Below are 57671 nucleotides of genomic sequence, written 5' to 3'. Positions count from 1 at the left end.
CGGTCGACCGCGCGTTGACCGAGTGCGTGATAACGGGGCCAAACCGCCAAGAAATCTGCCCAGAACGATTAGCTTTAGACAGCGAGTTCCGCGCGTCCAACGTACGAGGACATCCCCGCTGACTCTGGTGTGTTTTACTCCGGCGGAACTCCTTGCTGGAAGGGGCATTGTGTCGTTAGTTACGTCTTTCGAGTACAGAAGTGATCGGACGGCTCGAATTCGAGCTCATCACAAATGCGGGTGGTTCTACGCGGAAACACTCGAGGCCGGCAGAATCCTCCAGCTCGAAACCTATGCGAAAGATGGTACGACTGCGCAAGTTCTGCAGTTCGACCGGCACATGTCCGGTGAACTGATGAAGCTCATCGCGGAAGTTTTCCTCTGCCGCACAGAAAAATCAACGCCATCCTGAAGCGTCACTTGCGGCGTGGCGATTTCACTCGTTGATGGGCAAGGTCATCTATCGATTCCTGTGTCAGTCGGTTAAGTAAGTGCACCAGCTGGGTTTCCTCCAGGGCATCAAGGGAGATGTGCGACCGAGCAGCTCTGAGACGTCTTGCTAGCTGACGCATCAATTCTGACCGGGGGACCGTCAGCCCATTTTTCTCGGCGCGCCATAGCGCATCTCGCAGTGCGCGAGCTGACCGGCGGTTGCCTCCTAATGAAGGCCTCTCCATGATGGCGACCGACTCGTCCTCACCCAACGGCTGGCAGCCATCCGGTGCATCGACAAGGTCGGGGCCCAAGGCCCAAGCGCGCCACCATAGCCTGCGCAGTACATTTCGCGGGCGACCCAGAATTCGCTCCTCAGCGAGACTCGGGAATCGCCAGGGACCGATCTCGGGCACGACGACGACGCTCAGGAATGACCAGACCCCTTCATCGGCAGCGTCCGCTGGGATGATACGCATGAGCTCGAAAAGCGCTGTTCCGCAGGGGCGATCGAATTGCTGAGTGGACCCAGCGAGAGGTTGAGGAAAGCCGGCGGCTTTTGCTATCTCACGAATTGCGTTTTGGATCTCGAGCAACTTCTCTGCTGGCGCTGGGTGGCCGCCAGTTGCAGCTGGCGCGGCATCGGGATGGTCAATGGAGCCCAAACCGTAGAGTTCGTCCAGCTCGGCGCCGGCTCGCTCAGCCAGAATACGCTGGGCGGCAGCTCGACCCAGACGAGGGTAGAGAAGGGATCCGGAAATCACTGTAGTAATCCGCTGTGATGCTGGATGCGTCGTTCGAGCCTTGTGGGGTCTGTGTCAAGCCAGTGCTGTAATGTCACGACACTTTCGTGTGGCCATATCGCCCCGAGCAAGTTGCGAAGCACGCCGGCCACTGAGACAGCTTCGGCGTCCACATCTAGAGCGGCGATGTCGCCGTTTCGCAGAGCGTAATGCACCATCTGTCGGCTAATGTCCCAATTCAGAGTTCGCAATAGCTGCTCTGTGCCTTCATCTTTGGCGCCGTTCAATAGTTTGGCAATTGCGGGATGTCCAGAATTGAGTACTAGCCGCGCTGCTGACATGAACCGAGCATCTGGGTCGCTGAGATCAATTCTGAGCTCCCAACCCGCTCGAGGGTCCCGTCCACTGCGTTCGAAGTCGATACTTTCTGTTGGGAACTGAGCTCCAATGCCCTCGAGGTCGGTCCAATGCTGTGTACGCCAAAGGATGCTTCCCGGGTAATGGGGCGCGAGCGGTCCGAGGGGTTTGGGATCCGTTGAGACAAGCAGGGTTTCTAGGAAAAGACGACCTCCTAACTGGCGTCCATCCAAATTGAGTTTGACCGCTAGGTCGAAAGTGTCGCTTAGGGGAACCTGCAGTCTCGTAGCCTCGACCTGTATGTTCGTATGGCTAGATCTGGCAATAACGAGAACGAGGAGCTCGCTTTCCCAGTCGAGCGCACAGGCATCAGTGACAACGCGTCGATCAACTGATACTGCGGCTGCGAGCTCGAGGACTGTCTGGTAGTCCCAATGCTGCATCTCCCTGGGCACAGGTATGTCGCCATCGGCAGTAGTGAAGTACCAGCCACCGTGACTGACTGCGGTATTCGGTGGGGTTAGAAATGGAACTACAGGTAACCGCATCAGACACGCTCTGCATCTAGGTCGAATAGGACCGTTGTCTCAGCGCCGCGTCGGACTATCAGGTCGACCTCGACCGGCTTTGAATGCTCAAAGGTCAACACCTCGCTGAGTCCATTCATGTTCCGGTCGTCCCCGTCAATGCGAGCCTCGACGAGCTGTAGGAGCGGGTCCAGGTCTCGATCGGCGTCTCTTCCGTCCAACGCTGCAGCGACGTTGACATGCAGGCGTGTCCCGTCGGATTTCGGCGCCGGACTCACCCGTACGCGGGCAAGTGTGCCAAGGCCGTTATCCAGCTCCATGGGGGCCGAAAATACGATGTCGACACGAGGTTTGGCGGGGCCAGGCCGCCCCGGCTGGCTATCTCGATGGTGTTTCCCGCGTCCTTTTCCTTCCACAGACTTCACAAGATGCGCTAGTCGATCAGCGATGACCGCTGTGCTCGAGGCATCGTCGTGGCGATGCCGTGGACGAGGAGCCCACCGCCTATCCAGGGCTAGTCGGATCTCTCGGAGCCCTACGTTGACTATGGTTCGTCCCCTGCTTTTTGGCAGCAAGGCAGGAATCCACGAGTCGTGTGTTGGCGGCTCCGCGGCGGCGAAGTAAGCGTCGTGCTCATCCTCAGCTCGGAACACCCCTGCCCACTCCGTGCCACCTTCCGGCGGCGCCGGGCCCTCCAGATAGTCAATCACGAGTTCCGGCGTGCGCATGAGAGCAATATGGTGGCTGACTCCCGTTATCGCTGCAGCTGGGGCTGGCGCTTCCGGATCACTGGGATCGGAACCATCTTCGACTTCGGCCCGCTCCCGATGAACGAGTGGAACTGTGGCAAGCTTGCCGATTACAGTAGCTGGCCTTTGTGCTCGAATAGTGTCTATTCGCATACCAACTGGCAAATCGTCACCTCGGCCGTCATCCATGATGGCTCGAAATGCCTGTGCGAAGCCCTGCAACGGTGGTCGATGCTCCGGACTGGCAATCTCCACCGCGTCCCCGTTCCAGGAAACATCAATGTTCATTGGGCGTTTCCCCTTGCGCTCAATCATTTTGGGCCACAGATGCCATGTAACCGATTCTGCGATGAAACGCATTGCTAGTTCCGGTCTACGCCCACCGAAGTCAGGAGCGACTATGAGGATGTTGGTACCCGTTTCTCCTGGTGCGAAGAGTGGCATTCCAATGCATTCCGCAAGCTGGTCTGCGACCCGCCCCGTGATTGGAAGCGGCGTGTCTTCGTCGCGTTCGCCCCACCAGTGCCTGCCGGTGTAGAGCCGGCGATTGCGGGTGAACTCTTCGCCAATAGCACATGCGATCAAGCGGGATTGTTCGCGTCCCATGTACCGGGTACGTGAGTGAATTACGACTGCGTTTGCAGCAGACACTACGTACGAGATGGTTTTTCCAAAGCCGTACGTACCTCCCGTATGCCCCTGCGTATTCGCCTTACCTACATTGAGGACGAAGTCCACCCAGTCGTAGGTGTTGTCTGGGTCCGCCTCGTCCGCTTGGAGTGGGCCGCTCAGCCCTTTTGTGTTTCGATCGGAGATGTACAAGCCAACGAGCGGCTTCCTACTGAGAACGTCGTGGAGGTTAGTCCCCTTAGCCTTTCGCGCATCAACGAAGATTTCATTACGAAGTCCATCGCGTTCCTCGTCGGTGTGGAACCAACCCTCGATCGAGAAACCGACAGGTTGATTATTCGGAAGACGCGCATCCCAACTATTCTGGGCAGTCTCTCGGACTAGGACAGTAAGTGGGTCAAGTCTCGGACGTCCTAGGAGCTTGTAGAACCCGACGGCGGCCAATCCTCCTGCGGGTGGGTAGGACTCAGGTACCCATTCCATTCGTAGCCTCCGTAGCGATAGCTTGGATCAGAGCCTCAGCATCTTCGCTAGTTAGCGGTGATGGCGGCTCGTTGGTCAGATCGATCGAGTACGAAATCCTTAGAGTTCCTGGCGGAATGTCGCCAATCTTGAAGGAACTGCGTGTGATCCGCGGGAACGAGGGATTATCGACAGCGTATGTGCGGGTTTCCGCTGTGCGAAAGCGATGTGGCTCGTAGGGAGCGAGATCGTTCAGGTTCACACCCGCATCGTTAAGGGCGGCTCCTAAACTCGACGATGCCGCTCCGGCTGTGTTAAGGCCTGCGAGCACATCTTGCAGGTTGAACCCGTTCGGATCGCGTTCAAGTCTGCGATGGACCATGTACAGGCTTGTGGAGGGTGGTGAGTCCAGTTGGTCCACACCGGAAATCGGGACAACACGCCCATCTCGGACCAAGGTTGTCTTAGCTTCCAAAGCATATGAGTTCGTGCGAAAGTCGTGAGTCTCCCCGCTGGGGCCGCGCCAATACGAGAGGTCGCTTGAAGCTCCACTTCCGAGGAGGGCTTGGAGCAGAAGCAATTCGCCCAATAGGCCTACGAGCTGATCCTCGGCGAGGACCCCATGGCGAGCGGCGTCCGAGAAGAGTGCCCGCCACTTGTCAAACGCTTCCCCCGCGACCTTTGCAGGTGAAGCGGCATCTTTCAGAGTGGCGACTAGCTCACGGCTAAACTGTGTGAAGACGTTGTAGAGCTCAGGATTCAGACAAACTACAGCCATGTAAAGCGCCTCGCCGAGCCGAACGCGTGTCAAATGGACGGCGCGTCCCCGAGTGTCGGTCCGAGCTGCCTCACCCGGAAGGAGTGGAATCAGAAGATAGCGCCGTCCCTCAGTTCCGATTCCGGCCAGAAGCTCACCGGCACCGACATTGAATCCAGTTCCGACTGTCTCGATTGCATCCTTCGGAGGATTAGTTTCGAGGACAGTCCACACCGCAGCGAGGTCCTTTTCAACCATCGCCATCGCCCAAATCCACTTCGTCCCTTGAGCCTTCCTCATCAACGTAATCGTCCTCCGAGCGTTCCTCGCCAGCTTGTGGGAGCAGCGCAGGATCAACCTGAATCGTATCCACGGGTTCGGTATTCGGGTCGGCTGTCGGGAATGAGAACGCCACGCCGAGAAGGTGGCCTGCCGCGTCGAGAGAGATGCGGTGCTTCGCTTCAGCTTTAGGCTTCGAGTCCTTATCGATGGGGTATAAAAGCAGTAGTCCGCGTCCGTCGGCGTCGCGGATTTTTTGAAGCTCTTTGTCGGTCGTGCTCGGCCTGACGGCAGCGGCCGGCACGAGGTCCGCGACTCGGTCTGGCTTTGACATCAAAGTACCGATAACTGCTAGATCGCCGGTACTGTTCCGTGCCAGTTTTGAGCGGGTAATCAGAGGACTCGGGTCCGTAAGGCCTAGATGCAGTTGCTGGCTGGGTGGTTGACGACCCATTATCGTGAGGTTCCAATTCTTTAGGGCTCCTGCTTTTAGCTGCGAGTCGATGTAATTGATGAGGAGTTCTGAAGTCAGTTCACTGTTCTCGTGAAAGCTGTACGACTGTATGAATTTACGAATCATAACGGCGGGGAGATCGTGGAGGACAACGCGGCTCTCCTCGGCGTTTTGTGGGATGCCCTCGCTGACGGCCGTCGTGATGAGCTCGCGTGCGGCGGATATGTTGTTCTTAATTATCGCCATATTCCGGTGTGCGAAGTATGTGGTCTGCGGCCTCTGGCCACTGAACGAGGCATCACCCTTTACCGCGAACTGGAGCTTTGATGAGGACGTGGCGTGCATGCGCGGGTGGAGGAGAATCCGGACTGGCAAGTTCGACGGCGATGCGCCGTCCATTGTTCGGTAACGCTCGACCTCTCTTCGTATGGCGTCCTCGACGTCCGCCAAGAATTCGAAATCTTCGGCCAGCTGTTGGGTGGTCCAGATGCGAGGGAGATCGCTATACCCGGGCCTATAGCCGAACCACCGCCCCATCTGGAGAAGGGAATCGTATTGGCTGGCGCTACGGAGGAAGTAAGAGGATACGAGGCCCTCTAGAGTTAAACCACGGGACAGAGTGTTGCCGCCGACCGCAATGACGGTAGCCGGTTCGTCACCGTAAATGAGGCGGTCGGCTGACCGGCCGTTGTCGGCCAAGACCTTCACCTCATCGATAACGGACGGCAGAGTTTGGGTCAAATCCTCGAACGACAATGGCGGGAGCTTGTGTCGGGCAGCTGGTTCACGCTGGGTTTCACGCTCCCAAAGCTGGCGCAAAGGCTTGGTGTCCCCTTCCGTCAGCGCGGAGCCCAGGCGTTTAACATAACCCCGAATCGGTTCCAAGTATTGGAGCTGCGGATCTACTCGCATAGTTGTGTGGATGAGCATGCTGGAGTGCTTAGCAGCGCCGGTACGGACTCGTCGCGCAGCCGTTGCCAGAAGGAACCAGTTAATGGCTTCAGCCAGCGCAGGTGTTACTTCAGGCCCATCCGCTAAGAGACTGCTGACCGAATGTCTGACCGCTTCATCCTCGGACACAATGCGAATCATGTCGTGAGGCGCGTCGTCATCAGTCGCCTCCTCTTCGCTGACCTGCTTTCCGAAGAGTTCCCGCGACCCGAAGTACGTCTCTGGCTTCGGCAGTGAGTACACAAAAGACCGCGGGTAGATGTCGTCGGTATCGGATGGGTTGATAAGGACATTAGCGAACGGCGTTGCCGTGTAACCGATATAAGCTACCCGTGGAAGTGCAAGTAGCTCTATAAGTCGTTGGTTGATTCGAGTCCGGTCGAGTTCCGCATTCCTGGCTGCATTCGGACTAGCTTGGTCGGCCTCGTCATCAATGATCAGTACCGGACACGTATCTAGACCCCCGTGCTTGTGCGCCTCGCGGAGCCAATCACGAAGACGAGTCATACGCGAGACGTTCTTTTTCACTACCGCTATCAGACGGAGATTCGGTTGAGCTAGAAGGGGTAGTGCCTTGACGGGATTGCCGAAGTCGCGTTGCTCGTCTGTCAGCGGTAGCCAGCGCGTGGGCTTGCGATTAACCAGATGCTCGTCAATCCTCAACTGCGTCTGACGTCGCAGCGAGTTATGCACGCCGGAAAGGATGATGAACATTCGATACCCGGCATCCGCTGCTTTCGCAATCGTTGCCGTGAAGTTCGCGGTCTTACCTGATTGGACGAAGCCGAGCACGAGCCCGCGAGTACGGATGGTCTGGCTGTGAGGATCGGCCAGCAGGCCGACGATGTCGGTGGATGCCTCGTCAAGGCTGGGCACCGCGTCGATCCAGCCAGGATCTGTCTCGAGGTGGCCTTTTAATGCCGGCCAGAAGATGTCGTGTGCGGAAGGACCCGTGTACCACGGGGGTGGAATGTCCTCGGGGTCGTAGAGCGCCTCTTTCTTAGCGAAGCTCCGTCGTTCCTCAGCAACCGAGTGACGGAAGTTGACCATCTTCTCGACCAGGGCATCCTCGTTCGTGAGGAGAACCAGCGTCGACGCTGCCTCGCTTTCGGGTTTCCCTTGGCGGATCAGCAGCTCGAGATTCTCAAGAACGCTGCGTTCTCGCTCCGTCAATTCGGGCACTCTGGATCCCCTCCCATCGTGGGCAAGGCTACATTCAATCTAAAGACGCTCCTGAGCAGCTTTGTCATCATCTTTCGAGGTATATAGCAAAGGGCTCCCATGCGGTAGGTCCTAAGCCGGCGAATAGCCGAGAAACAATCAGCCGTGTTTCCCACTCGGCGGTACCACATTGAGGCACGGGTACCCACACGGCTGCCCACTCAAGCCGGATCCACGCGTCTTGAAACGATAGCCAAAAGGTGGAGTCATTCGTGGCAAATTAGAACAGGTGACAGACACGATGCGCGCGAGGTGGCTGTTTCTGACGGCATGATTTGTGTGATGACATGCGTGTCCCGTGGGCGGATGTAGTGCTTCCCGCCCCCGCGCGGTTATCTAGTCAGCAGGGTAGGGATGACTGAAGACCAAGGGGCGAGCGCTTCTCCCAAGCCGTTGAACGACGTGGTTCGTCAGCAAATGCGCACGATGCCCCGCAAAGACACCGGCGTAGAGAAGGCATTGCGTCGGGAACTCCATCGGCTCGGGCTCCGGTTCCGTGTCAACCATCGCGGTCTGCCGGGTACGCCGGACATCGCTTTTACCAGGGCTCGGATTGCAGTGTTTGTTGACGGATGCTTTTGGCACAGTTGCCCAGAGCATGGGTCGTCACCCAAAAACAACGCATCATGGTGGGCATCGAAGCTTGCTGGGAATGTTGAGCGTGACCGTAGAAAGGACCGCGAGCTGGCCGCAATGGGATGGACCACCGTCCATATTTGGGAGCACGAGGATCCCGTTCACGCTGCACGCGAGATTCGTCAGAGGTGGATGGAACAGTTGGGGTTGTACGGCGGGTCAGACGACTCCTGACGCGGCCGCCGTGAGAACTTACTCCTAAGGAAAGGAGACCCAGTGCCACGGAAAACGGCTTGCGTGACTCCCTCGGCGGCCCGGCTGACGGACTCGCTCCGAGATATAGGCTACGACTTCAGTTCCGCAGTAGCCGACCTAGTCGACAACAGCATTACGGCTGGGGCGACGGAAGTTGACATTTTTATCGAGTTTGACGGCGAGGCGTCGAAAGTCTTCATTGCGGACAACGGACGGGGCATGACGCTCAATGGCTTGACCGAGGCGATGCGATTCGGAAGCCGTCGCCAGTACGGTCGAGGCGACCTCGGTCGCTACGGGCTAGGACTCAAGACCGCGTCGCTCTCGCAGGGTCGCTGTATGACCGTTGTAACTAGGACTTCGCACGGACGTCGGGTAATACAGGCTCGGCAGCTCGATTTGGATCTCGTCGCGGAGTTCGACGATTGGCTGATCGTAGAGCCCGAGCGCAACGGAGTGATCGAACGTGCACGTAACCTACTCGAGGATGCACCGGGAACCGTGGTCATCTGGGAGAAGTTGGATAGAGTGTTACCGCCGAAGAACCCCGACGGGGGCTGGGCAAGACGCAGGTTCGAAACTCTCCCACGGAAGGTCGCCGACCATTTGTCCATGGTCTTCCACAAGTTCCTAAGTGGTGAGGTCGGAGAACGGCTGGTTATAACGGTCAACGGACGGAAGCTTAAGCCCTGGGATCCTTTTGCTAGGCGAGAGAAAGAAACCCGTGAGTTGCCGAAGCAGTCCTTTGAGATCGATACAGGGACATCGGCCGGTGTGGTTACGTTATGTCGCTTCGTGCTGCCTGGGCGTGACAAGTTCAGTTCGCTTGCTGAGTTCGATCGACTCTCCGGCCCGCTGAAATGGAACCGTCAACAAGGTCTCTACATATATCGTGCTGGGCGGCTGGTGCAATGGGGCGGATGGGCCGGAATCCGCAGTATTGACGAACACACCAAGCTCGCCCGGGCGAGCGTCGATTTCGATACCGATCTTGATGAGGCGTTCAACATCAACGTGGCGAAGATGCGGGTCTCGGTGCCGACTCAGCTTCGGCAGATGATTGAGCGCCCGATCAATGAGGTCTGCAGTCTTGCAGATGATCTCTACCGAAAGTCCACTCGGCCCACACCCGACGGCGGCCGATCCATCACCGACAAGTTCTCGGCCGGGCATGACGTCGGTCTGGCATTGAAGGGCGCTGCTCTAGAAGCGGGGGAGGTCAGAGCATTCAAGAAAATCGCAGCCGAACTGCGTAAGGCTGAGCCTGGCGTCGCAACGTCGCTCGGCCTGTAGATTCAGTCGTAAAGAGTCGGGTTGAGGATGCGCTGCCTCTGCCCTTCGCTGCATTGCGTGTTCAAAGGACACTCTGAGCACACTGGGTTGACCGGCCGGCACCAGAGATTAGCGAGTTCAATCAACCCCAGATGAGCCGAGCGTGAGAACTCCCCCATACCGATCATGCGTGCGACAGCGAGGCGCCCGTCAGTCATCCGGTTTCTCCGTTCCACGTCCAAGTTTCCCTGGAACCGGCTTGCCACCCGCAGAACACCTTTCGTGACGAGAACGGGCTCTTCAGGGCCTGCTTCTCGGTCCTCTCGAGTCTCTCTGGGCACCGCGAGTACGGCTAGATCCGCAACAGACTCCGGTACTCCGAGTGCAGCACGGATCTCGACGGCCGACCCATCCAGTGCCGCTGGGTTCTTATTGAGCCGGTCGGCGAGTTGGAGGACACGGTCGGCTCGTTGTTCCCGACCGGAATTCTCTGTGAGAAACGCAAGTTCTTCGGCGAAGCGCTTTTGTTGCGCGGGTCTTAATGTCCACGGCTGGTCATTGCGCTGTAACAGTTTCCATCCTTGCCGGAGCAGCGTGCGCGAGGCTCGATCCAGCAGCTCCTCGCCCGCAATCACAAGCCAGCGTGAGCCAGACCGAAGCCAAGGGAGAGCCTCTTCGCGGTCCTTCTTCAGCCACCACTCCGCCAGCAGTTCCGCCGTCTTCTTCGTACTAATGCCCGCGTCCCGCGGCCCATCTAACGACTCACGGATCGCTTGCCCCATCACATAGCCCAGACGCGGCGGGACCGCGTTGCCAATCTGTCGAAAGGCAGCGGAAGGGGGCCCGTCGAAACGGAAATCGTCCGGGAACGTCTGTAGGCGGGCTGCCTCTCGGACGGTCAGCGTGCGGCTCTGGCGCGGATGGATGTACCAGTACCCATCCTTCGCGATGTGGGCCGTAATTGTCCGGGATAGATCGTTCTCGTTGAGCCGGTTGTACTTGTCATCGAAGATGTCACCGCGGTATCGCTGGTGCTCCTTGCTCAGCTCGGTGTACTTCGTCGCGTGCGTCATGGATTCAAACGCTTGGCGGTCATCTTCCCGGACAGGCCGGGTGATGTGGTCGAACACCTTGTGTCGGTCTGAGGCTGGGACCCCCGCACGCATCTCCTTCTGAAATTTCGTCACTGGGCCCGCATACTCAGCCCAACCGTGTTCGCCGCCGTCCGGCCGCCAGCCCCCCTCTACTTCCGGAAGGTCACCGATGGCCGTCCACACCGAGACCTTTTCTTCTGTCTCGGCAGGGAAGCGGAACTCAACATTGTCGCGAAGCGCCACTAGAATCAGCCGCTGCCGGAACTGAGGTACCCCGTACCGCCATGCATCCACGACGCGTTCCTCGACGGAGTATCCGATCTGTTCCAGCTCCTCGACCATGCTGCGGAGGATGAACATCTCTCGGTCGAGAGCCATGTCGGGCACGTTCTCCATCAGGACTGCCCGTGGCCGCGACCGTTCGATGATCTCGAGAAAAGAGCGCCACAGGTCTCGGCGCTCATCGTGCGGGTCGCGAAGACCTGCCTGAACTCGGTGGCGCAGCATCGAACGCCCAGCCTTGGAGAACGGTTGGCATGGCGGTCCTCCAGCCACGAGGTCGATACCTGCTGCCACAACGAGCTCGGCCACGTGCTCCACAACTTTCGGATCAGACAGGTCCCAGTCGACTGACAACCCGCCGAAGTAGTGGGCGTGGGTCCGGATCGCAAATGGTTCGTGATCAGCAGAAAGGACCACCTTGAAGCCGGCTTGTTCGAGGCCCAGGCTCAGCCCACCCGCGCCACTGAAAAAGTCTGCCGCGAGGGGAGCGCCGGCCACCTTCAAGCGCGTGGCGTAGTCGACCAGCGTGCCGACATCCTCGGTGTGGTCCGGGTGGGGCGGCAACTTCAGGAAGGGCCCCCGCACCAAGCGCACCCCGTAGCCAGTGTGTTTCCTCGGTTTGGATCGGGGCTTCGTCACGAAGTAACGATAACTGGACGTTCGGATATAGCCGGCGAAAGCCATGGGCCGGTCGCGCGGTTTACTGGAGGGGTCGGGGCACCCGCCTCGGTTAGTATCCGACTAGGAGTATCCCTGTGAAAGGGAGTTGCAGCCGCTGGGATGCATATATTGCGTCGAGCTGTTCGAGTGTCCGTTTGTACCCCTGGGTGACAGCGTTCGAAGTTCGGTAGTAGATCGGCATGTAGAGAGCAAGAAAGGTGGCATCGAGGATCAGCGCAGTTCTTACGATATTGCGGTAGTCAGCGTGATTGGCCACACCTCTGCCCGCCTCGACCTCGACCGCGATTCCGAATTCATCATGGAATGCGTCGATTTCGTACGAAACACGCGGCTTGCCGTTCTCGCCGAAGAGAACGGGACGTCGGATCTTTCCAGCTCGAGTCTTACTCGTCTCGGCGATGAAACCCAGATTCTCAAGTTCCGGCCGCAGTTCGCGTAGGACCCCGTCGCTCGTCAAGCGAACCTCACCTCCAATGGTGGAGATTTGGTTCTCCACTTGAGCGGTGACGTCGACCAACTCTCTTGCCCAAGTAGGTGGGTAGATATTCCGGGGGAAATAACACCAACGCGGATAGCTCATGCCAGGTCCCTTCCTTGAGGCCGTATCTAGCACAGAGCTAGCGAACCTTCAACGCATGTGAGCTTCCCGTTCGTGCTCTGGGTGCTGCCGAGTAGAGTCGAGCACGGCTGGCGCCTGCAAACGCGCCATACGCGTTGGGTGCAAGCGGGGTCGCCCCACCCAGACCGACGATGGTCACCAGGTGCTGTTGTCTCCGACCGAAGCGCGGACTCACACCAAGCCCACCCTGAACGATCATCTGCTCGAGACGTTCAGGCATCTGGCGGCATGTGCCGTCGCAAGGGTGTCCATGCGAACGCCGCCCGTCAGAAGTACGGCGACGTCTCCTTAGGCGATCGTCACGACATTCGCCACACAAGCAGCAAAGTCAGCAGGTTTTGTCGGTGGTCGTCACTAGAATGGTGTACATGCAGGCAGCAACCAGTATTTACCCGACGCTAGACCGCGATCTCGCTCGATCGAGCAACGCAGGTGATTCGCTGCTGCGGCTCCACACCCGTGTTCCAATCGAGGGCGTCGGCGTCGTTCATGTCATCACCGAAGTGGACCCCGACGACCCGGGATACGCATTCAGCGACGTCACCCTCGCGCGCTACCGCGACGGCGAACTGGCTGAGTACGTCCCGCTCGTCGGTTCTGTGTGTGAGAGCGTCGTGGCGCAGTGCATGCACGAGCACTGGTGCGATGTGGACCGGGCGATCCGATGCGTCGATCGCGATATGGAGACACTGTGCCTATTGGATATGGACTGGGAGTTGGACGACGAAAGCGGGCTCGACCAATCAGTTGAGGACGTCGATCCCGCCGAGACACCGCGATTGCACGCGTTGTACACGCGGGCTTTGGGCCGACCGGTGCGGACACCTGACCTCCACCGCTTGTCCTAGGCTTCGAGATTCGGTGCCGCTCGTGGGGACGGCTATCGACCTCGCACGAGCAGTTCGCAGAATGGAGGCCGCCTCGAATCGGAGGTTGGTGGCGTGAATCAGTTTGATTACGTTGCCAACACGCCGACATCACTTGTCGGGTACATACCAGACAGTCGGATGGGTCGACGAGGCGCACGAACGGATCACTTATTCCTCAGTCTTATTGCGAGCCTTACCCGAAGCGACCATCAGCCAGGCGCTTCAGTGCCTGGCCGTCGGTCAGTTCGTCGCGGTGATCCGGGTTCTGCCAATAGAATCGGACCAGCTTGCGAAGCGCTCGCCCCTCCGGGTAAACGACGCTGCCGGCAGTGTCAACACGTCCTCGTCGGACATCACTACGACTATCGCGCTCGGTGTGGGAGCCGACTGGTTCGGAGGGGCGTCAGTGACATCTACGACGCGCGCCCAGTCACCGCGCTGAGGTCGCCACCCTTGCACGAATGTGAATCCGTTGGGGGTCAAGCGCAGGTACTGCAAGCTGCCGCGACGAAGTGTTCGCCACACGATCGGCGCACCCGCGATTGCGCCTACCGCGCTGACGAACGGAATGTACAAGCGCATCTGCTCTGGCGCCGGAATGTTCAGTGTCCCAGTGGATCCGAATATCGCGAACAAGCCGCTAGCTACTGTCAGTCCGAGCAGCGACATCTGGAGAGGGATGTCAACGCCCCGATCCCTTCGTCGACGAGAGAACGGATAAGCTCCAACGTCTTAGCCTGGACCACATTCAGCGGCGAACCAGGATTCTCCTGCGCGACGTCCCAGTGGATGCGGTCGAGCGCAATCCAGTCGACGGGGCCTCGCAACAGTACGCTTTCTCGCGCCGTCACGGGATTGCTCTCCATGTCCTTCGCATTCATCAATCGTAGCCACGAGACACGACAACGGACTGCGGCAAAGCGGTCGTTACGTCAGGTCGCTGTGGGTGGTCAGCGCGCGCCCTGGCGTATCTGTGGGCCGATGTATCTTGCCGGCCATGACGCCCGGCCGATGCGTGCGGGGGATCCCGCTCTTGCTCGAACGTCAGTGTTTCGCCGCGTCTTGCACCTGCTTCTCGATCCGCTTCATGAGCCGTTCGTCGCCGATCATCTCGAGGACGACTGCGCCGAGATAGACATCGTCGCTCGTGGCGTGCCGCATGACGTCGGGCATGCCTGCGACAATTCCGACGAGTTCGTCGATGAACACCCGGAATCCGTCGAGCGGGATGCTCATCAGCTGTGTGCAGTCTTTCCGCAGCCGCTCATACGGTGACGGCACGCTGACATCGCGGCAGCGCTCGGCCAGCTCGAGGAACCGCTCGTGAAAGTCCATCAGCCGATTGGCCACGTGCAGGATTCCGTCGCCGTTGCCGATGTCTTCGTCGTCGCCGATCACGTTCTTGAACGCCGGCGATTTCATGAACGATTCCAACCGCCCGGTGAGCTCACACAGGTCGTCGACGCAACCCTCGAAGTACGCCGCGACCTCCCAGCCGCTCCACAGGTGTCGGACCGGTGCCGGCGAGTAGTGCAACTCCCAATCGCGGAGACGCGGTCGCACTTTCGCGAAGCGTTGCACGAGTACCGAGACGAAGGCCGCCCACGGCCATCCCCTCGGCCTTTCTCTCAGCAACACGTCGAGATCCTTTGCGGTGTAAGCGATGGCACCGAAGTGTTCGTCATCGTCAGGCGGGTCGTCCGATGGAACGTCGGGCTGAGACGTGATCGACTTCATCAACTTCGCACCTTCGACGCCGTAGACGCCCCTGGCATCGCCTCGCAACGTCCAACCATGCTGCCGCTCAGCACGGTGCGCCAGGATCTCGGCTTCACGGGCGGCGGCCAGTCGGCGTTCCTGCTCGCGGCGAATGAGCGCCCGGATCCCGAAGAATAGTCCGATCGCCGCCCCCACGCCGACGATGACCCAGTAGTAGTTGATGGCCACCCAGATCAGGATCAGCACGCCGAAAAATGCCGCCCCACCGCCGGAATCCGAACCGCGCCTTGCCATCACACACCCGCCTCTAAAGCGGCTGGGTGTAGCCGATGCTGCGTGCCCACTCGACAACCGCCGGCTTGGTGTCCAGGCACATGGTGTTCACCGCCGACAACAACACGATCGCCGCTTCCGCGGGCGCGAACCCCGTCCGCTGCAGCTTGCCCAGCACCGCAGGCGGCGGCACCCCGAAGCGCAGTTCGTGACACAGCTCCTTGCCGATGTCGATCATCTCGATGGTCGACTCGTACCACACCCCCATGTTGTCCAGCTGTGCGATGAACTCGTACTGGTCGGCCCGCGCCGGACTCGACAACACAACCGCTCCGCACAACGCGAGCGCGCTCGCGATTCCCCAACGTCCGCGCATCATCCCCCCTTGATTAGCGCTTCCGAGCCGACCGTAACTCGACCCACTGACATCTCCGCTGCCACGGCGCGACGCTGCGGTCCGCGAGTACGCTGACCTGCGCGAACGAAGCGATTCAATGGTCTGTTTGTGATCACCGCTCATGCCTGGCATTGGCCGCCATACGGCAACATTCCAGAAGTCCGCGACGGGACGCGCGCTCCAGCGTCATCGCTAAGGCAAGGGCAATCTGGTCGGTGGCATCTCTTTGGCGGAGGCCGAGGAGTAGGGGCAGGCGCCGCGCCGGGAATCAGCGGGAACACCGTTCGCCGTTCCCTCGGTGATTCTCAATACACACAATGCACAACGCGCGGCAGATCGTCGATGCTTTCCTATCGCTCGCCGATCATCTGAGGGGCTCCCTTGGCGGCCGTTGCATACAGCTGGTGGACGGGCAATGCTGGGTAAGAAAGGGGTGCGCCTTCATGACCTTGGTCGACAATGTGACCGTCCGTCGGGCGGTCGGTGAGTTCGCAGCCAGGCCGGACCAGAGATCCTCGATTGAGGTGCTTCGGTCGTGCATGTACGGCGAACTCCTCTTCGACCTCACTGGGTCGGACAAGCCAGAGGGCGGCTCGTATTCGCGCGGATCGCAGATCCAAATCCGCGGCGGGACGGGCCCAGACGGTGGTCGGGCGCTGTTCGCGTTCACGCGTCAGCAGGAGATCGCCCGTCTGTATCCGCCTGGCACGGAGACTCAGTCGATGGTCACGCCGGCGACCGGCGCGCTGGGAATGGCGCGTCGACAACACGACGCCTGGCTTTATATCGATCCGCCGGGCCGACGTGCGCATTGTCGGCCGCGGATATCGATTTTGCCTTGCGGAATCCGAATAACGAGCCCCTGAAGGCAGTGCTGGCTGCGCTCGATGCTGGTGATGCCGACAGGAGTGATGTCTTGGACGTCCTCTTGACGGACGGCCCGATGCTGCTGGCTGTGGACGAGGCAACCGAACCAGGCAAGGCGCGGGTTCGCTGGACAACCTTGGCCGATCGCTCACCGGCCCTGCTCGCCTTTACCAGCGCACCCGAGGCCGTCGCGTCCCACCCATCGGATGCCTACGCCGCGTTCACCACGCCCAAGGTTCTCGAGATGGTTAGTACGAACGGCTTCGACGGGATCATCATCAACCCCGCCGGGCCGTCAATTGCCTTCTCTAGAACCGAAATTGACGGATAGCTGTCGTTCGGCCGGGTTCACCTCGTGGCGCGGTTACACGTCAACGATCGACACCGATCCGGCCCGGGCTGGATCACATTGGTGAACACCGGTCACCACGGGCCCTCATGTGCGGGTTGATGCCTCGCCTCGAACGTGCGAAGCATCCGATAGCCGACGCCGGAAGATCATCGACCGTGATGACTCGTACCCGTCACCGACCCCCCATACATTTCGAGCACGCCGGCGTGCGCAACCCTGAAGTACTGCGAGATCCGGTCTCGAGCCATTCGAGCCATCTAGTTTGGGATTCGTGTTCGTTGGGGGCGTCGAGCGGACCGATCATCGCATTGATCTCGCGCTCACGCGCAGACCAGTAAAGCTGCGGCTTGCAATCATCGGCACGGTAGCAGACCACTGTGCCAAGCCGCCCGCCCTCATCGACGCGATTGTCAGTGTCTTCAAGCTCAAATCCAAGGGTGTTCAAGAGTCGGCCAATTCCAGGCTGCACCACTTCTGAAAAGCTCTGTGCCATCGTAGCTATCACCTACATGGCCTTCCACGTGCCGGCTGATCGACGACAGCTATTAACCTTCATTCAATAGTGCAGCGTGCGCGGCTGGGAAGTGGATATCGAAGAGTGCCTTCAGCCACGACATCACGGCGGTTTTGTTCGCATCAAGTCCCGGCGTCTCTAAGTCATCATGCGCATCACTAAGTAGCAACATGAAGCGCCATTTCTTTGATTGGTTGACAAGTCCGAATTCGTTCGGGGCGTCGAGGGGTGCAAGCATGAAATCGATTCCACCATCCCGTGCCGACCAGCAAATCTGAAGTTTGCAGTCTGTACGGCGGTAGTACACTGCCCACGCCGGACGATCTCCGTAGGTGATTCCGTCTTGAACTTCATCAAGCTCGAAACCTGCACTCGACAATGTGGGATCTAGAAACTCTTTTAGCTCAGCGGGTTTCATCTCTAGTCGTCTCCCTCATATACCCACGAGTTGCCGTACTGCTTGTATCCGAATTGTTCGGCGTTTTCCTTCAAGAAGTTGATCTCCAGGGCTGAGAAAGACCGCCTTTGCACCGCCGCGACCTGCTCGACGCTATCGAAACCCCCTGGCAGGACGTAGTCAATACGGGGCACGCCATTTTGCAACTGTATAAGCAGGAATTGTTCGTTCACCTGCCACGCGATGCTTCTCGTTTGCTCGTCACTGAGGCCATGCCCGATGGCGTTCCAGGCTCGGTCGCCTGTGTCGAAGTAGATACCGCCGTTGTTCCTCGCTTCACCGATATATCCTCCCTCGAGTCCGTCCCACTTGCCTAGGACCACGCGATCTGCCATCCCCGCATCGCCGGTCGGACTCGGTATGTGGTGTGTCGAGAGGTCTGCCACTTCACGGGCAAGATCAGCCGTCGGCAGCCCGTTCACGAAGGCTTCGTTGAGGCTTGATGTCACACGTGGAGCGTCAGGCGAGTAGCCGTCAGAGTAATCCCAGACGGCAGCCGCCGAACGATCGCCCGTTACCGGGTCGAGTGGCGTTGGATGGTCGACTGTGCCTGTACCACTTGGCATGTCGACGATATCGTCGGGAATGGCCGCACGGGCCGCGAGTGCGGCCTCACCGCCGAACATCGCACCCGGCGCAGTGATCGCGGCCTCGCCGGCGGCTTCACCAAGGAAGTGCCCGGGGTATTTCGTCGCGTGCTCGACTTCCTCGGCCAAGGTGTCGACCGGGTTTGTCGCGCGCTCCCAAGCGCCCTTGGCCATATCGCTCCACGCGCCTTTGAGGTCCTCCCACCCGTTGGCCCCAATCAGATCCTTGATGCTCTCTTCGGTGTTGAACCAGCCGTCGGCGAACCCCTCGGCGAACCCTGGCGGCGGCACCGCGTCGCGTTCAGCGGGTTTCGTTGCCGGAAGCGGCTTTTGCACGGCGGCGACAACCGCATCGAGTCGCTGCTCGATCTGGTCCGGCGGCACACCGCTGCGCAGCATCGTCTGTCGCGCAAGGTCTTTGAACTGCTCGACCTTAGCCGGATCCATCCGCACCGGCCCGGGGGTGCCCACACCATCTGGCGTAGCTGAAAAAGACCGCTGCTCGGATTCTCCGGTGAGCTGACCCAACGCGCCGTCGAGACTGTCCGGCGTGGCCGACCGCTCACCGGGCTTATCACGCTTATCACCGTCGTCGGGCAGCAACAGATCCTGCAGCGACGCCGCCGACTTCACCGCCGGTTCGGCAGTGCCACTAGCCGCGGTGATCGCGCCCGCCAGGTCCGCGTCCATCCGTTCACCGTCGGCGAGCGCCGCAGCGATGCGCTCCTGCAGATCGGCGACCTTGGCCGCGACCTGCGCGGCGTACTCCTCGGTCATGTGGCTGGTGTCCGGCGGGATCACCTGATTGGTGGACTCGTCCACGACCACCGCCGGCGCAGCGGCGGCATCATCGAGGATGCGCTTGATCGTGTCGGCGAGATCCTCAGCGTCCTGGTGGACCAGTTCCATCCGGTTCGCCGCGGCGCCGAGACTGTCGGCCACCGACTCGTGCTCGCCCGCCGACGCCTCCATCGCCGACATCGCCGCCTGCGCGCCGCGTCCCTCCCAGGTAGACACCCTGATCAACGAGCGATAGAAGTCCGCGGAACCGGTGTGGTTCGCCGCCGCATCGCGCGCTGCTCGAGCCAAATCGGCGATCTCGGGAGGCCACTGCTTGAGCTCCTCCAGATTCAACGTCACGTGCTCAACTCACGGCGCAGAACCCGCGTCGTCGATCTCGTCGGCGCTGGCGGCGTCAGTGCTCACATAGCCGTCCGCGGCCTCCCGGTGCGCCTGTACATACCTGGCGAAATGCTCGCCGAACCGCGCACCGTCCGCGTCCCAAGCCGCCACCATCGCGGGCAACGCCGCGGCCGCCGAACCCGATCCAAGAGCCGCATTGCTCGCCCGCGTCTGCGCCGATTGATGCGCCGCCTGAAAACCGCTGGCGTGACCGGCGAGCTGGTCTGCGGCCATGCGCAACTCCGTCGGATCCACCTTCAACGGCTCATCCGGATGTGACACGGCATCCCCCTTCCGCGCGCTAATCGCACATTAACACCGCTCCGATACCCTCCGGTACGCCAATTTGACCGCTACACGGTCATCGACTCCGGCGCGATTGCCTGGCAGGATGGCGACCACCTGCCGCCCAGCCTGAGGTACTCGCTGTGACCAATCACCCTGTCTCTGTTGACTTTCACTTCGACATCATGTGCCCGTTCGCCTACCAGACGTCGCGATGGATCCGCGAGGTGCGCGATCAGACCAGTCTGCAGGTGAACTGGCGCTTCTTCAGCCTCGAAGAGATCAACCGCCAGGACGGCAAGAAGCACCCGTGGGAGCGCGAGTGGTCCTACGGCTGGTCGATGATGCGCATCGGCGCGCTGCTGCGCCGGCAGTCGATGGCCGACGTCGACGCCTGGTACGAACGCGCCGCCCGCGCCCTGCACCTCGAAGGCCTCAAACCGCACGAAAAGGACGTCGCGCGAACACTATTGACCGAACTCGGCTTCGACCCCGGGCTGGTCGACGAGGCCATCGCCGACCCGACCACCAACGACGAGGTGATGGCCGATCACCAGCGCGTCGTTGACGCCGACGGCTACGGCGTGCCCACCCTGTTCTTCCCCGACGGGCAGTGCCTGTTCGGGCCGGTGCTCATCGACCCACCCGCCGGAGAGGCCGCGGTGCGACTGTGGGACGCCGTCGTCGCATGGACCGAATTCCCCCACCTCTACGAACTGCAGCGCCCCAAGACACCCGCCGACCAGCAGGCGATCGTCGAGTCCTTCCGCCCGTACCTGCAAGCCCGCGACTGGGTGTCGATCAACCGCGGTGAGGTCATCCCCTTGGACCCTCCCCAGAGCTGACTCGGTCCCCGCGAGGCCCGTGCGATGATGGCCCGCGTATCCCCGAGCAAAGGAGCTTCCGATGGGGTTCGAGCGCATCGACGACCTGCTGACCGGTGTGACCGCCGACGGCACGCTGCACGGCGTCGCCGCCACCGTGGTCGGCCGCGACGGCGTCCTCTACCAGGGATCAGCCGGAGATGCCAAGCCCGACAGCATGTTCCGCAACGCGTCGATGACCAAGGCCGTCGCCACCACCGCCGCGCTGCAACTCGTCGAACAGGGCCGCGTGCAGCTCGACGCGCCGGTCGCCTCGATCGTGCCCGAGTTCGGCGAGCTGCAGGTGCTCGACGGCTTCGAGGGCGGTGAGCCGGTGTTGCGCGCGCCCAAGACGCAGGCGACCGTCCGGCAGCTGATGACCCACACCGCCGGCTGCGGCTACCACTTCCTGAACGAGAAGCTCTTCACCTACTGCACCGAGCACGGCTTTCCCAACCCGCTCGAAGGCATCAAGCGCAGCCTCAGCGCACCGCTCGTTCACGACCCCGGCACGGTCTGGGAGTACGGCATGAGCACCGACTGGCTCGGCCTGGTCGTCGAAGCCGTCAGCGGCCAGACGCTGGCCGACTACCTCGCCGAGCACGTCTACGGCCCGCTCAACATGACCGACTCCACGTTTGCCCCCAGCGACGGACAGCGCGCCCGGCTGTTGCCCGTCCGCTTCCGGGCACCCGACGGCAGTCTCGTCACGACCGAGCTCGACCTGCCCGCCCAGCCGGAATGGGACGCGGCCGGCCACGGGTCCTACGGGACGATCACCGACTACGGGCGCTTCCTGCGCGCCTGGCTCAACGGCGGCGAGCTCGACGGCACCCGCATCCTCAAAAGCGAAACGGTCGAGCTGGCGTTGCGCGGCCACCTCGACGGGGCGCCGCTGCCGAAAATGCTGGAGCCGACCATCCCCGAGCTGGCCAAGCCGGTCGAGTCGCTCGACGTCCCGCAGGGCTGGGGCCTGGGCTTCCACCTGTACCTGGTCGATCTGCCCGGTATGCGCAGCGCCGGCTCGGCCGACTGGTCGGGGCTGTTCAACAGCTTCTTCTGGATCGACCGCAAGGCCGGTATCGCCGCGGTGATCGCCACGCAGCTGCTGCCGTTCTTCGACGACAAGATGGTCGAGACGATCCTCGGGTTCGAGGCGGCGGTCTACGCGGAGCTCGGCGCGGGAGAGTCGGTCAAGCGGCTCCAGGCCAGCCAGGCGGATCCCGGCTTGCGTGACGACCTCGCGGACCTCGCCGGTGAAACCACCGGTGACCTCGACGAGCTGTGACGATCGTCGCCGGTGCTGCAGCCTTGGGCGTCGAGCTGAGGGTGGCCGACTATGGCCTGCTCGATGCGGCAGTGGCGCGGCACCAGGCCAACGCCTTCGGGGTCGACGGCGGGTGCATGGCGCCTCGGCGGTCCTAGGCACGAGATTGCAGTCAGGGTCGTGCGGTAGTGCAGCAGCCCTCAGTGCAGTCTCGGTCATAGCGTCACGATGGTGTTGGCTCAGCAAGCGCAAACCAGTAATCGGACGAAAGTCGGAGTCGGCCGTCAGTACCCGGTGGGACTTTGTGATTCCGTCGCCTGCTGCCGGTCCGCGTAGATCTCGGCCAGGAACTGTTCGACGGCCACTGCCGCGTGCGCCGCGCGCGCCGAGCCAAGCATGTCGAAAGCGTGCTGGGCGAACGGCAATTCGGCGTATACCACGGGTTGGGTGCTGACGTCGCGCAGCTTGGCCACGAATGCCCGCGCCTGCTCGACGGGCACCAGCGAATCGTTGGTGCCGTGCAGCACGAAGAACGGGGGCGCGTCGGCGGCCACATGGTTCACCGGCGACGCATCGACATACGTGTCGAAGTTCGTCGACTGCGGTTGTTTGATGACCATCTGCTCGAGCAGTTCGGGCATCGACGGATGCATCGCGTCCTCGAAGCGGGTGAAGTCGTAGACGCCGTAGAACGGGACGGCGGCTTGCACCCGGGTGTCGACGTCCTCGAAGCCCGGCTGATACCGCGGATCGTTGGGTGTCAACGCCGCCAGCGACGACAGATGCCCACCGGCCGAGCCGCCGGTGATCGCGATGAAGTCCGGGTCGCCGCCGTACTCGGCGATGTGCGTCTTGACCCATGCCAGTGCGCGTTTGACGTCGATGATGTGGTCGGGCCACGTGTTGCGCGGGCTGTGCCGGTAGTTGATCGCCACGCAAATCCAGCCGAGCTCGGCGAGGTGGCTCATCAACGGATGTGCTTGTCCGCGTTTGTTTCCGGTGATCCAGGCGCCACCGGGAATCTGGAAGAGCACCGGCGCCTTGCCGGTCGGATCGAGATCGGGGCGCCGCCAGATGTCGAGCTGGTTGGCGCTGCTGAATTCGCCGTAGCTGATGTTGCCGTCGTGGGTGTAGTCGCGGTAGATCCGCAGCATCCGCAGCGCACCCGGACTCTTGGCGGTGCCCGCGCCGGCGGGCCGACGCCACAGGCCTGTCGAGTCGGTGCGGCGATCGGGGCCGAGGCCGGCGTCCAGTGCGTCGCGCAGCGGAACACCCGCCCGATGACCCGCGCGGTTGAAGTTCAGCAGACCCACCGCCGAAATCGCGGCCACCACCGCCGCGATGATGCGCACCGGCCGGGTCATGCGCCGAGCCGTCAACGCCAGCCCGCCGAGCTGGCTGGCCAGCGTCTGCAGCGGAAACTCGCTGACCACCAGACCGAGCCCGAACGACAGAATCGACGGGCGTCCGCGCCGCGCCAGCGGCCGGTAGCCGTTTAATGTCGCGGCGGCCGTCACGGCCGTGACAGCCAACGCCCCCAGCTGCCGGGCGACGTGGAGAACTCGGTCTTTGCGCATTCGGCCACCATACGAGGCGCCGCCGGTGCGGTCATGGATCGGCCACCGTGCCGGTTTATCCACAGCCACCTCATCGACCGGCACCACCAGCGGCCATCGTCGCCTACGCTGATGATCGTGGGAATGCTCGAGGATCACGAAGCGCGGATTTCGGCGCTGGAGGCAGCGCAGGGGGATTACCGCGCCGTGTTGGCGGCCGTCAACACGCTGGGCATGACCCAACGGGAACACACGACTCGTCTGACCAACGTCGAGACCAGGCTGACCGGCGTCGAGACGGAACTGGCCGATTTCCGTCAGGAAACCCGAGCCCGATTCCGCTCGGTGGATGAGCATCTCGCCGAAATCAAGGACTTGATCGTCGGCCGCAACGGCTGACCGCGCGCGTACCTGCCGCGGATGCCTACTGCGGTGTCGCTTGTCGTCGACGCGGCTCCCGCGCCCCGGTAATTCCATGTCTTTTCCGAGGTCCGCCGGGGACGGTCAGGTTGGCAAATGGCAGCGGGGTGTTCGAATCGAACAGAACCTGTCGTGTCGAGGCTGACACGTTAGCCATGAACGCGGCCAACATCTCTCGTTCGGCAGCGTCGGAGTTGGGGCAGGGCGCGAAGTGCACCCACAGTCGCTCAATGGTTGCGAGTGTCTTAAGCGGCCAGCCCCCTGAGTGCGGACTTCGCGCACCAAGCGGTGTCCGGTAGTACTGATCGACCCGCTTGGATACGGATGATCCTGCTAACCCGATGTACAAGATCGTCTCATCGGGGAGCCACATGGACGCTATGCGTTGCTCAAGTTGACTGGATGTCGGGCGCCTGCCGTTCAGCAAGAGTTCCGGCCGAACATGGAGCAATTCTGCTATGGCAGAAGGCGAGATTGGACACTTCGACTGTCCCGCTGTGTCGAGCACGGAGTCAGTCATGGCGACGATATAAACGCCTGGGTCCCGAAGCGGCACCGGGGTTCGCCACGGCACTGTGCCTGCGGATGTCAGCCCGACCGCCGCCATGATCGTCGCAACGTTCGACGGCATATTGCCAGGCTACTCACGAGACGGTGTCAGCCCTCACTGACTGATTTGGGAGTTCGTGGAGGCACTCGGCCGTTCTTGTCAGTGTCCGCGCGTACGGTCCGCTCATGAACGACGGACGCAGACGACGCCAAGCCAAACAGGCGCGACGTGCCGCACGGCGTCGAGCCAAACGTGACACCACGGACGACGCGCCACTGGTATCCCTGGTCCGCGACTTGCTGTACACGCGCCGTCCGCTGGAGCTGCTTGCGTTGGCCAGCGCGCTGATCCATGCGGCGACACCAGACGTTTTCACGAGGCTGCAAGGCCCTCGCCGCGAGGCGGTTTGTCTCGATCAGGTGGTCACCAATCTGATCGACAAGCCGTGCCGTGAGACGACCTCTCTGCTCGCCGTGCTCGCTGAACTGCATGTCGACGACGAAGACCTGCGGGAGCGGTGTCGTCAGCATGTTGCCGCGCGAGACGACATGGCGCCTGCCTGGGCGTACCGGCTCGGGCAGATCGACCTCTATCGGGCCGTGCGGATGCCCCACGTGCTCGGCGACGCCGATCAGCTGCTGATCGGCGCGCGGCTCATCGGCGGCCACGAGCTGACCTGCCTGGTGTACATCGACCACAACGACGGGTCGGAAGTCACCGACGTGCTGTTCCTGCAGGATTCGATCGCTAATGTGCTCCGCGCCGCCAAGCACCCCGATATGAGCGTCGTCGATATGACCCTCGCCGATGCTCGGGCGTGGATCACCCAAGGGCTCGATCATCCGCTGCTTCGATACGGGGATGACAGGTGGTGGGAATGGCGGGCACTGGTGACCTGGCTGATCCGGCACCTACCCGAAAGCGGCACCCAACACCGGCCGCCCCTAGTCGATTTCGAGCAGAACGAGGAGGTGGTCGATGCGTTCTTCGCATCACCGGCGGGCGCTCCGTTCACTGACCGCGACTACCGGGAATTGCTGCTCGAGCTCCTGGATACCGGCACCGGCGACCCGCTGCGCTGGAGCGCAACACGCGTCGAGCACGCACTGGACGCATCGTCATACGACAACGGCTATGTATCCATCGCCACCGTCCTCAACGTGCCAGAAATTCTGCGCGCCTATATTCCGTTCGCACACGCGCAGAGCGGGATTCGCGGAGAACTCACCGCGACGGCAATCGCCGTCGTCGACCAGTTGGCGAAGTCATACAAACAGGAGGTGTTGGACTGGAGTGAATACTTCGGCGCCGACGCGTCGTAGGGCCCGTATCAGGTGCGGTGCAACGCCGCGCGCGCGAGTGCGGCCGCCGTGCGGCGGGTTTTGCGCCAAACGCAGGCCGCAGAAGACGCGAAATATGTCGGCCGTCCGTCCTACCCTCCGACTGTGGGGGAACGTCATGACGATCACGCCTGATGAAACGCCGCGCTTGGCCAACGCCGCCGAGCGCAGGGTCTACGGTTGCCTGCTCGAGCAGCTCGAACCCAACGATGCGGTGATCGCCGGCCAGCGCGTCACCGACCACCTCAAGGACCACGAGGTCGACTTCGTCGTCGCCATCGAGGGTGCGGGCATCGTCTGCCTGGAGGTCAAGGGCAACGACGTCTGGCACGACGGCGAATCCTGGTGGCAGCGCCGCCGCGGCCACGAACACAAGATCAACCCGGTGCGCCAGGCCCGCGAAGCCTGCTACGCGCTGCGCGAGTTCATCGAGAAAGACGACCGCTGGACCCAGGGCCGGCTGCGCTGGGACCACGTCGTCGTCTTCCCCAACGCCGAGATCGCCGCCGACTTCGCGCGGCCGGAATGCCCGCGCTGGAAGGTCATCGACCGCAACGACCTGCCGACGCTGGTCGACAAGCTCAGATACGTGCTCATCCGCCAGGAACTCGACCGCCCGCTGCTGACCGCGACCGGTATCGAACAGCTCTCAACAGCACTGAGCGGCAGGGGATTACCGCAGCGCAGCATCGTCGCTCGCGCGTTGGCCAACGAGGACTCCGCCGACGCGCTCACCGAACACCAGGCCGTCATCCTCGACGCCATCCAGCTGCTCAACCGCGTCGAGATCCGCGGGGGAGCGGGCAGCGGCAAGACCTTCCTGGCGATGGAGCAGGCCCGCCGGCTCTCGGCCAAGGGCCAGCGCGTCGCGCTGGTTTGCTACTCCCACGGGCTGGCGTCGTACCTGGAGCGCATCTGCGCCACCTGGCCGCGACGCCAACAACCCGGCTACGTCGGGGAGTTCCACGACCTCGGGAAGCTGTGGGGCGCGCCGGAAGGACCTGACGAGGCGCTTCGTACCGACGAGACGGTGCAGTTCTGGGAACATGACCTTCCCTTGCAGATGACCGAGCTGGCAACACAATTGGAGCCGGGGCACCGGTTCGATTCGATCGTGGTCGACGAGGCCCAGGATTTCGCCGACGCCTGGTGGGATCCGCTGTTGGCCGCGCTCGCCGACGATGAGTCCGGCGGCATCTATGTGTTCACCGACGAGGGTCAGCGGGTGTTCAACCGGTTCGGCGCACCACCGGTCCCGCTGGTGCCGCTGCTGCTCGACCACAACCTACGCAACACCCGCCAGATCGCCAATGCGTTTCAGCCGCTTGTCGATCACCCGATGCGTTACCTCGGCGGCGAGGGGCCCGCGGTGCAGTTCATCCCCTGTGCGCGCGAGGACGCGATGAACGTCGGCGACGACGCGGTCGACCGGCTGCTCGAGGACGGCTGGCGCCCCGAGGACGTGGCGCTGCTGACCACCGGCAGCCGTCATCCCGAACAAGTAGAGCGGCAAAAGGCCGGGCATCGGGCCTACTGGGACAGTTTCTGGGATACCGATCAGGTGTTCTACGGGCACGTGCTCGGATTTAAGGGCCTTGAGCGACGGGCGGTGGTGCTGGTCGTCAATGAGGAGTCCGCGTTCGATCGCTCCCGCGAACGGCTCTATGTCGGATTATCCAGGGCCCGTGATCAATTGGTCGTTTGCGGGGATGCCGACTTCATCCGCGAGGTGGGTGGGCCCGACTTGGCGCGGCGACTGAACCTGCCGTCGGCTGGCCGATGAGCGAGCAGGACCGCGATCGCTGGGAGGGACGCTACCGAAGCCGCGCGGCGCCATCCGTGTCCGACGTGCGTGTTCCTGCCGTGTTCGCCGCGTTCGAGGACATCTTCCCGACCGAGGGACGAGCGCTGGACCTGGCGTGCGGGCCGGGGCTGGCCAGCGTATGGCTCGCCCGTCGCGGCATGCAGGTCTGGGGCGTCGACATCTCGCCGACGGCCATCACGCAGGCGCGGGATCTGGCGGCACGCAGCGGCGTCGGCGATCGCTGCCGCTTCGACGTCGTCGACCTCGACTCCGGCCTACCCGCGGGTGCACCCGCCGATGTTGTTGTGTGCCACCGGTTCCGGGACCGCCGACTTGACCAACCGATCGTCGGGCGACTGGCACCCAGTGGGCTGCTGGCGATCTCGGCGTTGAGTGTCGTCGGCGCCGACCCGACACCGTTTCGGGTGGCGCCAGGGGAATTGACGACCGCGTTCGCTCAGCTGGAGATCATCGCCGCGGATGAAGGGGACGGCGAAGCGTGGCTGCTCGCCAGGAAGCCTTAGCCCGTTTCGCCTTGCGCGTCGTAGCCCTTCCGAGCATGGATAGGAGCTTCGGCTAAGGCCCTTCACTTCCCGCCGCGGGGCGATGGGATCTGGCTGGTACTCTAATCCCATGGAGGCTGTCATCGATTCCGGCGGGCGTGTTGTCCTGCCCAAGCAACTTCGTGATGCATTGGGCCTGGCACCCGGTACGAAGGTCGATATTTCTGCCTACGGCGGTGGGATACAGATCATTCCCGGCGGGCGAACCGCACGAGTTCGGCGGGATGAGGACGGACGCCTGGTCGCCACAGCCGACACCGTGGTCACCGACGAAATGATGTTCGCGCTCATCGATTCAGGACGCCGTTGACGCCGGCGGGTGTCACAGCGGTCGACACGAGCGTTGCAGTGCCGCTCCTCATGACTTCCCACCCACAACACGCCATGGTTGCGAAGTGGGCCAAGGGGCGAACTCTGGGTCTTAGCGGTCATGCGCTGGTCGAAACATATTCTGTGCTCACACGCCTTCCTGGCGATGCTCGCGTGGATCCTAGTGATGCCGTGGCATTGCTCGACGAGAATTTCCCCGAACCCCTACAACTCGGTGCACGGGCCGCACGAGCCGCCCATCGTCGGTTCGCCCGACGCGGGATCGCCGGCGGAGCGACGTATGACGGACTCGTTGCGTTGGCGGCTCGTGAACACCGCGCAGTCCTGGTCACCCGAGACGCGCGTGCCAGGTCGACCTACGAGGCACTCGGGGTGAGGACCGAAGTGTTGGCAGTCGATATTGCGCCGTGACGGCGTCTCAGTCGAGCCTGGGCCACTCCGATCGGGCACCATGGTGCCCGTGCCGCTCTCTGAAACGACGCTGTTCGACATGGCCGGCGACCTCGTCTACGGCCGCGGCGAAGATTACGTCCGCTATGTCTGTGGGCTGCGCATCACGGACGTCAAGGCCTACGGGTCGATCCAGGCCAAGAAGGTCTACACCGTGGAGCTCGACTGGTCCGGTCCATTACCCGACGGGGTCTGCACTTGCCCGCACAATGCCGACGGCAATTTCTGCAAGCATCTGGTCGCCGCCGGCCTCGCCGCGTCTGGTTGAGCCCCGACGACGTCGCCGTCCTTCGTGCCGACTTCGTCCGACAACCTTCGGTCCAGACTTACGGCGTGCTGCGCGATTTCGCCGCTAGCGTCGACCGCGCCGACGCTGAACGTGCCTGGGCGTTCGACCAGGCGCGGGAACTAGCGTCTGACCGCTTCGCCGCCGGCGCGTTTTTGGTCCAGCTCCATCTGAGCGAGGGTGACGTCGACGCCGCATGGCAGGCCGCCGACCGGTACGGCCCCGGCTGGGCGTGGCGGGAGTTGGCCGACCGCGGCGCTGAAGCCCGGCCGGTGGCCGCCGCGGACCTGTACCGTCCGGAGCTGGAGAAGGACCTGCATCACCCCAACTCCAAGCTTTATCCCGATATCGCCGCGAGACTGGCGACGATGGCGCAACTCTACGAAAAGGGCGGCCGCCGCGAAATCTACACCAGGGTCGTGGTGCGGCCCGGATCACAGCCCTGGCGCAGAATTCGGCGGACGGGGTCACCCCGCATCGGGCTCGTCGAGAGCGACGACACCGTCGCGCCACGTGTCGAGCACGTCCTCGACGCGCGTATACACCTGTGCGCGCGCCGATTCACGGTCATATCCCGACATGAGCAGGTCGTCGTAGTCGGTGTCGATATGGCGCACCGACGCCGCGACGGCAAGCAGTACCGCATCGGGGTCCAACGACCGCCCGGCCGCGCTTCGCCCGACCCGTCCGCTACCGCGTGCCGCGGCGTGCATCGCGATCGCCTCGGCGCGCTCGGCCGGACAACCCGGAAACTGCTGGCGAATGGCCTCGGCGAACTCGCCGCGAAACTGCGCATCCTCCTCGGCCCGACGATTCTGATCACATTCCCTGCGACGGGCACGCGCGTCCGCGTCGGACAGACATTCCTGCGCAGCCTGCTCGACGGCCGCCGGCTCGACCAAAATCCCTTGCCGCTCATACCGTTTGCGCCGCGTGCTCCAGCGCACGACCACCGCCGACAGGCGACTGGCCTTGCGCGCGCGACGCGTCAACGCCGCGTCGCCGGACGGCAGGAACTCCAGGTGGCCGAGGTCGGCGCAATCCAGGCACAGCGCTCCGGCCTTGTTCTTGAGGAGTAAGTCGCCGGGCTCGTCGCACGAATCGCACGTCCAGGCGTTGTGCGGCGAGATCACCACGATGTCCTGGGGCCGCTGGCGTGGGCGCTCGGAGACGGGGTCGGGCCCGTAGGCGGGCATCCAGTGGGTGCGGTAGGCGCGGTCGAGCTCGGGATCGTCGTCATCGGTGAATCGCAGATTTCGGCAGCTGTCCTCGGACGGCCTCAGCTCACGATCTCGGGCCCACTGCTGTAACGCGGCCAGCCCGGCGGCGACCTTGTCGGCGTCGACTCCCATGCACCGGCCCAGCACCGGAACCCGGCCGCGCTCCCACTGGTCGACGTTCGACCGCGCGAGCCAACCGAGGCCGACGAGTATGTCGACGGGTCGGACGAATCCCTGCTCGGCCATCGTTGCCTCGGCAATTCGCGCGACCCGGGTCTGAAGATTCGCCATGGTGCCGTCTGGCTACTGTGCCGGTCCGTTATGGCCTTGATCGGTGATGGTCGTCTGAAGAAGCTCGACGATACGTTGTTGCCCAGCGGCCATCACGTCGAACTTTCCGCGCATCTCCGTGAAGCCGTTGTCGACGTGGGAGCGCAGGTCGACGAAGTCCTGTCGCAGGGCATTGAAACTCGCGGTGGTTGCCCGGCGGAAGTTCCGAATTTCGCCTCGGAACTCGCTGACATCGCGGTCGGCGGCCCCAGCGAGAACGCGGGCGGACGCCGCGTCCTGCTCGTTGGCGCGCACCCGCCCGGTTAGGTCGTGCACCTGCGCTTCGAGGGCGCTAACGCGTGATTCGAGGTCCCCGGACGCCACGTGTCGAGCTTAGCGGTGCTCTCCGACAACGGAATCACTATTTTCGTCCGGCTAAGTCCGGCCTTCGGTCGCCTCGACGGCATGGCGACAACAGCCCTCAGTGCAATCTCGCCCGTAGCACGCTTTCGGGCACATCCACCCAGGGCTATTGCCCCGCGGCCACCAACGACCCCAACTGAACGTCCGGATTGTCCCGTTGGAAGCCCTCCAGCCGCCACGGGGTGGAGAACAGCACCAGCATCACCCCGTCGGTGCGGGTCAACACCTCCGCCGACACCTGCTTGTCCATGAACGCGGCGTCCTCGGGCTCGACGACCCGTGCCACCTGGTAGGGCAACGACTCCAGCGAGATCGGCGCGCTCAGCTCGGTCGCCATCCGGTGCGTCGCCACCTCGAACTGCATCGGGCCGACGGCGGCGAGCACCGGGGCCTGCTCGCCGCGCCGGTCGGAGCGCAGCACTTGAACCACGCCCTCCTGCTCCAACTGCTCGATACCCCGCCGGAACTGCTTGTGCTTGCTCGGATCCTTGCACCGCGCCACCGCGAAATGCTCCGGCGAGAAGCTCGGAATCGGCGGATACGCCACCGGCTCATCGCGATACAACGTGTCCCCCGGCCGTAACACCGCCGCGTTCGCCAACCCGATCACATCCCCCGGCCACGCGGTATCCAACGTCGACCGCTGCTGCCCGAACACCGACTGCGCATACTTCGTGACGAACGGCTTGCCGGTCGCCGCATGGGTGAGCACATCACCACGCTCGAACGTGCCCGACACCACCCGCGCATACGCGATGCGATCTCGATGCGCCGAATCCATACCCGCCTGCACCTTGAAAACGAAAGCGCTGAAAGCCGATTCGGTGCTGCGATGCACCCCGTTGACATCCACCGCGCCCGCCGGCGCGGGCGCGAGTTCGACGAGTACATCCAGCAGCTGGTTCACCCCGAAATTGAGCGCCGCCGACGTGAACAACACCGGAGACGCTGTGCCGCTGAGGAACTCGTCGCGATCGTAATCGGCGCCGTCGGCGGACAGCAGTTCGGACTCCTCTACCGCGGTATCCCAATCGTCGCCGGCCGCAGCATTGGCGTCGACGGCGGCGATGTGCTCTTCCGGAGCCACCTTGGCCCCGCCCGCGGTGCGGGTGAACCGGATGAAGTGACCGCCGCGGCGGTCCATCACGCCCTTGAAGTCCCCGGCGATACCGACCGGCCAGGTCAGGGGAGTGGGACGCAGGCCGATCCGCTGCTCGATCTCATCCATCAACTCCAGGGCTTCGCGGCCCGGCCGGTCCCACTTGTTGATCACCGTGATGATCGGAATCCCCTGATGTCGGCACACCTGAAACAACTTCAGCGTTTGCGGCTCAAGACCTTTCGCCGCGTCCACCAACATGACCGCGCAGTCGACAGCGGTCAGCACCCGGTAGGTGTCCTCGGAGAAGTCGGCGTGGCCGGGGGTGTCGAGCAGGTTGATCACGCAGTCGCGGTACGGGAACTGCAGCGCCGTCGACGTGATCGAGATGCCCCTGGCCTTCTCCATGTCCTGCCAGTCCGACACCGTGGCGCGCCTACCCGCCTTGCCGTGCACCGCGCCCGCCTCGGTGATGGCCTGCGCATGCAGGGCCAACGCCTCGGTCAGCGTCGACTTACCCGCGTCGGGATGGCTGATTACGGCAAACGTTCTGCGTCGGGCGGCTTCGGCGGCGATACGGCGGGTCGCCGACGTGTCGGCCGCCACCAGGGCATTTTCTGTCATCTCTGCAGCGATGATACGAGCTACCTGTCGGCTATCCGCCGCGCGACCTCGCCGTAGCGCTCGATGCGCTCGGGATCGGCCAGCGCGTTGTACAGCACGATGCGGGTCGCCAGCCCGGTGTACTTCTCAACCAGCGCGTCGGCCAACCCGTCCCACGTCGACTCCGTGGCGAACTGAGCGATGTGCTCGTCGGTGATTTGTGCCGCCATCCCCTTGAAGTCGCCGGCCTTCTGCTTCTCGCGGATCCGTGCCGTCGTCCCCTCGAAGCCTGCCTCGTCCCAGATGAACGCGTAGTTCGGCGTGCTGCCGTAGAAGCTCATGCTCGCCCGGACCAGCTCACGCTCGCGATCGCGTTCCTCGTCGCTGTCACCCACGATCGTCATCACCGGAACGATCACCGCGACGTCATCGGGCGATCGGCCCGCCTTCTCCGCCCCCAAAGCGATGTTCGGCACCACGTGACGCCACATGTATCCCGGCTCGCCGAGCGGATGTACATGAACCCCGTCGGCCACCTCGCCGGCCATCCGCAGCATCCACGGATTGACAGCTGCCACATCCACTTTCGGGTCCGGCGCGTCGATCGGCCCGGGGCTCCACTGTGGCGTGATGAAGTCCAGATCGTAAAACTCGCCGTGGTGGTCCAGCGTGCCGGTCCGAAACGCCGCGAAGCACGCCTTGACCGCCAGCACGTAGTCGCGCAGCCGGGGGCCCGGCCGCTCGAACTCCACGCCGTAACGCCGCACCACGTGCGTGCGCACCTGCGTGCCCAGGCCCAGGCGAAACTTGCCGGCCGTCGACTCGGCCAGCTCCCACGCCGTCGCCGCCGTCACGAACGGGCTGCGCGGAAACGCGACAGCCACCCCCGTCGACAATTCGAGGCCCGGCGCCGCCTGCGACGCCACCGCGACGTTGAGGTATGCGGTGCGCCCGGTTTCGGTGAACAGCAGGCCCGAGAAGCCCGCCTGCTGCGTGCGCTCGGCGAGGTCGCCGGTCTGTCCCAACGGCTGCGGGGTCGTCATCGCGTCGACAAACATGGATCGGACGCTACGGGTTAAGCTCTGACCATGGAACTACTACGCAACGTAGTTGTACTGCTGCACATCGTCGGCTTCGCCGCGACCTTCGGCGCGTGGATCGCCGAGGCGGCCGCACGACGGTTCCGCATCGCCCGCCCGATGGACTACGGGCTGCTGCTCTCGCTGCTCACCGGGCTCGCCCTGGCCGCGCCCTGGCCCGCGGGCATCGAACTGAACTACCCAAAGCTCGGCGTGAAGCTCGTCCTGCTCGTGATCCTCGGCGGGCTGCTCGGCATGGGCAGCGCACGGCAGAAACGCACCGGCGAAGCCGTGCCCCCCGCGATGTTCTGGGCGGTGGGGGTGCTGTCCTTCACCGCGGCGGCCGTCGCCGTGCTCTGGTAGGGGCACAATGACGAGGCATGACCCGAGAGCAGATCACTGAACAGATCGTCACCGCCCGCCTGACCAAAGGCCTGACCTGGCAGCAGCTTGCCGACGCCATCGACAAGCCCGTCGTGTGGACCACCGCCGCCCTGCTCGGCCAGCACCCGATCCCCACGGAAGCCGCGCGCACACTCGTCGAACTGCTCGGCCTCGATGAGTCGGTCGTGCCCATTTTGGCCGCCGTCCCGATGCGCGGCGGGCTACCCACCGCGGTACCCACCGACCCCACCATCTATCGCTTCTACGAGGCCCTTCAGGTCTACGGCGGCGCCATCAAGGAGCTGATCCACGAACAGTTCGGCGACGGCATCATGAGCGCGATCACCTTCAGCGTCGACGTCGAGAAGAAGCCGCATCCGTCCGGGGACCGTGTGGTGGTCACCTTCGACGGAAAATTCTTGCCCTACGATTGGACCGCAGCCGAATCCTGACCCGGCCGGAATCGACCAGAACAACACATATCTCAACGCATACCGCTATTTTTACTAGCAGAATGCGTTAAATCCCAGTGGGGGGTGTGGCATGACGGATCAGTTCCTGGAACCTCAGCCGACGAAGGCCGAGCTCGCCATCTCGAAAGGCTGGGTCCAGGGCGTCGCGCTCGTCATGATCTTCGGCTTCACGGTCATGGGCATCCTGGCCGCCAGGACCTACACCGACTCGATGCCCCAGCCCCAACGGGTGGTCGGCCCGGACGGCCAGACCCTGTTCACCGAACAGGACATCACCGCCGGACAGCAAATCTTTTTGCGCCGCGGCCTGCAGCAGTACGGCTCGGTGATGGGTCACGGCGGCTACCTCGGGCCCGACTACACCGCGGAGTACCTGCGGCTGTCCGCCGACCACGTCGGCCAGCAGCTGCGCGACCGCGGTGTGCAGGACCCCACCGCCGCCGTCGCGGAGATGATGCGCACCAACCGCTACGACGAGTCCACCGGCACACTGCAGTTCACCGCCGAGCAGGCCCGTGCATTCGACGCGATCCAAGCCCACTACGCCGACATCTTCGGCACCGACTCCACCGAATACGGCCTGATCCCGCGTGTCATCACCGATCCGCAGGAAATCAAGGAGCTGACCGCGTTTTTCGCGTGGACCTCCTGGGCGGCCGCCGCTGAACGCGAAGGCCACGCCTACTCCTACACCAACAACTGGCCACCCGAACAGCGGGTGAACAACACCCCGACGGCCGACATCCTGGTGTGGTCGGCGATGTCGCTGATCGCGCTGCTGGCCGGGCTCGGCGCGCTGTTTGCCCTCTACGGCCGGTGGAGCCGCAGGATCGGTTGGCACGCAACAGAAACCCCGTCGCTGCGGTTCCGCCAACCCGGCGAAGTCCAGATCACCCCGTCGCAGAAGGCGACGGCCTGGTTCTTCCTCGTCATCGCGGTGCTCTTCCTCGGTCAGGCGCTGCTGGGCGGCGCCATCGAGCACTACCGCGCCGACCTGAGCGACTTCTTCGGTATCGACCTGGCCCAGCTCCTGCCGTTCAACCTCGCGCGCACCTGGCACGTGCAGCTGTCGCTGCTGTGGACGGCGGGAGCGTTCCTGGCCGCCGGAATCTTCTTGGCGCCCATCATCTCCGGGCGAGAACCGCGACGGCAGTCCTGGCTGGCCTACGCGCTGCTGGGCGCGCTGGTGGTCGTCGTCGGCGGCACCGTGGTGGGCACCGCGCTGAGCACGTTCGGCGTGGACTGGGCCAAGGGCTCGATCTTCTTCGACCAGCAGTGGGAGTACCTCGACCTGCCGAGGTTCTGGCAGATCCTGCTTGTGCTCGGGCTGTTCATCTGGATCGCCATCGTGTTCCGGTCGATCCGGTCGCGGTTGAAGACCGAGAGCAAGTTCAACATGCCGTGGCTGTTCTTCTACGCCGGCCTGTCCATCCCGGCGTTCTACGCGGTCGGTCTGCTCGCAGGCACCGAAACACATCTCACCGTCGCCGAGTTCTGGCGGTTCTGGGTGGTGCACCTGTGGGTCGAGGACTTCCTCGAGTTGTTCACCACCGTGATGGTGGCCTACATCTTCGTGATGCTGGGCGTGGTGCGCCGCAAGATCGCGATCCAGCTGATCTTCCTCGACGTCATCCTCTACTCGATGGGCGGCGTCATCGGCACCATGCACCACCTGTACTTCTCCGGAACCCCGGTGGAGCACATGGCCCTTGGCGCGTTCTTCTCGGCGCTGGAGGTCATTCCGCTGACGTTCCTGACGGTCGAGGCGTGGACGTTCCTACAGCTGGGCTCGCGACAGCAGTCGCGCAGCAGCGCGCCGTTCCCGCACCGGTGGGCGGTGCTGTTCCTGGTCTCGGTCGGCTTCTGGAACTTCGTGGGCGCAGGCGTATTCGGCTTCCTGATCAACCTGCCGATCGTGTCCTACTACCAGATCGGCACGGCGCTGACCGCCAACCATGCGCACGGCGCGATGATGGGCGTCTACGGGATGCTCGCCGTCGGGCTGGCGCTGTTCGCGTTGCGCTACGTCATTCCGCCGGAACGATGGCCGGACAGGCTGGCGAAGATCTCGTTCTGGTCGTTGAACATCGGGCTGGCGTGGATGGTGTTCGCCACGCTGTTGCCGCTCGGTGTGCTGCAGCTGTGGCATTCGGTGAACGACGGCTACTACGAGGCGCGCACGTTGGGCTACATCACCGAGCCCGGCAACGCGGTGTTGGAGTGGTTGCGTATGCCCGGCGACTTCCTGTTCATCATCGGCGGGGTGCTGCCGTTCCTCTGGATCACTTGGCTCGGTGTGCGTTACGGCATCAAGGCGAGGACGCACACGCTGCCACCGGAGACCCTGTTCGTCGAGGAGCACGCCGAGGCCGAGGAGGACCGCACCGGGTTGGCCGCCACGGGAACCGGCGGCGGCACATCCTCGCGCTATGCCTCCGATCGGCGTCCGCCGGCGCCCGACGACCGTGACACCGAGGCCAGTCCGTGATCGGGGGCATGCAGGCCGCCACCTTTCTGGCGATGGGCTACGCCGCGGTGCTGGTCGCAATCGCCTACGGCATCGACACATTCGCCCGGCGCGCGGCGGCCAAGGTCGAACAGCACCGCAACGGTCCGTTCGTCTACCACGACGACCACGACGCCTGGCAGTGCCCCGAGGACCAGTGGTTGTGGCCCACCTCCTTTGACCCCGACAACCGGGTGATGCGTTACCGCGGCACCCCGTCGATCTGCAATGCCTGCCCGGTCAAGGACACCTGCACCACCTCGCAGGACGGCCGTGAGGTGAGCCGCGCGATCGACAGCTGGCCCGCATCGGAGGCCGCGCGGTTCCACCGCGGAATCGCCTGTGCCGTCAGCGCAATCGCGGTCATCTGGCCGCTGGCCATGGCGCTGGCCGCTGACACCGCACCCGAGGCGCTGCTGTTGGTGGGCACGGCGGTGCTGGCGGGGCTGGTGTCGCTGCCGCTGTGGTCGCATCTGCGCCGCACCCCCGGAGTGCCCGAGGGTGTGGTGTTCCAGTCCCTCGACGATAACCTCGAAGAGCGAAACCGGTTGGCGGAAGCCGAAATACGTCGCCGCACCACGTATGCATCGGATCGACGGGAGCCGCACGGATGAGCGCATGGGCGGTGGTCGCGGTTTTCTTGGCCGTCGTGGTCGTGGCGGTCGCGGTCGCGTCAGTGCGCATCATCAAGGAGTACGAGCGCGGTGTGGCGTTCCGCCTGGGCCGGCTACGCGGGCCGCTGGGGCCGGGAATCATCCTCGTGCTGCCGGGGATTGACAAACTCGTCCGCGTCGACCTGCGCACGGTGACGCTGACCATCCCGCCGCAGGAGGTCATCACCCGCGACAACGTCACCGCCCGCGTCAACGCCGTCGTGCTGTTCCGGGTGACCGACCCGACGAACTCGGTGATGGCCGTGGAGAACTTCGCGGTCGCCACCTCCCAGATCGCGCAGACCACCCTGCGGTCGGTCGTCGGCCGCGCGGACCTCGACACGCTGCTGGCTCACCGCGCCGACCTCAACGAGGATTTAGCCGCCTCGATCGCCAAACAGACTGAGCCGTGGGGCATTCGGGTCGAGGTCGTGGAGATCAAGGACGTCGAGATCCCCGAGATGATGCAGCGCGCGATGGCCCGTGAGGCCGAGGCCGAACGGGAACGACGCGCCAAGGTGATCAGCGCGCACGGTGAGCTGCAGGCGTCGACCGAGCTGCGCGACGCCGCGATCACGCTCAGCGAGAGCCCGGCGTCGTTGCAGCTGCGCTACCTACAGACGCTGCTCGAACTCGGCGCCGACCAGAACTCCACCGTGGTGTTTCCCATTCCGATCGACATCGTCCGCCCGTTTCTCGAAGGCGGTCAGCACACCGGCGCCAGCGATGCCGTCCCGCACATCAGAAGAGTGAGGTCCGATGACTAGCACCCCACCCGAACCCGAATCGATCGACGAATCAGGGCGTCCCGTCGTGCTCGAGCCCACCCCGCCGGGGATGTGGCAGGCGCTGCTGGGGTTGGCCGTCGCGGTGCTGGCCCCGTTGTTCGGCTTCCTGGTCGGCGGCATGGTCGGCGTCGGGGAGAGCGGCGACGCCGTTGATCCGATGTTCTTGTCGCTGTTCACCGGGATCGTGATCGGTGGCATCGCCCTGCTGGTGGCGTTCGCCGGCGGGGCGCGGTGGTGGCGGCACCTGCACCGCCACGGCGAGGCCTAACCTGCGGGTACCGGGAGCGCGGGCGGCAGCATGGGCGCCGCGGGCGCGGGCATCGGCGGCGGTGGGGGTGGCGGCGGCGGAATCGGCGTCGTGAGGATCCGCACCAAATCCGGTTTCATCGCCTGCAATTGCGCACCCCAGTAGCCCCAGCTGTGCGTGCCGTTGGGCGGGAAGTTGAACACCGCGTTGCGGCCACCGGCGGCCAGGTACTTCTCCTGGAACTCCTTGTTGGTGCTCAGCGTGATGTTCTCCAGGTACTGGGCGCTGAACTGGGTGCCGAAATCTCCGCCGGCGTCCAGGTCGCTGGTGGCGCCGTTGCCGCAGTAGACCCACAGCGCGGTGCGGTGGGCCACCAGACGGTTGATGTTGAGCATCGGGTCATTTCGCTGCCACGCCGGGTTGGTCGGCGGACCCCACATGTCGACCGCTTCGAAACCGCCGGCATCTTTCATCGCGAACCCGATCAGCGTGGGCCACAACCCCTTTGACGGGTTCAGGTAGCCCGACAGCGACCCGGCGAAGATGAACTGCTGCGGATACCACGCCGCCAACGTCAACGCCGCACCACCCGACATCGACAGCCCCACCACCGCGTTGCCCCGCGGATCCTGACCCCTGTTGGCCGCCAACCACGTCGGCAACTCCCGCGTCAGGAACGTTTCCCATTTGTAGGTGACGGTGCCGTGGGTGCCTTTGGCCGGGGCGTACCAGTCGCTGTAGAAGCTGGACTGCCCGCCGACCGGCATCACCACCGAGATGCCCGACTCGTAGAACCACTCGAACGCCCCGGTGTTGATGTCCCAGCCGTTGAAGTCCTCCTGGGCGCGCAGGCCGTCGAGCAGGTACACCGCATGCGGCCCGCCGCCCTGGAACTGCACAAGGATGTCGCGGCCCATCGACGGCGACGGCACGCGCAGCATCTCCACCGGCAGGCCCTCACGCGAATACGCCGACGCCTGCGGCGCGACGACCAGAGCCGCCATCGTCACCGCGGCGGCCAGCACTGCGCCCATCCGGCGCACGGCACGCCCCAATCCGTTCGTCACCGCGCGAAACTAACAGGGCCTCCGCGCTGACCCTCGCCCCCGCGCGGGGAGTGATCAGCTTGTTACCGAAAATGATGCTATGGGCGAGATTGCAGCCACGGCTGTGATGGAGGTCCAACAGCCCTGACGTCAATCTCGGTCCTAGCACGCCAACGCGGACCTACCTACCGCACGGCGATGAACGGGCTCATCACGTCGTGCACGAACTGCACCACGTTGGTCTGCGGGTTGTCATCGGGAAAGCTCACCGTGGCAAGGATGTCGGCGCCTTCGTTGATGAAGTTGGTGTCGGCGCGGTCCTGGTGCGACGACGATGTCACCAGGATGATGCCCGACGTGTCCGCCTCCTTGGCCAGCGGCACCGAGAACCGGGCGTTCTGCACCGTGCTGTTGGCCCGGTCCTCCACGATGATCCGATGCGGGGGAAAGCCCAGCAGCGTCAGCATCCTGCGCATTTGCGCGGCCTCGGTGACGCCGCCGCGAGGGTTGCCGCCGGTCACGATGACCGGCGACTGCGGGAAGAACTGCGCCACGGTCAGGCCCATCAGCACGCGACGACGCAACACCGGGCGCATGGTGCCGTTCGGATGGAGGCCGTACCCCAGAATGACGATCGCCGGCTTGGAGAAGTCCTTCGCCGCGGCCGTCGGCTGAGCCTGCGCCACAGCTGGCGTGAACTCCCCGACGACGACGGCGACTGACAGTGCTAGCGCTGCAAGCGCGGCAGTCCAGCGACGACGCACACGGCCTCCCCGACTCCGAAACGGTCTTACGTCAAGATCATCGTCGGGTCGTGCCGAGACGTTACGGAAGCGTCAGATCCGGCGACGGCGCAGCGCCGTCGCCGCCGTGGCACCGACCATCGCCGCGGCCACCACCGCCGTCGTCGACAACACCGTGCTGTCGCGCTGAGCCGCTCCGATGGCGATCGCCACCAGCGCCCACAACACCCCGACCACATAACCCGGCGTTCCGCGCAGCATCCTCGTCAACCCGACCGCGAACGCCGCGGCCGCCACCAACACCACCAGCTGCCACCACACCACCGTGGCCGGCGCCCCGCTGTCGATCAGCGCCGCGGTGACGTTCGCGAACACCGCGATGCTGCTCCACCCCAGATACAGCCCGAACGTCGCGGTCGCCAACACCGCCAGCCACCGCTGACACGTCAGGTCGTGGCGGCGCCGCACCAACAGCCGCATGATGTGGACCAACGCCGCCACCATCACCGCGAACACCACGACGCTGACCCACAGCCAGCCCTGCGCCGCCACCAGCAGCCACAGGCTGAACCCGACGAACACCACGCTGGCGTCGACCAGCACGGCCGTCTCCCACCACGATCCGAGGCCGTAGCGCAGCACCGCCAGCATCGTTGCCGCGCTCAGCAGTGTGATCAGGGTGATCAGCGCCTGGTTGGCGGCGTCCGAGCCCGCCGCGGCCCGGCTGATGAGCGGCGCGGCCAACTGGCACAGCGCCAGCACCGCGGCGATCCACCGCCACGTCGTCACCCGCACCGAGTTGCGGCTCGGCGCGGGGCTGGTCGCGTTGGTCAACTCGGCAGAATTCCCACCCGTTCCAGCACACCGCGCACGCCCCGCTTGGTCGGCTCAGGCGCTCTGCGCGATACGTACGGCCACGGGTTGTTGCGCTCCGGAATCGATACCGCCCGTGCCTGTTTGAGTTCCATACGCAAGTGCTGGCGCAGCTCGTGCAGCGCGGGATCGGTCCACCGGTTCTGCGCCTCGGCCGGATCGGCGTCCAGGTCGTACAGCTCCCACTGATCGTCGAGCGGCTCGCTGCGATAGGTCTCGCCGCCCACCCCGCTGGCCGTCAGGTGCCGCACCCCCGGCTCCGTCCACGTCCCCGGATCGTCGAACGTGCGCACCAGCTTCCACAGGTGGCCCTCGCCGCCGGCCACGTCGTCGACGCGCAGCACCAGGCCCTCGAAGTTCGATCCGACATAGGCCGGCACCCGGATCCGCAGCGGCGCAGGCGGTTTCACCGTCTGGTTGAGCCGCCGCGCCAGGCCCGAGGCCAGTGTGTCACCCTCGAGGACGTTGTCGCGCGTCATCAGGTACACCGCCCGCGAGTCGTCGGCCTGCTCACCGTCGACCACCGGCATGAGGTTGCGGCCCGGCAGCGGATGCACCTCGCTGAACGTCTCCGCCAACTTGGCCGCCGCCGCGTCCACGTCGACCCCGGCCGCCCCGAGCAGCGTCGGCACGATGTCCACGTGCGACGTCGGCGCCGACACCGTCCGGGCATCCGTCGCCTGCTCACCGATGCGCGCGACGACGAACGGCACCCGGGTCGCCTCGTCGTAGAGGTTGAACCACTTCTGGTGCAGGCCGCCGTGCGCGCCGAGCAGATCACCGTGATCCGACGTGCGCACCAGCACCGCGTTCTGCGAACCGCCCTGCGTCACCGCGCGTCGCACCCGGTCGATGGGGGTGTCCACCTCGGCGTGCAACCGGTAGTAGAGATCGCGGTAGGTCTGCGCGTTCTTGGTGTACACCCGCTCGATCGCGGGCGCGACGCCGTAGCCCGAGTAGTAGGACTCGCGGTAGGCGATCTGCGCGGCCGGCTTGGTCGACAGGTCCTCGTGCGCGGTGGGCGCCTCCGGTATCGGCGGCGGATCCAGCGGCGACGGATACAACGGGTTGTTGCGCGCCCACACCGGAAACAGCACGATGTCGTGCGGGTTGACGAAGCTGGCGACCAGCAGGAACGGGCGCAGCGCCTCGGGATCTCCTGCGCGACGCCGCGCATAGCGGTCCATCAGCCACGCGACGACGCGGTCGGCGATCAGCGGGTCACGCCGGATACCCGCGTTGGCCAGCGGCGCCCCGTGCGGTTCCGGGCCGACCCAGCCCGAAAAGCCAAACGGGTCAAGGGGATCGGTGTCCAGGTACTGCTGCACGGCGTTTTGGTCGATGACGCCGTCTTCGTCGTTGGTCGCCAACGGTTCGCCGGTCGCCGGGTCGTGCAGGTCGGCGTGCGAGATGTGCCACTTGCCGTCGTAGTGGGTGTCGTAACCGGCGGCGCGGAACCAATTGCCCAGCGTGGGCACCTCGCCTTGCCGCAGCCAGCGCATCCGGGTGTCGTCGTACACCTTGCCGATGCCGTCGGTCTGGGTAACGCCGTGCAGGTCGGGGTACTGCCCGGTGAAGATCGTCGGACGGCTGGGCACGCACGCCAGCGAACCGGTGTAGTGCCGGCCGAAGCTGACGCCATGTTCGTCGAACCACTTGCGGCCGTGCAGGGTTCGGTCGCGCCACGCCCGCACCTCGGGCGTCTCGTAGGGCGGGATCGCACGCTCCTCGTCGGTCATGATGATGACGATGTCGGGTTTAGACACGTGCGTTCTCCAATCGTTGAGCCAGTCCGGCCAGCATCGAGTCGGACTGTCGGGCCAGCACCCGACACAGCACGCGTTCGGCGAGTTGCTGGTCGACGCGCGAGCCGATTTCGACGGTGCTGGTCAGCGTCACCGTGGTCGAGGAACCCGCGGCCTGCAGCGTCCAGCGGTTGGTGAGCGCACCCAGCCGGTTGGGCAGGCCCTCGATGTCGTAGGCCAGCGTGTGCGGCGGGTCGAACTCGGTGATGCGCTCGACCAGCGTTTCGCGCCCGACCTGCAGGCGCCGCGTGGTGCCGACCGGTTCGACTCCGCTGATCAGGATGCACGAGTGCTCGACGTTGTCGGCCCACGTGCTGATCGCGCCGAAATCGGCCAGTACGTCCCAGATTTCCTTGATCGGCGCCGCGATGGTACGGGTGCGGTCAGTCGTTGCCACGGCTACCAATATCGCATGTGTTCTTGACGACCGCCCCGTCTTTAACGATCAGCACCAGGTTCTTGCCGGAGTCGCCGAGCACGCTGAGGTCGGCCAGCGGGTTCCCGTCGACCAGCAGCAGGTCAGCCCACGCGCCCGCGGTGACCTCGCCGAGCCGAGCGGACTTGTACGGATCGCGTTCACCGGCCAGCCGGAACAGCTCGGCGTTGCCCGACGTCACCATCTTCAGCGCCTCGGCGTTGGTGTAGTACTCGCCGAGCCGCACCATCATGTCGCTCTGCCGCGCGTCGTGCTCCGGCTCGAACAGCAGGTCGGTGCCCCAGGCGGTTTTCACGCCGTGCTTTTTCGCCCAGTCATAGACCTGCACTGTACCGCCGCAGATTTCGCGGTTCTTGGCCGCGCTCTCCTCGTTGATGAAGCCGTGGTCGTGTTCCTCGAACGGCTGCATCGACAGCCACACGTCGCGCTCGGCGAGCAACGCGACCGTCGCCTCGTCGGCGAGATGGCCGTGCTCGATGGACTTCACCCCCGCCTCCACTGCCCGGCGGATACCTGCGACGTTGTAGACGTGGGTGGCCACGTAGGTGCCGTAGTCCTCGGCGGCCATCACCGCGGCTCGCAGTTCGGCCTCGGTGAACTGCAGCGTGTAGAGCGGGTCGTACAGCGAGGCCGCCCCGCCGCCGGCCATCAGCTTGATCTGCGACGCGCCCAGTTTCAGCTGTTCGCGCACCGCGGCCAGGACCCGGTCGGGGCCGTCGGCCACCCGCATGAAGCCGATCTGCTCGGCTCGAGACTCCTTGCCGCCCAACGCTGTCGGCGTCTGATACACCCAGCCGAAGTCGCCGTGTCCGGCCGTCTGGGAGAGCGCCGCCTGGCTGGGGTAGATGCGCGGGCCCAGCGCGAGGTCGGCGTCGATCACCTTCTTGATGCCCGCGGTGTCGCCGGCCATGTCGCGCACCGTGGTGAACCCGCGCAGCACGATGTCCTTGGCTTTGGCCAGCGACATCGCGGCGAGCTGGGTCTGTGACGCCATGACGAAGTCGATCAGCGTGTTTGCCATCCCGACGAGGTGCACGTGCGCGTCGGTCATGCCGGGCATCAAGGTGCGGCCGTTGCCGTCGATGACGTCGGCGACGTCGTCTTCGCTGATCGGGGAGGTCTCGACCGCGGCGATGGTGTGGCCGTCGACCAGCACATGCCCGGAGGTCAGGCGGTCGGAGCGGCCGTCGAAAATCTCGACGTTCTTGATCAGCAGGCGTCCCATGCCCCCAAGCTATCAGCGATTTCGGCGCGCTAAAGGACGCTAGCGGGGCATTAGCGCGCCGAAATCACGCTGGCGACCAGGGCCGCGGTGACGTCGGCGGTCGACGCGGTGCCGCCGAGGTCGGCGGTGCGGGTCAGCGGATTGGCCAGCGTCGCCTCCATGGCGGCCAGTACGTCGGCGGCGGCCTGCGGGTGGCCGAGATGCTCGAGCATCAACGCCGCCGACCACACCGCGCCGACGGGGTTGGCGACGCCGCGGCCCGCGATGTCGGGGGCGGAGCCGTGCACCGGTTCGAACATCGACGGGTACTGCTTGGTCGGGTCGAGGTTGGCCGACGGCGCGATGCCGATCGACCCGGCGACCGCTGCGGCGAGGTCAGAGAGGATGTCGCCGAACAGGTTTGAGCCCACCACCACGTCGAACCGCTGCGGTTGCAGCACGAACTTCGCGGCCAGCGCGTCGATGTGCTCGCTGTCGAACCGCACATCCGGGAACCGTTCGGCGCGTTCGGCGACCACTTCGTCCCAGAACGGCAGCGTGTGCACGATCCCGTTGGACTTCGTCGCCGACGTGACGTATCCGCGCCGGGTCTTGGCCAGTTCGAACGCGAAGTCGGCGATGCGGCTGACGCCGACGCGGGTGAACACCGACTCCTGTACCGCCATTTCGTCGGGGAATCCGCGGTTGAGGCGCCCGCCGATCTCGCTGTACTCGCCCTCGACGTTCTCCCGCACGACCACGAAGTCCACGTCGGCCGCTTGGCGCAGCGGGCTGGAGACGCCGTCGAACACCCGGATCGGCCGCAGGTTGACGTACTGCCGAAACGCCCGCCGGATCGGGATCAGCAGCCCCCACAGCGAGACGTGGTCGGGCACACCCGGCCAGCCGACCGCGCCGAGCAGGATGGCGTCGAAGCCGCCCAGGGTTTCGATGCCGTCGTCGGGCATCATCGCGCCCGCACGCTCGTAGCGTTGACAGGACCAGTCGAATTCGGTGTAGGACAACTCGATTCGGTGTTTGGATGCGACGGCATCGAGTACGGTGCGCGCCGATTCGATCACTTCCGAACCGATCCCGTCCCCGGGTATGACGGCGATAGAACTCATCCGCCCAAACCTAGCAGGCTCTTCCGCCACTTCCTCTTGCCGCCGAGTGTGGGGTCGTGTCACGCCAACCGGCGCCGGAGCGTGCGGGTAACCCACGTTCGGCGGTCAAGGTGTGGACAGGCGGCGGGCTAGGCCTGAGGCGCGCACCGCCCGCCGCTGGATCGCCGCGCGCACCGACGCCTCCGGGCCGACCACCCGCACCCGCGTCTTCGCCCGCGTCACCGCGGTATAGAACAGCTCGCGGGTCAACAGCCGCGAGTCCTCCGGCGGCAACAGTACCGTCACCTCGTCGGCCTGGCTGCCCTGCGACTTGTGGATCGTCATCGCGTGCATGGTCTCGACGTCGGCCAGCCGGCTGGTCGCGAACTCGACCCGCGACGTGCCCGCGATCACCGCCCGCAACACCCCGTCGCGCTGCACCGCAACGCCCGTGTCGCCGTTGTACAGGCCCAGCCCGTAGTCGTTGGCCGTCACCAGCACCGGCCGCCCGACGTACCAGTCCGACCAGATCGGCTCGCCGGTGCGCTCGGCCAGCCACCGCTCGACCTGATGGTTCCAGTACCGCACGCCGTACGGGCCGCGTCGATGCGCGCACAGCAACCGGTGCTCGTTCAACGTCGCCAACGCCGCGGAGTCGTCACCGAGTACCGCGGCCTGCCGAAGCGTAACGGCCCACGGCACCAACATCTTCCGCAGATGCTCCGCGGGTGCGTCGGCATCGGACCACTCGATGTGATCGCCACCTTCGCGCAGCACCTCGACGGCGGTGTCCGCGTCACCTGCCCGGATCGCCGACGCCAGCGCGCCGATCGACTCGCCGAACCGGTGCGACGTCCTCAGCTCCGCGATCCGCGCGCCGCCCAGCCCGTCGACCAGGTCGGCCAGCACCGCGCCGGCCTCCACCGATGCCAGCTGGTCCGGATCGCCGACGAGGATCAGCCGCGCGTCCGGGCGCACCGCCTCCAGCAGCCGCGCCATCATCGTCAGCGACACCATCGACGTCTCGTCGACGACGATCACGTCGTGCGGCAACCGATTTGCGCGGTTGTGCCGGAATCGCGCCGACGTGTCCGGCCGGCTGCCCAGAAGCCGGTGCAGGGTTGTCGCCTGCAGACCTTCCAACGCGGAGCGGTCGGCCGCCGACAGCTTGTCGACCTCGGTCTGCACCGCTTCTTGCAACCGGGCCGCGGCCTTACCCGTGGGCGCCGCCAACGCGATGCGCAACCTGCTGCCGCCGGCCAACAACGCCAGCAGCCGCGCCACCGTCGTCGTCTTACCGGTGCCCGGACCGCCGGTCAACACCGTCAACCCTTGCGACAGCGCCACTTCGGCCGCGGCGCGCTGCTCCTCGAACCCGGCCGGAAACAGCCGGTCGACGTCGGCGGAGGCCCGGGTCGGCGTGGCCGAATACATCGCCAGGATGTCCTTGCAGACCTGCTCCTCCTCACGCCAGTACCGGTCGAGGTAGAGCAGATCGCCCTCGACGCGCAGCGCCACCCCGGTCAACGGGCTGGCCCGCACCGCCGCACCGAGCCCCTTCACCTCGACCTGCGCTTCGGTCGACGGCAGGTCCAGGCACACCGACCCACCCCGCAACGCGCGCACCAGCAGCGCGATCGCCAACGCCGCCCGCTCGTCGTTGTCGCCGGCCAGCATCGTCAGCCGTTGTGCCACATGCACATCCGACGATTCGATCAGCTCGGCGTCGGTGAACGTGCGCAGCAGACCCGTCGCGCCAAAAGCCCGTCGCCACTGGCCGCTCGTCATGCCAGCAGCTCCGACATCTCGACCGTCAGCGCCGCGGGCGGCCGCCAACTGAACACCCCCGCCGGATGCCCGTCGACCACCGGCGTGGACGGCCCGCACATCCCGCGCAGGAACAGGTACAGCACCCCGCCCAGATGCTGCTCCGGGTCGTATCCGGTCAGCCGCCATCGCAGAAAGCGGTGCAGCACAACGCTGTACAGCAGCGCCTGCAGCGGATAGTCCGAGTGCAGCATCGCCTCCACCAGCCGCGGCTGCCCGTAGTCCGCGGCGGTCAACGGCCGCGACGGGTCACCCAGCCAGTTCGTCTTGTAGTCGACCACCAGGTACCGGTCGTCGACGCGCAGCACCGCATCCACCGACCCCGACAGGTACCCCTTCAACGGCTGCCCGCCCAGCGCCGCGCCGGTCAGTCGCTGCGCGTACGACGCCAGCGGATCGTCGCCAGGCAGGTGCCGGCCCAACAGCTCGCCCACCGCGCGCAGCCGCCCGCCGCCGAGCGGGAACTCGAAGTCCATCTCCCGCATCCGGTCGGCCAGCCCAATCTGCCGCAGCGTCACCCCGGGCGCCAACGGGCCCAGCGGGGTGTCGTGCAGCGGCACCATGGCCGCGGCAAGATCTTCGGCGGCGACGTCGACGGGCCACCACACCGAGCGTTCTTCGATGCGGGCCTGCAATTCGGCGGCCAGATCCGGCGCCAACGGGTCGGCGTCCTCCAGCACCGCGTGCACCAGCGTGCCGAACTTTGCGCCGGCGGGCAGCTCGGCCATCGGCGACGGGACGTCGGCACCGACCGGCGAAGAGGTCAGCGGGATCTCGGCCACCTCGTCGTCGAGCTCGGCGATCTCCGGCTCGCTGCTCACCGGGGTGGCTTCTGCGGCGCGGATCAGCCCCGAGTACGACGTGCGCCGCCAGGACGTGTCGATCGAGCGGTGAAAGTGCCTGGCCGCCAGTGTGTCCGGCGCCTCAGCTCGGGGCAACTGAGGTATCGGCCGCGGCACCGACTCCTCGACCACCAATCCGCCCACAGCTTCCCACTGTTTGAAATGCGCCCATGCGTCATCGTCGGTCACCTTCGACGGAACGACGGCCGGCGGCACCTGCGCCTGGTTCGGCGTGCGGCCGCGCAGCACCCGCGACAGGCCGCCGCAGGGCTCATCTTTGGACGGCGCCCACCACGCCACCACTTGGGATTGGGCGCGGGTCAACGCGACATAGGTGAGCCGGCTGTCGTCGCTGGCGTCCTCGGCGCGGCCCTGCTGCACGACGGCGTGGTAGTCGGGGCTGTCGGGTCCGCCGATGTGCAGGCAGCGGGTGTTGCCTTCGTGATAGAGCACCAACTCCGGATCGCGCACGTGCCGGTTGAACGTGAACGGCAGGTACACCACCGGGAACTGCAGGCCTTTCGCGACGAATACCGTCATCACCTGTACCGCCGCGGCATCGTTGTCGAGGCGGCGGAACCGTTCGGTGGCGCCGCTGCGTTCACCGCGCTGCTCACGTAACCAGTCCCGCAGCGCGGGCAGGCTGTAATGCTCGCGGTGCGCGGCCTCCTGCAGCAGCTGGGTGAGGTGCGCGAGGTCGGTCATGCGCCGCTCACCGTCGCGCCAGGACAGCACCCGGTCGGTCATACCCGCCAGCTGCGCGGCCTCGAAGATCGCGGCCACCCCACGCTCGCGGGCATGACCGGCCCACTCCCGCAACGTATCCGCGACAGAATCGGTCAGCGCGTCACCGCCATGCACCAGCTCCTCGGCGGTCTTGCCGAAGAACATCGTCGCCGCGGCCGCGCGCACCATCCCGGGACGGTGCGGCTGGTCGAACGCCTCGAGCAGGCACAGCCAGTCCTCGGCGGCCTCGGCGCCGAAGATGTCCGAATCACCGGTATACACCGCGGCAATGCCGGCTTCGCACAGCGCGTCGTAGCACGCGCGGGCATCGACATGCTTCTCGACGATCACCGCGATGTCCTTGGCCTCGATCGGCCTGCCGTCGAACGTCGCGCCGCTGGTCAGCAACGCGGCGATATCGGCGGCCATGTCCAGCGGGATGTGTCTGCGCAGATCACCGATCAACGCCGGGTTGGTTCCGCTGCGGCCCACCGTCTCCCGACGCACCACCCGCAACCGGAACGGCTCGCACGACGGCGCACCGACCAGCCGCGAACCCTGGTGCGCCGCAGAGACTTCGTGCACGACGATCCGCGGATCCCCGAGTTCGGCGCCTTTCAACACCACCTGCAGCCGGTCGACCAGCGCCCCGTCGCTGCGCCAGTTCGTGCCCAACGTCATCTGCACACCGGCGGTCGCTGCGGCGTCGAGGTAGGTGACGATGTCACCGCCGCGGAACGCATAGATCGCCTGTTTGGGATCGCCGATCAGGATCACCGTCGAACGGCCGGTGAAGGCCCGGTCGATCACCTGCCACTGCACCGGGTCGGTGTCCTGAAACTCGTCGACCAACACGATCGGCCAGCGTTGATGCATCCGCAGCTGAGCGGGGGAGTCCTCGGCCTGCAACGCGAGAGCCAGCCGGCCCAGCAGATCGTCGTAGCCGAGGATGCGACGGCGACGCTTGCGGATATCCAGCTCGGCCAGCACGTCTATGGCGAACTGAACGCAGACCGCGGCGCGTGAGTCGGGTTCGGGGTCGACGGGCCGAAGTTCGGTCGCGGGCTTGTTGACCACCTCGCGGGCCAGGGTCAGCGCATCGTCGTAGTCCAGCAGCGGAGCTTCGCGCTCGCGGCCGAAGTGGCGCAGGTACAGATCGTCGACGATCTCGGTGGTCAACTCGTCGAGGCTCTCCACCAGCTCGACGCCGGCGTCGGTGTCACCGGCCACGCCGAGTGAGCGCAGTACCGTCTGGCAGAACTGGTGCGTGGTGGCGATCGTCGCGGCGTCGAAGGCCGCCAACGCGTCGCGCAGCCGCTGCTGCCGGTTCTGGTACTCGTCGGCGGCGCAGTCCAGCAGATGTTTGACCACCTGGTTGTCGCCGGCCAGCGACGGATCGTCGAAAGCCGTGACCGCATCGACGATTTGGCGGCGGACCCGGTCGCGCAGCTCCTGGGTGGCGGCCCGGCCGAACGTGATCAGCAACATCTGGTCCAGCGTCGCAACGCCTTCGGCCACATAGCGGGTGACCAGGCCGGCCAGCGTGAACGTCTTACCCGTTCCCGCGCTGGCTTCCAATACGGTGGTCGACCGTTCGGCGGGCAGCGGGCCCAGCAGATTGAAGGGCGGCATGGTCATTGCAGCGCTCCCAGCATCGGAAGCCACAACCGGCATGCGTAGGTGTCGAGGCCGCGGGAAACCAGATCTTTGAGCCAGGCGTTCTTGCCGAACGCCAGCTGGTATGCCGCCTCGGTGTCCTCGCCGGGGTAACGGTCCGAGCGCCACCGGTAGCCGGCCCGCCGTTCCGGCTCGCCGTGGCCGTGGACGGCTTCGGCCCACGCGTACGACGTCTTGACCGGCAGCGGCAACGGTTCGCGTCGGCCCTCGTCGTAGAGCGCCACCAGATCGGCCAGCAGCTCGACGGCCGACGACTCGGGGCGGCCCATCACCTCGACGCGGGGGGTGGTGCCCCGCGGGGGCCTGCCGACCGACACCGCGGTCCAGTTGCGCGACGGAGCGTGGGCGAGCAACGCCAGCAACCGAATCCACGGCTGCAGCAGATGTCGCCCGTCGAGCTTGGAGTACGTCGCCGACACCAGCTGATCGCCGTAGACCGGCGCCACCGTGCCGGTGACGCGCCGCCCACCGCCGATGTCGATGTCGACGTCGACCGCGCCCGGTTCGGCGCTGCGAAAGGGCCGCACCGCATCCGCGATCAGCCCGGACTGCTCGCAGATCTTGTTCGCTGTGCGCCAACCCAATTGGCCCGGCGGCAAGGTGCCTCGCCGCCATTCGAGGTCTTTGGCCTCGCGGGGTTCCATGCCGCGCAGCATGTCGTGCAGCATCCGGTCACCGACCGTCCACTCCTCGAGCGCGTCGATGTCGACGGGCATGGCGTCCTGGACGCCGTCGACCTCCCACGGCAGCGTGTACTCCAGCGCGCGAAAGAATCCCTTCACCGGGTCGCGGAAGAAGTTGAGCAGGTCGGCCAGCGCGACATCTTCGGGTGGGGGAGCGGGCAACGGCCCGGCGATGAACGGCTGCCGCTCGGCGCGCTCGCCGGCGCGGGCGTGGGCGGCCCGCAGCACCGTGGGATCGAACGTGAACGGTTGCCCCGCCGGCATACCCAGCGCGCCGGGGACGACGTTGCGGGTGTCGAAGGGCTGCAACGGATGTTCGACGACGACGGTCTTACGTACGGGGTACTCGGTGGTGTGCTCGAGCGTGTCGAGCAGTTCGGCCAGCGGCACCGCGGGCGGGCGTTCCTGTCCGTTGTATTCGTTGGCGCCGGTGTAGGTAATCACCAGCGTCTCGGTGGCCGCGCCGATCGCGTCGAGCAGCAGTTGGCGGTCCTCCGAACGGATGTCGCGCTCACCGGTCATCGGGTCGCGGGCCAGCGCGTCGTCGCCGTCGACGATGCCGCGCCGCGGGAACACGCCGTCGTCCAGGCCGACCAGGCACACCACCCGGTGCGGCACCGAGCGCATCGGCACCATGGTGCACACGGTCAGCGTGCCGGTGCGGAAGTTCGCCCGGGTCGGCCGGCCGGCCAGGTGGCGCTGCAGCAGCGCGCGGATGTCGGGCAGGCGCAGCAGGGTGTCGGCGCGGGAACCGGCGTCGGTGAGCACGTCGCCGAACTCGCGCTGCAGCTGGCTGATCTGCCACGCGTCGTCGTCGCCGACGTCGGCGAGCAGCTCGATACCGTCGGTCAGTGCCTTCAGCCAGTCCGTCAACGGCTGTGCGCCGGTAAGGGATTCGACAACCTGTTGGAGCCGGTCCACGTACTCGGCCAGCTTTCCAGCCAGCTCGACGCGGTTGCTGCTGACGTCGTCGAGCGGCAGCGTGGTCTCGATCCAGGCGTGCGAATCGTCGGACATCGCCACCCCGGCGAGCACCCGGTCGATACCGAAACGCCAAGTGTTCTGTACGAAGTCGACGCCGAACGGATGGCGATGCTGTTGGTCGAAACCCCACCGGATATTGGCCTGGCGCACCCAGCGGGTGATGTCCTCGAGATCGTCGTCGGTGAAACCGAACCGGGTGCGCACCGGCGCGGCGTGCGCGAGGTTGAGCACCTCGCTGGAGGTGGCGCGTCCGCCGGCCAGCGCCAGCAGTTGCGACGCCACCCCGAGCAGCGGGTTGGTCTGGGTGAGCGCGCGGTCGGCGAGCTTGACCCGCAGCTGATGCGCCGGATGCACACCGGTGATCATGTCGCCGAGCCCGAACCCGGCGACGATCAGCGGCGCATAGGTCTCAATGTCGGGGCACATGACGAGGATGTCGCGCGGTTCCAGCGTCGGGTCGTCGGCGAGCAGCCCGAGCAGCACCTCGCGCAGCACGTCGATCTGGCGGGCCGGGCCGTGGCAGCTGTGCACCTGCACCGAGCGGTCAGTAGCGTTGTGCGAGCGGCCTTTCGGGCGCAGAGCGTTGGCGGTGATGTCGGCCTGCAGCCAGCCCAGCAGGGTGTCGGGGCGCTCGGGGCCGGGCAGGTATTCGTCGGTGTGGGCGTCGGCGGGCAGGCTGCGCTGCAGCTCGCGAAGGTCGCGGCCGAGGGTGGCCAGCAGCGGGTGGTCGACCTCGCGGTGGCTGGTGTCCTCGCTGCGGGGGATCTGCCCGTGCACGCCGCGCAGCGACGACCACAGCCGGTCGCTGGGATGCGGCAGCCACAGGTGCAGGTCGTGATGGGTGGACAGCGCGCGCAACAGTTCGATCTCGGTGCTGGGCAGCCGGGTGTGGCCGAACAACGACATCCGCTGCGGCAGATCGGTGGGGGACTCCTCAAGCATCGCAACGGTTTTGGCGTGCCTGATGTGCGGCGGGTCGGCGGCGACCTGGTCGAGCAGAGCCCGCCACAGCGGCGGCTGCCACCGCAGATCCTCGGCGACATCACCGGCGTCGCCGTTCTCCCAGTCGACGAGCAGCTGCGGACGCTGCCGGGCGTAGGAGGCGAACAGGCCCGCGAGACGGCGGGCCACCGCGTAGCGCCGGCCCTGCCGCAGTTCCTTTTCCTCACCGGTTTCGAAGTGGCCGAGGTGGGTGGCCAGCGGCTTGCACCAGGCCTCGGTGCAGCTGGCGTCGATCACCTCCAGCAGCGGCCACACCATCGCGTCGGGCGCCCACGGGTCGCCGGCGCTGCTGTCGAGGCCGAGAAGTTCCGCGATCAGCGAGCGCGGATTGCGGAACGCGATACCCGCACAGACACCGTCGTCGCCGGCCCCGCGGCCCAGCACGTGCGAGAGCCGCTGGCTCAGCCAGCGTTCGACACCCTTGGCGGGAACGATGACCAGTTCTTGCGCGAACGGGTCGGCCAGCGGATCCGAAAGCAGCGCACCCAGGCCGTCAGCGAGCAGATCGGTGCGTTCCGCCCGATGGATAAACAGAGCCATCGAAGCGATTCTGCCGTGTTCAGCCCCGAGGCATACGTGCGATGATCACCGGGACCTGGGCAGCGTTGGCCACTGCGGTGCTGACCGAGCCCAGCAGCATGCCGGTGAACCCGCCGCGGCCGTGGCTGCCGAGCACCACCAGCTGGGCATTGTCGGCCTGCTCTAACAGCCGGGGCGCCGGGCGGTCACACACCACGACCCTACGCACGCCGACGTCGGGGTACCGCTCTTGCCATCCGGCCAGCCGCTCGGCGAGTACTTCTTCCTCGTGGTCCTTGATATTCCGCCATTCGATCGGCGCCCAGTCCATCGGCGGGAAGCCCAGCGGGCCCATGTCGCTCCAGGCGTGCAGCGCCACCAGTTCGACACCGCGGCGCGAAGCTGCGTCGAAGGCGATCTGCGTCGCGAGTTCCGAGGTCGGCGACCCGTCGATGCCGACCACCACCGGGGCTTGCGAGCGCTCGGTAAGCGGTACCTCGTCGTGGACGACGGCCACCGGGCAGTACGCGTGATGGGCCACGCCGGAACTGACCGAGCCCATCAGGGCACGGGAGACGGCGCCCTGTCCACGGCAGCCCACCACGATCATGTCGGTCCGCTTGGACAGCTCCAGAAGGGTCGGCACGACCGGGGCGTAACTGACCTCGGTGCTCACCTGGGCCGCGCGGTCCGAAGACGCGGCCTCCACGGCGACCTTGTGCGCATGCTCGATGATCTGGCGGGCCTGGTCTTGCTGCAGGCGCGCGTAGTCATCCGAGGCCTCGGTCCATCCCTCGGTGGTCACCAGCGGCGCCACGACATGCACGACCTTCAGCGGTACGTTCCGCAGCTCGGCATCGCGTGCGGCCCACTCAACCGCCGCCATCGATGACGGTGAGCCGTCGGCACCGACCACGATCCCCAACGAAGTTTGTTGGTCCGACACTTCAGTCTCCTTCCCAGCACACCAGGCGCAGGTGCTCCCGACATTAGGTGCGGTTCGACGGGATGTCAGTGGGCTTTAGTCCCTAACTGGCCGGGCACTTTGGCCGATAACGTGTTTGGCCATGTCGGTGCTGGGCTGGATCGTCGTTTCGGGCCTGGCGATGAGCGCATTAGCGCTGATCGGTGGCGCGGCGCTGTTCCTACCGCCACCGCTGTTCTCGCGCGTGGTGCTGCCGATGGTGGCGCTGGCCGCAGGCACTTTGCTCGGTGGAGCGCTGTTTCACATGCTGCCCGAATCGATCGCGGTGCTCGGCAACCAGCTATCGGTCTATCTGTGGCGGCCGGCATGGTCTCGTTTCATGTCCTCGAGCAATTCCTGCACTGGCACCACTGCCATCGCCCGATCGACGAACATCGTCCCATCGGCTATCTGATCCTGGCCGCCGACGGACTGCACAACCTCATCGGCGGAGTCGCCGTCGGCAGCGCGTTCATCATCGACATCCGGCTCGGCATCATCACCTGGCTGGTCGCGGCCGCACACGAAATCCCGCAAGAGATGGGCGATTTCGGGATCCTCGTGCACAGCGGTTGGCGCGTGCGGCACGCGTTGGCCTACAACGTAGCCTCAGCACTGACATTCCCGCTGGGCGGGTTGATCGCCTACGGCTTCGCCGGGCACGTCGAGGTCGCGGTTCTGGTGCCGTTCGCCGCGGGCAACTTCATCTACATCGCGCTGGCTGATCTATTGCCCGAAATCACAAGCTCGCCGCGCCTTCGCGAGAAGGCCGTGTACACCCTGAGCTTCTTGGCCGGGTTAGCACTGCTGGGGACGGTCGCGTTGCTGGGATGACGCCCATCGAGCCACACTGCGCGGATACGCTCGGACGCGTGAAAACCGTCGTCTGCACCAACGCGAACCTGCACGTGGTCGAGCAACCGACCCCGATCCCGGCGAAGGGCCAGCTCCTCATCGACGTGCAACGCTGCGGCATCTGCGGCTCCGACCTGCACGCCCGCCACTCCATGGACGAGCTCGCCGACGTGATGGCCGAAACCGGCTACGACGAGTTCATGCGTTCCGATCAGCAGGTGGTATTCGGCCACGAGTTCTGCGGCACCGTGCTCGACCACGGGCCCAAGACGCGCAAGGCGCCCAAGCCCGGCACGACCGTGGTCGCGATGCCGCTGCTGCGGCGCGGCAAGGACGTCCACGGCATCGGGCTGACCGCCAAGGCGCCCGGCGCGTACGCCGAGCAGCTGCTCGTCGAACAGGCCCTCACGTTCCCGGTGCCCAACGGGTTACCTGTCGAGGTGGCGGCACTCACCGAACCGATGGCCGTCGGCTGGCACGCCGTGCAGCGCGGCGACGTGCGCAAGGGCCAGGTCGCCTTCGTGATCGGCTGCGGGCCGATCGGGCTGGCGGTCATTCTGGCGCTGAAGGCCAAGGGTGTGCGCACGGTGATCGCCAGCGACTTCTCGGCCGGCCGGCGCGCGCTGGCGACCCGCTGCGGCGCCGACGTCGTCGTGGATCCCGCGCAGGAATCGCCGTTCTCCGGTGAGCACGGCTTCCTCGAATCCTTCACCGACGCCGGGGATCTCGCGCTGAGCACGATCGAGAAGATCCACAAGCTGCGGCTGCCATGGTGGCACGTCTGGCGCGCCGCGGACAAGGCCGGCGCGACCACGCCGAAGCACCCGGTCATCTTCGAATGCGTTGGCGTGCCCGGCATTATCGAGAGCATCATCACCAGCGCGCCGGTGTTCTCGCGCGTGGTGGTCGTCGGGGTGTGTATGGGCGCCGACCACATTCGGCCGTCGATGGCGATCAACAAGGAGATCGACCTGCGCTTCGTGCTGGGCTACACGCCGCTGGAGTTCCGCGACACGCTGTATCTGCTCGCCGACGGCAAGATCGACGCCGCCCCGCTGATCACCGGAACCGTCGGGTTGGGCGGCGTCGAGGCCGCGTTCGACGCGCTGGGCGACCCGGAGGCGCACGCCAAGATCCTGATCGATCCCGGAAGCGACGCGGACGCGCCGTAGCGGGGGCTGGGGCTCCGGGGGGTATGTGGCAAGTGCCAAGCTCTGCGCGAATTATTCGCTGCTAATGGCCATGGTGGTCGGTAAGAGCGAATCTTTCGCGCATAGCTTGGCACCTTCGGTCACCATCCTTCAGAGCGCCGGGGCCACCGGACGGCGAGACTGCGAGGTGTATGCTTGGTGTATGGCACGC

52 protein-coding genes and 1 pseudogene (1 of these 53 only partly in view) are annotated in these 57671 nt (G+C 65.0%); 26 read left to right on the top strand and 27 right to left on the bottom strand.

What is annotated here, in order from left to right:
* Window positions 1–2079: 2079 nt before the first annotated feature.
* From ABQF13_RS07715 to ABQF13_RS07705, 3 genes are read right to left on the bottom strand one after another with little or no spacing between them, the layout of a single operon-like run.
* Window positions 2080–3921, bottom strand: coding sequence for a hypothetical protein (locus ABQF13_RS07715; protein ID WP_448392152.1), 1842 nt, complete (start codon window positions 3919–3921; stop codon window positions 2080–2082).
* On the bottom strand, window positions 3905–4921 hold the full coding sequence (locus ABQF13_RS07710) for a PD-(D/E)XK motif protein (RefSeq protein ID WP_448392151.1): 1017 nt from the start codon (window positions 4919–4921) through the stop codon (window positions 3905–3907). The genes ABQF13_RS07715 and ABQF13_RS07710 overlap by 17 nt, the downstream gene beginning before the upstream one ends.
* Entirely contained in the window at window positions 4908–7523 is a 2616-nt protein-coding gene (locus tag ABQF13_RS07705; RefSeq protein ID WP_448392150.1) for a Z1 domain-containing protein, read from the bottom strand. The genes ABQF13_RS07710 and ABQF13_RS07705 overlap by 14 nt, the downstream gene beginning before the upstream one ends.
* 393 nt (window positions 7524–7916) lie before the next feature.
* Between ABQF13_RS07705 and ABQF13_RS07700 the strand changes: the two genes are divergently transcribed.
* Together ABQF13_RS07700 and ABQF13_RS07695 are read left to right on the top strand one after the other, a co-directional pair.
* Complete coding sequence (locus tag ABQF13_RS07700; RefSeq protein WP_448392149.1) at window positions 7917–8372, top strand: very short patch repair endonuclease; 456 nt, start codon at window positions 7917–7919, stop codon at window positions 8370–8372.
* A gap of 42 nt (window positions 8373–8414) precedes the next feature.
* Window positions 8415–9686: an ATP-binding protein gene (locus tag ABQF13_RS07695; protein ID WP_448392148.1), complete on the top strand. Its 1272-nt coding sequence runs from the start codon at window positions 8415–8417 to the stop codon at window positions 9684–9686.
* A 2-nt stretch (window positions 9687–9688) separates the two neighbouring features.
* Here ABQF13_RS07695 and ABQF13_RS07690 read toward each other — a convergent pair whose 3' ends face one another.
* Both ABQF13_RS07690 and ABQF13_RS07685 read right to left on the bottom strand, forming a co-directional pair.
* Complete coding sequence (locus ABQF13_RS07690) at window positions 9689–11680, bottom strand: DNA cytosine methyltransferase (protein WP_448392147.1); 1992 nt, start codon at window positions 11678–11680, stop codon at window positions 9689–9691.
* A 91-nt stretch (window positions 11681–11771) separates the two neighbouring features.
* Window positions 11772–12302, bottom strand: a complete 531-nt coding sequence (locus tag ABQF13_RS07685; RefSeq protein WP_448392146.1) for a hypothetical protein — start codon at window positions 12300–12302, stop codon at window positions 11772–11774.
* Between the two features lie 407 nt (window positions 12303–12709).
* Between ABQF13_RS07685 and ABQF13_RS07680 the strand changes: the two genes are divergently transcribed.
* Window positions 12710–13189 (top strand): hypothetical protein, encoded by a 480-nt coding sequence (locus ABQF13_RS07680; RefSeq protein ID WP_448392145.1) that lies wholly within the window; start codon window positions 12710–12712, stop codon window positions 13187–13189.
* Between the two features lie 671 nt (window positions 13190–13860).
* On the opposite strand, the gene ABQF13_RS07675 is transcribed toward ABQF13_RS07680, so the two are convergent.
* The 3 genes from ABQF13_RS07675 to ABQF13_RS07665 form a co-directional block, all read right to left on the bottom strand.
* Complete coding sequence (locus ABQF13_RS07675) at window positions 13861–14091, bottom strand: hypothetical protein (protein ID WP_448392144.1); 231 nt, start codon at window positions 14089–14091, stop codon at window positions 13861–13863.
* Window positions 14092–14254: 163 nt separating this feature from the next.
* Window positions 14255–15223 (bottom strand): hypothetical protein, encoded by a 969-nt coding sequence (locus ABQF13_RS07670; protein WP_448392143.1) that lies wholly within the window; start codon window positions 15221–15223, stop codon window positions 14255–14257.
* Window positions 15224–15236: 13 nt separating this feature from the next.
* Window positions 15237–15578: a DUF732 domain-containing protein gene (locus tag ABQF13_RS07665; protein WP_448392142.1), complete on the bottom strand. Its 342-nt coding sequence runs from the start codon at window positions 15576–15578 to the stop codon at window positions 15237–15239.
* A gap of 338 nt (window positions 15579–15916) precedes the next feature.
* Here ABQF13_RS07665 and ABQF13_RS07660 point away from each other — a divergent pair, with 338 nt between their 5' ends.
* The 3 genes from ABQF13_RS07660 (at window position 15917) to ABQF13_RS07650 (ending at window position 17296) form a co-directional block, all read left to right on the top strand.
* Window positions 15917–16465 (top strand): SseB family protein, encoded by a 549-nt coding sequence (locus ABQF13_RS07660; RefSeq protein WP_448392141.1) that lies wholly within the window; start codon window positions 15917–15919, stop codon window positions 16463–16465.
* Entirely contained in the window at window positions 16411–16797 is a 387-nt protein-coding gene (locus tag ABQF13_RS07655) for an SseB family protein (protein WP_448392140.1), read from the top strand. The genes ABQF13_RS07660 and ABQF13_RS07655 overlap by 55 nt, the downstream gene beginning before the upstream one ends.
* A 292-nt stretch (window positions 16798–17089) precedes the next feature.
* Window positions 17090–17296, top strand: a complete 207-nt coding sequence (locus ABQF13_RS07650; RefSeq protein ID WP_448392139.1) for a hypothetical protein — start codon at window positions 17090–17092, stop codon at window positions 17294–17296.
* 67 nt (window positions 17297–17363) lie between these two features.
* Here ABQF13_RS07650 and ABQF13_RS07645 read toward each other — a convergent pair whose 3' ends face one another.
* From ABQF13_RS07645 to ABQF13_RS07635, 3 genes are read right to left on the bottom strand one after another with little or no spacing between them, the layout of a single operon-like run.
* The gene (locus tag ABQF13_RS07645; protein ID WP_448392138.1) at window positions 17364–17750 is read right to left on the bottom strand and encodes a hypothetical protein; all 387 of its coding nucleotides are present in this window, start codon (window positions 17748–17750) and stop codon (window positions 17364–17366) included.
* A gap of 2 nt (window positions 17751–17752) precedes the next feature.
* The gene (locus ABQF13_RS07640) at window positions 17753–19510 is read right to left on the bottom strand and encodes a hypothetical protein (RefSeq protein ID WP_448392137.1); all 1758 of its coding nucleotides are present in this window, start codon (window positions 19508–19510) and stop codon (window positions 17753–17755) included.
* A 15-nt stretch (window positions 19511–19525) separates the two neighbouring features.
* Complete coding sequence (locus tag ABQF13_RS07635; protein WP_448392136.1) at window positions 19526–19840, bottom strand: ESX-1 secretion-associated protein; 315 nt, start codon at window positions 19838–19840, stop codon at window positions 19526–19528.
* Window positions 19841–19986: 146 nt separating this feature from the next.
* Between ABQF13_RS07635 and ABQF13_RS07630 the strand changes: the two genes are divergently transcribed.
* The 3 genes and pseudogenes from ABQF13_RS07630 to ABQF13_RS07620 form a co-directional block, all read left to right on the top strand.
* The gene (locus ABQF13_RS07630) at window positions 19987–20688 is read left to right on the top strand and encodes a mycothiol-dependent nitroreductase Rv2466c family protein (RefSeq protein ID WP_448392135.1); all 702 of its coding nucleotides are present in this window, start codon (window positions 19987–19989) and stop codon (window positions 20686–20688) included.
* Window positions 20689–20749: 61 nt separating this feature from the next.
* Complete coding sequence (locus ABQF13_RS07625) at window positions 20750–21994, top strand: serine hydrolase domain-containing protein (RefSeq protein WP_448392134.1); 1245 nt, start codon at window positions 20750–20752, stop codon at window positions 21992–21994.
* Window positions 21991–22101 (top strand): annotated as a pseudogene (locus ABQF13_RS07620) (type II toxin-antitoxin system death-on-curing family toxin); the annotation flags it as partial. The gene ABQF13_RS07625 and the pseudogene ABQF13_RS07620, both read left to right, overlap by 4 nt.
* Before the next feature lie 156 nt (window positions 22102–22257).
* Here the strand turns inward: ABQF13_RS07620 and ABQF13_RS07615 are convergent.
* Entirely contained in the window at window positions 22258–23550 is a 1293-nt protein-coding gene (locus ABQF13_RS07615) for an alpha/beta hydrolase fold domain-containing protein (protein ID WP_448392133.1), read from the bottom strand.
* Window positions 23551–23673: 123 nt separating this feature from the next.
* On the opposite strand from ABQF13_RS07615, the gene ABQF13_RS07610 reads away from it, so the two are divergent.
* The 7 genes from ABQF13_RS07610 to ABQF13_RS07580 all read left to right on the top strand — a co-directional run bounded on the left by ABQF13_RS07610 (window position 23674) and on the right by ABQF13_RS07580 (window position 29254).
* Window positions 23674–23928 (top strand): hypothetical protein, encoded by a 255-nt coding sequence (locus ABQF13_RS07610; protein ID WP_448392656.1) that lies wholly within the window; start codon window positions 23674–23676, stop codon window positions 23926–23928.
* A gap of 756 nt (window positions 23929–24684) precedes the next feature.
* Entirely contained in the window at window positions 24685–25821 is a 1137-nt protein-coding gene (locus ABQF13_RS07605) for a hypothetical protein (protein WP_448392132.1), read from the top strand.
* A gap of 136 nt (window positions 25822–25957) precedes the next feature.
* Complete coding sequence (locus ABQF13_RS07600) at window positions 25958–27622, top strand: NERD domain-containing protein (RefSeq protein WP_448392131.1); 1665 nt, start codon at window positions 25958–25960, stop codon at window positions 27620–27622.
* Window positions 27619–28167, top strand: coding sequence for a class I SAM-dependent methyltransferase (locus ABQF13_RS07595; protein WP_448392130.1), 549 nt, complete (start codon window positions 27619–27621; stop codon window positions 28165–28167). The genes ABQF13_RS07600 and ABQF13_RS07595 overlap by 4 nt, the downstream gene beginning before the upstream one ends.
* Window positions 28168–28276: 109 nt before the next feature.
* Window positions 28277–28516, top strand: a complete 240-nt coding sequence (locus ABQF13_RS07590; protein WP_448392129.1) for an AbrB/MazE/SpoVT family DNA-binding domain-containing protein — start codon at window positions 28277–28279, stop codon at window positions 28514–28516.
* The gene (locus ABQF13_RS07585; RefSeq protein ID WP_448392128.1) at window positions 28513–28947 is read left to right on the top strand and encodes a type II toxin-antitoxin system VapC family toxin; all 435 of its coding nucleotides are present in this window, start codon (window positions 28513–28515) and stop codon (window positions 28945–28947) included. The genes ABQF13_RS07590 and ABQF13_RS07585 overlap by 4 nt, the downstream gene beginning before the upstream one ends.
* Window positions 28948–28996: 49 nt before the next feature.
* On the top strand, window positions 28997–29254 hold the full coding sequence (locus tag ABQF13_RS07580) for an SWIM zinc finger family protein (protein WP_448392127.1): 258 nt from the start codon (window positions 28997–28999) through the stop codon (window positions 29252–29254).
* A gap of 485 nt (window positions 29255–29739) precedes the next feature.
* On the opposite strand, the gene ABQF13_RS07575 is transcribed toward ABQF13_RS07580, so the two are convergent.
* The 4 genes from ABQF13_RS07575 to ABQF13_RS07560 form a co-directional block, all read right to left on the bottom strand.
* Window positions 29740–30783, bottom strand: a complete 1044-nt coding sequence (locus ABQF13_RS07575; protein WP_448392126.1) for a DUF2293 domain-containing protein — start codon at window positions 30781–30783, stop codon at window positions 29740–29742.
* A 12-nt stretch (window positions 30784–30795) separates the two neighbouring features.
* Window positions 30796–31146 (bottom strand): hypothetical protein, encoded by a 351-nt coding sequence (locus tag ABQF13_RS07570; RefSeq protein WP_448392125.1) that lies wholly within the window; start codon window positions 31144–31146, stop codon window positions 30796–30798.
* 145 nt (window positions 31147–31291) lie between these two features.
* Complete coding sequence (locus ABQF13_RS07565; protein WP_448392124.1) at window positions 31292–32908, bottom strand: peptide chain release factor 3; 1617 nt, start codon at window positions 32906–32908, stop codon at window positions 31292–31294.
* 20 nt (window positions 32909–32928) lie between these two features.
* Window positions 32929–33945: a TIGR03617 family F420-dependent LLM class oxidoreductase gene (locus ABQF13_RS07560; protein ID WP_448392123.1), complete on the bottom strand. Its 1017-nt coding sequence runs from the start codon at window positions 33943–33945 to the stop codon at window positions 32929–32931.
* A 30-nt stretch (window positions 33946–33975) separates the two neighbouring features.
* Here ABQF13_RS07560 and ABQF13_RS07555 point away from each other — a divergent pair, with 30 nt between their 5' ends.
* From ABQF13_RS07555 to ABQF13_RS07530, 6 genes are all read left to right on the top strand, one after another.
* Window positions 33976–34329 (top strand): Fe-S protein, encoded by a 354-nt coding sequence (locus tag ABQF13_RS07555; protein WP_448392122.1) that lies wholly within the window; start codon window positions 33976–33978, stop codon window positions 34327–34329.
* Between the two features lie 17 nt (window positions 34330–34346).
* Entirely contained in the window at window positions 34347–34802 is a 456-nt protein-coding gene (cynS, locus tag ABQF13_RS07550) for a cyanase (protein ID WP_448392121.1), read from the top strand.
* Between the two features lie 91 nt (window positions 34803–34893).
* On the top strand, window positions 34894–37311 hold the full coding sequence (locus ABQF13_RS07545; RefSeq protein ID WP_448392120.1) for a nitric-oxide reductase large subunit: 2418 nt from the start codon (window positions 34894–34896) through the stop codon (window positions 37309–37311).
* Entirely contained in the window at window positions 37308–37943 is a 636-nt protein-coding gene (locus ABQF13_RS07540) for a hypothetical protein (protein WP_448392119.1), read from the top strand. Before ABQF13_RS07545 ends, ABQF13_RS07540 begins: the two co-directional genes overlap by 4 nt.
* Window positions 37940–38749: an SPFH domain-containing protein gene (locus ABQF13_RS07535; protein WP_448392118.1), complete on the top strand. Its 810-nt coding sequence runs from the start codon at window positions 37940–37942 to the stop codon at window positions 38747–38749. Before ABQF13_RS07540 ends, ABQF13_RS07535 begins: the two co-directional genes overlap by 4 nt.
* Window positions 38742–39038 (top strand): hypothetical protein, encoded by a 297-nt coding sequence (locus tag ABQF13_RS07530; RefSeq protein ID WP_448392117.1) that lies wholly within the window; start codon window positions 38742–38744, stop codon window positions 39036–39038. The genes ABQF13_RS07535 and ABQF13_RS07530 overlap by 8 nt, the downstream gene beginning before the upstream one ends.
* Here the strand turns inward: ABQF13_RS07530 and ABQF13_RS07525 are convergent.
* The 11 genes from ABQF13_RS07525 to ABQF13_RS07475 form a co-directional block, all read right to left on the bottom strand.
* Window positions 39035–40051 carry an esterase family protein gene (locus ABQF13_RS07525; RefSeq protein ID WP_448392655.1) on the bottom strand — a complete coding sequence of 339 codons (1017 nt, stop codon included), beginning with the start codon at window positions 40049–40051 and terminating at the stop codon, window positions 39035–39037. The genes ABQF13_RS07530 and ABQF13_RS07525 overlap by 4 nt on opposite strands.
* 197 nt (window positions 40052–40248) lie before the next feature.
* Window positions 40249–40827: a YdcF family protein gene (locus tag ABQF13_RS07520; protein ID WP_448392116.1), complete on the bottom strand. Its 579-nt coding sequence runs from the start codon at window positions 40825–40827 to the stop codon at window positions 40249–40251.
* A gap of 72 nt (window positions 40828–40899) precedes the next feature.
* Window positions 40900–41640, bottom strand: coding sequence for a TspO-related membrane protein (locus tag ABQF13_RS07515; RefSeq protein WP_448392115.1), 741 nt, complete (start codon window positions 41638–41640; stop codon window positions 40900–40902).
* Complete coding sequence (locus ABQF13_RS07510; RefSeq protein WP_448392654.1) at window positions 41637–43418, bottom strand: sulfatase-like hydrolase/transferase; 1782 nt, start codon at window positions 43416–43418, stop codon at window positions 41637–41639. The genes ABQF13_RS07515 and ABQF13_RS07510 overlap by 4 nt, the downstream gene beginning before the upstream one ends.
* A gap of 19 nt (window positions 43419–43437) precedes the next feature.
* Entirely contained in the window at window positions 43438–43881 is a 444-nt protein-coding gene (locus ABQF13_RS07505; protein ID WP_448392114.1) for an SRPBCC family protein, read from the bottom strand.
* Window positions 43868–45145, bottom strand: a complete 1278-nt coding sequence (locus ABQF13_RS07500) for a metal-dependent hydrolase family protein (protein ID WP_448392113.1) — start codon at window positions 45143–45145, stop codon at window positions 43868–43870. The genes ABQF13_RS07505 and ABQF13_RS07500 overlap by 14 nt, the downstream gene beginning before the upstream one ends.
* A 50-nt stretch (window positions 45146–45195) precedes the next feature.
* Window positions 45196–46251, bottom strand: a complete 1056-nt coding sequence (locus ABQF13_RS07495) for a tartrate dehydrogenase (protein ID WP_448392112.1) — start codon at window positions 46249–46251, stop codon at window positions 45196–45198.
* A 105-nt stretch (window positions 46252–46356) separates the two neighbouring features.
* On the bottom strand, window positions 46357–48018 hold the full coding sequence (gene recD, locus ABQF13_RS07490) for an exodeoxyribonuclease V subunit alpha (protein WP_448392111.1): 1662 nt from the start codon (window positions 48016–48018) through the stop codon (window positions 46357–46359).
* Window positions 48015–51257 (bottom strand): exodeoxyribonuclease V subunit beta, encoded by a 3243-nt coding sequence (recB, locus tag ABQF13_RS07485; protein WP_448392653.1) that lies wholly within the window; start codon window positions 51255–51257, stop codon window positions 48015–48017. Before recB ends, recD begins: the two co-directional genes overlap by 4 nt.
* 2 nt (window positions 51258–51259) lie before the next feature.
* Complete coding sequence (gene recC, locus ABQF13_RS07480) at window positions 51260–54511, bottom strand: exodeoxyribonuclease V subunit gamma (protein WP_448392110.1); 3252 nt, start codon at window positions 54509–54511, stop codon at window positions 51260–51262.
* Between the two features lie 19 nt (window positions 54512–54530).
* Window positions 54531–55436, bottom strand: coding sequence for a universal stress protein (locus tag ABQF13_RS07475; RefSeq protein ID WP_448392109.1), 906 nt, complete (start codon window positions 55434–55436; stop codon window positions 54531–54533).
* A gap of 121 nt (window positions 55437–55557) precedes the next feature.
* Between ABQF13_RS07475 and ABQF13_RS07470 the strand changes: the two genes are divergently transcribed.
* The 4 genes from ABQF13_RS07470 to ABQF13_RS07455 all read left to right on the top strand — a co-directional run.
* Window positions 55558–55869: a ZIP family metal transporter gene (locus ABQF13_RS07470; protein WP_448392108.1), complete on the top strand. Its 312-nt coding sequence runs from the start codon at window positions 55558–55560 to the stop codon at window positions 55867–55869.
* Window positions 55782–56288, top strand: coding sequence for a ZIP family metal transporter (locus tag ABQF13_RS07465; protein WP_448392107.1), 507 nt, complete (start codon window positions 55782–55784; stop codon window positions 56286–56288). Before ABQF13_RS07470 ends, ABQF13_RS07465 begins: the two co-directional genes overlap by 88 nt.
* 38 nt (window positions 56289–56326) lie before the next feature.
* Window positions 56327–57481, top strand: coding sequence for a zinc-binding dehydrogenase (locus ABQF13_RS07460; RefSeq protein WP_448392106.1), 1155 nt, complete (start codon window positions 56327–56329; stop codon window positions 57479–57481).
* Between the two features lie 181 nt (window positions 57482–57662).
* Window positions 57663–57671: the beginning of a type II toxin-antitoxin system VapB family antitoxin gene (locus ABQF13_RS07455; protein WP_448392105.1), read on the top strand. The gene runs 204 nt beyond the window's last position; the window shows 9 of its 213 coding nt (coding positions 1–9); the start codon lies at window positions 57663–57665; the stop codon falls past the right edge of the window.

The sequence above is a fragment of the Mycolicibacterium sp. XJ879 genome, from assembly GCF_053483935.1.
The sequence above is the reverse complement of the archived record's forward strand: the minus strand, read 5'-3'. Positions and strand labels throughout refer to the sequence as shown.

Excerpts from the sequence above, each read along its gene's own strand:
- ABQF13_RS07555 (WP_448392122.1), top strand. The coding sequence starts at position 33,976 with ATGGAACTACTACGCAACGTAGTTGTACTGCTGCACATCGTCGGCTTC.
- ABQF13_RS07660 (WP_448392141.1), top strand. The coding sequence starts at position 15,917 with ATGCACAACGCGCGGCAGATCGTCGATGCTTTCCTATCGCTCGCCGAT.
- ABQF13_RS07665 (WP_448392142.1), bottom strand. The coding sequence starts at position 15,578 with ATGCGCGGACGTTGGGGAATCGCGAGCGCGCTCGCGTTGTGCGGAGCG.
- ABQF13_RS07465 (WP_448392107.1), top strand. The coding sequence starts at position 55,782 with ATGGTCTCGTTTCATGTCCTCGAGCAATTCCTGCACTGGCACCACTGC.
- ABQF13_RS07710 (WP_448392151.1), bottom strand. The coding sequence starts at position 4,921 with ATGGCGATGGTTGAAAAGGACCTCGCTGCGGTGTGGACTGTCCTCGAA.
- recC (WP_448392110.1), bottom strand. The coding sequence starts at position 54,511 with ATGGCTCTGTTTATCCATCGGGCGGAACGCACCGATCTGCTCGCTGAC.
- ABQF13_RS07610 (WP_448392656.1), top strand. The coding sequence starts at position 23,674 with ATGCTCGAGGATCACGAAGCGCGGATTTCGGCGCTGGAGGCAGCGCAG.
- ABQF13_RS07680 (WP_448392145.1), top strand. The coding sequence starts at position 12,710 with ATGCAGGCAGCAACCAGTATTTACCCGACGCTAGACCGCGATCTCGCT.
- ABQF13_RS07600 (WP_448392131.1), top strand. The coding sequence starts at position 25,958 with ATGACGATCACGCCTGATGAAACGCCGCGCTTGGCCAACGCCGCCGAG.
- recB (WP_448392653.1), bottom strand. The coding sequence starts at position 51,257 with ATGCCGCCCTTCAATCTGCTGGGCCCGCTGCCCGCCGAACGGTCGACC.
- ABQF13_RS07625 (WP_448392134.1), top strand. The coding sequence starts at position 20,750 with ATGGGGTTCGAGCGCATCGACGACCTGCTGACCGGTGTGACCGCCGAC.
- ABQF13_RS07525 (WP_448392655.1), bottom strand. The coding sequence starts at position 40,051 with ATGGGCGCAGTGCTGGCCGCCGCGGTGACGATGGCGGCTCTGGTCGTC.
- ABQF13_RS07470 (WP_448392108.1), top strand. The coding sequence starts at position 55,558 with ATGTCGGTGCTGGGCTGGATCGTCGTTTCGGGCCTGGCGATGAGCGCA.
- ABQF13_RS07670 (WP_448392143.1), bottom strand. The coding sequence starts at position 15,223 with ATGGCAAGGCGCGGTTCGGATTCCGGCGGTGGGGCGGCATTTTTCGGC.
- ABQF13_RS07545 (WP_448392120.1), top strand. The coding sequence starts at position 34,894 with ATGACGGATCAGTTCCTGGAACCTCAGCCGACGAAGGCCGAGCTCGCC.
- ABQF13_RS07595 (WP_448392130.1), top strand. The coding sequence starts at position 27,619 with ATGAGCGAGCAGGACCGCGATCGCTGGGAGGGACGCTACCGAAGCCGC.
- recD (WP_448392111.1), bottom strand. The coding sequence starts at position 48,018 with ATGACGAGCGGCCAGTGGCGACGGGCTTTTGGCGCGACGGGTCTGCTG.
- ABQF13_RS07575 (WP_448392126.1), bottom strand. The coding sequence starts at position 30,783 with ATGGCGAATCTTCAGACCCGGGTCGCGCGAATTGCCGAGGCAACGATG.
- cynS (WP_448392121.1), top strand. The coding sequence starts at position 34,347 with ATGACCCGAGAGCAGATCACTGAACAGATCGTCACCGCCCGCCTGACC.
- ABQF13_RS07535 (WP_448392118.1), top strand. The coding sequence starts at position 37,940 with ATGAGCGCATGGGCGGTGGTCGCGGTTTTCTTGGCCGTCGTGGTCGTG.
- ABQF13_RS07675 (WP_448392144.1), bottom strand. The coding sequence starts at position 14,091 with ATGAATGCGAAGGACATGGAGAGCAATCCCGTGACGGCGCGAGAAAGC.
- ABQF13_RS07495 (WP_448392112.1), bottom strand. The coding sequence starts at position 46,251 with ATGAGTTCTATCGCCGTCATACCCGGGGACGGGATCGGTTCGGAAGTG.
- ABQF13_RS07590 (WP_448392129.1), top strand. The coding sequence starts at position 28,277 with ATGGAGGCTGTCATCGATTCCGGCGGGCGTGTTGTCCTGCCCAAGCAA.
- ABQF13_RS07700 (WP_448392149.1), top strand. The coding sequence starts at position 7,917 with ATGACTGAAGACCAAGGGGCGAGCGCTTCTCCCAAGCCGTTGAACGAC.
- ABQF13_RS07645 (WP_448392138.1), bottom strand. The coding sequence starts at position 17,750 with ATGAAACCCGCTGAGCTAAAAGAGTTTCTAGATCCCACATTGTCGAGT.
- ABQF13_RS07715 (WP_448392152.1), bottom strand. The coding sequence starts at position 3,921 with ATGGAATGGGTACCTGAGTCCTACCCACCCGCAGGAGGATTGGCCGCC.
- ABQF13_RS07685 (WP_448392146.1), bottom strand. The coding sequence starts at position 12,302 with ATGAGCTATCCGCGTTGGTGTTATTTCCCCCGGAATATCTACCCACCT.
- ABQF13_RS07565 (WP_448392124.1), bottom strand. The coding sequence starts at position 32,908 with ATGACAGAAAATGCCCTGGTGGCGGCCGACACGTCGGCGACCCGCCGT.
- ABQF13_RS07615 (WP_448392133.1), bottom strand. The coding sequence starts at position 23,550 with ATGCGCAAAGACCGAGTTCTCCACGTCGCCCGGCAGCTGGGGGCGTTG.
- ABQF13_RS07560 (WP_448392123.1), bottom strand. The coding sequence starts at position 33,945 with ATGTTTGTCGACGCGATGACGACCCCGCAGCCGTTGGGACAGACCGGC.
- ABQF13_RS07605 (WP_448392132.1), top strand. The coding sequence starts at position 24,685 with ATGAACGACGGACGCAGACGACGCCAAGCCAAACAGGCGCGACGTGCC.
- ABQF13_RS07530 (WP_448392117.1), top strand. The coding sequence starts at position 38,742 with ATGACTAGCACCCCACCCGAACCCGAATCGATCGACGAATCAGGGCGT.
- ABQF13_RS07510 (WP_448392654.1), bottom strand. The coding sequence starts at position 43,418 with ATGACCGACGAGGAGCGTGCGATCCCGCCCTACGAGACGCCCGAGGTG.
- ABQF13_RS07500 (WP_448392113.1), bottom strand. The coding sequence starts at position 45,145 with ATGGGACGCCTGCTGATCAAGAACGTCGAGATTTTCGACGGCCGCTCC.